A 49,136-nucleotide genomic window follows, 5' to 3' on the forward strand; every position below is an offset into this window, starting at 1 on the left:
CATAATCATCTCTCCCCAGATGTGTAATAAATTCCCTATCACCAGTATAAGGAATCACTCTCCCTTTCACCATTAATTTCCTACTTTTCATTATCTATTCCATCTACAATAAGCCTTTTCTTTTTACAAAATTCTCTTAAAAATGGTATCGTTTTTTATAACATATCTCCACTAGAAAGGAATAGAGGATATGCTAACTAAACATCGAATTCTATTTATTGGTGCTGGTCGTATGGCAGAAGCTATATTTTCCGGATTACTTAAAACAAGCAAAGAATACATCGAAGAGATTATCGTTTCTAACCGAAGTAACGTAGAAAAGCTAGATCAATTACGAGCGCGATATAATGTGTCTACTACAACAGATTGGAAACAACATGTTACGTCTGTTGATACGATTGTTTTAGCAATGCCGCCTTCTGCACATGAAGAATTATTAGCAGAGTTATCTCCGTTACTATCGAATCAACTTGTCGTAACGGTAGCTGCCGGCATCGGCCCATCTTCTTTAGAAGAAAGACTTCCTAAAGGAACGCCTGTTGCTTGGATTATGCCAAATACAGCTGCTGAAATTGGTAAGTCTATCTCCTTATACACGATGGGACAATTCGTAAACGAGACTGATCAAGAAACCCTGCAATTGCTTTTAGGGGGCATTGGTACTTCGCAACTTTGTACCGAGGAAGAAGTTCATCAACTTACTGCAGTTACTGGAAGTGCACCAGCCTTCCTTTATTACTTTGCTGAAAGTTTAATTGAAGCAACAAAAAGTTATGGAGTCGATGAAGCAACCGCAAAACACCTTGTCATTCAAATGATTTCTGGCTCTGCTTCTATGCTTGAACAAACACAAGATCCAGCTAACCTCCGTGAACAAGTAACAACGCCAGGTGGTTCCACAGCTGAAGGTCTCAAAGCTTTATATGAATATAATTTTTCAGAGGCAATTCAAAAAGCAGTAGAAGCAACAAACAAAAAAGCTAGGGGGAAATAATATGAATTTAACAAGTTTAAAAGACTATACAACATTACATAACGGTGTAAAAATGCCTTGGTTCGGTTTAGGTGTTTTTAAAGTAGAAGATGGTTCAGAAGTAATTGGATCTGTAAAATCAGCAATTAAAAATGGTTACCGCAGCATTGATACTGCAGCAATCTATCAAAACGAAGAAGGCGTTGGCCAAGCAATCCGTGAATCAGGTGTTGCACGTGAAGAATTATTTATTACATCAAAAGTATGGAATAGCGATCAAGGATATGAAACAACACTTCAAGCATTTGAAACTACATTAGAAAAATTAGGTCTAGAATATTTAGATTTATATTTAGTACATTGGCCTGTAAAAGAAAAATATACTGAATCATGGAAAGCGTTAGAAAAGCTTTATAAAGATGGCCGTGTTCGCGCTATCGGTGTGAGTAATTTCCACATTCACCACTTACAAGACGTATTTGAAATTGCTGAAATTAAGCCAATGGTCAATCAAGTGGAATACCACCCACGTTTAGCACAAGAAGAATTACACGATTTCTGTAAAGAACATAATATCCAGCTTGAAGCTTGGTCACCGTTAATGCAAGGACAACTACTAGATAATCCAACGTTGCAAGAAATTGCGAAAAAATATAATAAATCAACTGCGCAAATTATTTTACGCTGGGATTTACAAAACGAAGTTGTAACAATTCCCAAATCAATTAAAGAACATCGTATTATTGAAAATGCAAACATCTTCGACTTTGAATTAAGTGCTGATGATATGAAAGCAATTCAAGCTTTAAATGAAGATCGTCGCGTTGGTCCAGATCCAGATAACTTTAACTTCTAGTAGAAAAACCACTGCCATATGCAGTGGTTTTTCGTTAAAGAAAACTGAAAATTTAAACTATATTTCATTCAGTTGACACTTCATCATCCAAGGTGTAAGATTTTGAATTATCAAAGAAACACAAAAATTAATAAAGTTTATTCGTTTACTCATTGTATCAAGAGAGGTGGAGGGACTGGCCCTTTGAAACCTCGGCAGCAGGTTCATTTTTGAATACTGTGCCACTTCCTGCAAGCTTTATAGCTTGAAAGATAGAATGAGGGACTTCGTTTATATACGGGTGCATAACTTGTACGTAAAAATCCCTCTTTCTCAATATGAAAAGAGGGATTTTTTATTTTTCATTTCCCTCATCATCATCCAAACTTAATTATTTAGGAGGAAAATCAAATGAAAAAGAAGTTTGTACCCGGTATTGCATCAGTTGTAGGAGTAAGTATTTTATTAACTGGTTGCGGTAGTTATAAAAACGAAGCAAGCGGAGCAAATGCAAAAGACGAGGCGCCTAGTAAACAGGTTTTAAACTTATCTTCACCTACTGAAATACGAACAATGGATACAGCTCGTGCTACAGATACTGATTCTGGTCAAGTAATGAGAAACGTATTTGAAGGTTTGTATAACCTTGGTGAAGGTAATAAACCTGTCCCTGGTGTTGCAAAATCTCATGAAGTAAGTGGCGATAAAACGAAATACACATTCCACCTGCGAGATTCAAAATGGTCAAACGGTACTCCTGTTACAGCGAAAGATTTTGTCTTCGCTTGGCAAAGAGCTGTCGATCCAGCAACAGCCTCTGAATATGCATTTCTATTCTTTGATATTAAAAATGCAACAAAAATTAACAACAAAGAACTTCCAGCCGACCAACTTGGTGTAAAAGCAGTTGATGACCATACGTTTGAGGTAGAATTAGAGCGTCCTGTTCCTTATTTTATTAGCTTAACAGCGTTCCCAACATTTCTACCAATTAACGAGGAATTCTTTAAAAAACAAGGTGATAAGTACGCTTTAGAAGACAATACAATCTTGTACAACGGCGCTTTTACACTAAGCGATTGGAAGCATGAACAAAGCTTTAAATTCAAGAAAAACCCTACCTATTGGGATAAAGATACTGTCAAACTAGAGGAAATCAATTTTAACGTCGTAAAAGAAAAATCAACAGAAGTAAACTTATTCGAATCAAAACAATTAGACCGTATAAAATTAACATCTGATTTCGTTGATAAATATAAAAAGGATGCAAACTTTAAAGAACGCCCGAACGTAGGCGTACAATTTTTACGTATGAATCAACAAAACAAAGTACTGCAAAACGTTTCTGCACGCCAAGCAATTGATCAAACAATTGATCGAAAATCCTTTGTAAATACGTTATTAAATGATGGCTCTACACCAACCTTTGGTCTCGTTCCAAAAAACTTTGCAAAAGGGCCTGATGGAAAGGACTTCCGTACTATAAATGGAGATTTAACTAAAGTTGATACAAAATCTGCACAAGAGTTATGGAAAAAGGCAAAACAAGAGCTTGGTTCTGAAAAGATTACATTAGAATTATTAACGAGTGATGCTGACCTTGATAAGAAAACAGGTGAGTTCTTAAAAGGACAACTAGAAAAGAATTTAGATGGATTAACAGTAAATGTGAAACCACAACCACGTAAACAACAAGTTTCACTTTTATTAAAAGGTGACTATGAAATCGGTATTGATGGCTGGAGCCCTGACTTTGCTGACCCAATTACATTCCTTGAATTGTTTACAACGAATAACCCTTACAACTTAGATCATTACTCTAATAAGGAATTCGATGAAACAATTGAAAAAGTGAAAACGACTTTAGCTGGTGATGAAAAAGCTCGCTGGGAAGCATTACTAGCATCTGAAAAAATATTATTTAAAGACTCTGTTATCGCTCCCCTTTACCAAAAAGGCGAATCTTATTTAGAACGTTCTTATGTGAAAGGAATTGTGCAAGTAGACTTTGCAGGTCAATTAAACTTCAAATGGGCACAAATTGAAAAATAAAAGGCAAGCTGAATCGATATTTTTCTATCTACAGTAATTATTTTATTAAAAAAATGTATTAAAAGCGGATTCTCAATAAGAGGAAATCCGCTTTTTTAATATATTATTTTAAAAAATTAATGCTCAACTTTTTATTATTGACATATAGTTCTCTCCAGTGTTAATATTCTAAATAATCAAAGAAACGAAATATTTCACCATCATAATATAACGTCTACTACGTCGAAGCATATAATGATAAATTATAGTTCAACATGTATATACATATAGAACACCTGATTACCTACATGTACATATTTATAATAGGTTTTCTCTTCTTCTATAGATACACTTCAAAACATGGACATTATGACGTTACGAAACAACACATTTAGGGAGGAACGAACAATGAAGAAAAAAGTTGTACCTGTTGTTGCATCTGTTTTAGGGGCAAGTCTATTACTAACTGCTTGCGGGGGAAATAAAGATAACGCAAGCGGAGCGAAAGCAAATGATAAAGCACCTGATAAACAAGCAATTAACTTATCATTTGCTTCAGAAATTCCAACAATGGATGTTGCAAAAGCAACGGATGGGGAATCCATGAACGTAATGCGTAATGTTTTTGAAGGGTTATATGCAATGGGAGAAGATAATAAACCGATTCCTGGTGTCGCTGAGTCGGTTGACGTTAGTCCCGATAAAACGAAATATACATTCCATCTGCGTGATTCAAAATGGTCAAACGGTACTCCTGTTACAGCAAAAGACTTTGTCTTCGCTTGGCAACGTGCCGTAAACCCTGATACAGCAGCTGAATATGCATTCTTATTCTTCGATATAAAGAATGCGAAACAAATAAACCAAAAACAATTGCCGATTGATCAACTAGGGGTCAAAGCTATTGATGACAAAACATTAGAAGTACAACTAGATCGTCCTGTTCCCTACTTCTTAAGTTTAACGACATTCTCAACATTCTTACCAATTAATGAAGAGTACTTAAAGTCTCAAGGCGATAAATACGGTTTAGAAACAAATCATTTAATTTACAACGGTGCCTTCACATTAGATAACTGGAAACACGAGCAAAGCTTCCAACTGAAGAAGAATCCTAACTATTGGGATGCTAAAACGGTGAAATTAGAAGAAATCAACTTCAATGTCGTTAAAGATAAGTCTACAGAAGTTAATTTATATGATTCAGGACAAATTGATCGCGTTGCTTTAACTGCGGAGTTTGTTGATAAATATAAGGGCGATCCAAACTTCAAAGAACGCGCTGAAGTTGGCATTCAATTTTTACGACTCAATCAAAAAAATGAAACATTAAAAAATCAACATGCACGCCTTGCTATTAACGGAGCAATGAATAAGAAAGCATACGTAGAAACAATTTTAAATAACGGCGCTGTTGCAGCTGAAGGAATGGTTCCTGCGAAATTCGCAAAAAGTCCTGATGGCAACGACTTCCGTAAAGAAAATGGAAATCTAGTGAAAGATGATGTGAAAACAGCGAAAGAAAACTGGAAAAAAGCGAAGCAAGAACTTGGTACTGACAAAGTAACAATTGAACTCTTAACAAGTGATAATGCTTTAGCTAAAAAGACTGGTGAATATTTAAAAGGTGAACTAGAAAAGAACTTAGATGGATTAACAGTGAATTTAAAACCACAACCACGTAAACAACAGTTAAAACTACTGTTAAGTGGTGACTATGAAATCGGTATTGATGGCTGGGGCCCTGACTTCGCTGATCCAATTACATTCTTAGATTTATTTACAACAGATAGTGCTTACAACTTCGATAAATACTCTAACAAAGAGTACGATGAGCTAATTCATAAAGTAAAAACAGATTTAGCTGGTGATGAAAAAGCTCGCTGGGAAGCAATGAAGCAAGCTGAAAAAATTCTATTACAAGACGGTGCTGTCGCTCCTTTATACCAACAAGGTCGTTCTTACTTACAACGCGGATTTATTAAAGGACTTGTAACAACTGACTTCGGTGGTGAGTTTAACTACAAGTGGACAGAAGTTGCAAAATAATAAGCGCTAATAAAAAGGTATCCCACCGAGGATACCTTTTTATTTTATGCTTCTTTAACTACAGAGCTTCTTCTTCCCTTTACCATTCCTTTTATAGCTAAAGTCATCACTGCTACTGATTATGTAACCAATACAATAACTAATAATGAAATAATATTTCTCTCTAAACTAACTCCTCCAAATATTATTGTATAATAGCCATTCGCTGCATATGTTGCAGGAAATAATCCGCCGATTGTTTGATATGTTTTAGAAAGCATTTCATGTGGTACGATTACACCCGAACTTACAAGTTGTAGTGATAGCGAGATAATATTAAAAATCATACCTGCGTTTCCAAACACAGTTAGAAACATTTATGTTACTGAAAGAAATGCAAAGAAAACTATTGTCAATAATCCTCTTCCCCTTCTTTTTGCATTGAACTAAAACTCATCATAAATATAAACACAAACATCAAATATGTTCTCCACGTCAAAGAAGGTATATGCCCTGACCAAAGATAGCTAACTAAATAATTAATTCCCATAATACAAGACGATATTACTAAACTAATACTTATTAGTTTTACATATTTGAGCATATCTTTTCTCCTTTTTTTATTTTTCTAATTCTTCAAATTGTAGATTCACTGGTTCTTCTAAGAGTGTTTCATAAAAGTTCTCTGCCAAATCTGTTGTAGGAATTTTTTCATCTACTTCATCAAATCGAATACTATCTAGCCACACATAACCTTCTCCTGATAATAAAACACCAAATGCAATACCAAGCGCTCCTTCTTTTATATCTAATACAACTGAGTACGATTGCCAATTATTCGTATTTTTAATGGGACGATTTTGCATATTATCCATAGCAAGCGGTTCTGTCTCTTTTCCATCTACTCGCATCCACAATCCTGCCCAATCTCTTACATTTTCACTCTTAACAAATGCTGTAAAACGTAATCTCTTCCCTACATATTTATCTGCTCTGAACATTTGCATTAATGTTGAAAATCCTCCGTGCGTAACATTCTCTTTTGCTTTTATGTATGCAGATACTTTCCCTTGATGGACAACTTCATAATCTAAACCCATCTCATATTCAGCAGGATGACTTCCACTTAAGATCCATCCTTTCGGTATACCTTTTTGCATTGAAACACCCTCTCTTTCTATATAAAATGACTGGAAGTACTTTCGATATTTCTTTGGTGGCAATTGAAACATTCTTTTAAAAGCTCTCGTAAATGCCTCTTGTGAGGAAAAACCATATTGCATTGCAATATCAATAACTGCTCTTTCAGTCGATACTAAAGTCTGCGCAGCATGAGTTAACCTTCTCTTTCGAATATAATCCGTTACACTCATCCCAACATATCTTTGAAAGATACGATGAAAATGGTACATCGATACTGCACTGTAAGATGCCACTCTTTCTGTTGTAAGCTCCTCATGTAAGTGATTCTCTATATATTCAATTGATTTTTTTATTATCTCTTTATACTCTTCATGCATTTTAGTCCCTCCCTCACAACTTCAATTTACCATATACATACAAATCGTTTTTGATTTAAATTGCGGATTAGCCCTTATGACTACAGAATAATAATTTATTTTCAACACATACATAATTACATGTTTTTGGGAAAAACTTGTATAGAACGAATTTACATAAGGAGGAATTTATAATGAGAACTCTACTATCAGTTTTATTAGCTCTTATGCTAGTGCCTGCATTAACAGGATGTAAAGCTCCTGCAAAAGAAGATACAACTTCTAATAAAAAGACGACTGAAGAAGCAAAAAACGAGGCTCCTGCAGATTTAAAACTAAACTTCAATGAATTCGATTTAAAGGCAGACTACCAAGATACAAAGAAAGACTACGAAGCAGACTATAAAAATGTAGCAGCTGATAAGAAAATGGAAGCAAAAATTGAAGATCATAAAGCAGATGTAAAATTAACAGGAGACGAGGCTATCACAAAATTAAGCCCACTTCTACAAGAATTAAAATTTGATAAAGATACTGCTGACCAAGAAGTAATCGATCAAGTAGTGAACGTGTTCAAACTTGATAAAGACTATCAAAAATTTGATTTAGAAGTTGTCTTCTCTGATGGAACGAAAAAAGAATATAAAAGAGAAATAAAATAAAGAAGTAGGCAGTTGCCTACTTCTTTATTTTTTAATTTTTGCGTATCTTAATTCTGGACTAGAACCAATAATGAATTGGACACCGGATACTGATGATTTTTGTAAATAGGAAGCACTTGGGAAAATAATTGGGATTAATGGTGAATCTGTAAACATAATATCTTCCGCTTTATGCAATAAGTCAAAACGCTTATCTTCATTTTGTTCAACTTCTGCTTCCTTCACTAAAGCGTCAAATTCTTTATTATGCCATTTTGCATAATTGTTTGGACCATCACCTGCATATAAATCTAGTTTAGTAATTGGATCTAATAAAGAGCCGCCCCATCCCATATAAGCTAATTGGAAATCACTTTGCTTGTATGTGTCGATGTAACTCTTCCACTCTTTATTTTCTAATTTAATATCTACGCCAAGATTTTTCTTAAACATTTCTTGCATTGCTTCTGCTACTTTTTTATGTTGTGTATCTGTAGTGAATTTTAATGTTACTTCAGGTAATGTAGACCAGCCTTGTTCTTTCATGCCTTCTTCTAATAACTTTTTCGCTTCTGCTGGATCAAATTTAACGTAATCACCTTTTTCTTTACGGAAATCACGGCCACTTTGTGTTTTTGCTCCTTCTGGAACGAATGCATATGCTTCTTGCGCATTATTTTTATACAATTTTTCAACGATAAATTTACGATCAACCGCTAATGAAAATGCTTTACGTACCTTTGCATTTGTAAACGGCTCTTTTTCTACGTTAAACGAATAAATATAAGAAGAGAACCCTGCAACACGCTTATATTCTTTATTTCCTTTTTCTTTTTCGATCATCTCTTGTGGTAAACCACTTAGTAAATCTAATTCTTTGGATTTAAATAATTGATACGCTGTTTTAGAGTCTGGAATAATACGAAACTCAATTTCTTTTAATGTTACCTTTTTATCATAGAATTCTTTATTTTTTTGTACTGTAATAGCCTGGTTATGCTTCCACTCTTTTAACGTGAATGGCCCATTCGTAATTAACTCTTTTGGATCTGTTTTTAATTTATTATTATCATCAATCGACTTTTTAGCTAATGGAATAAATAGTGAGCTTGCTAGTTTTTGTTTAATAGAAGCAACTGGGTGTTCAAGGGTTACCTTTAATGTTTGAGGATCAACAACTTGAATACCAACTTGTCCTTCTTCACCTTTTCCAGTATTATACGCCTCTGCCCCTTTAATAAAATACATTTCTGTCGCATTCATAGAACCCGTTTTCGGATTTAATAATCGCTTCCATGCAAATTCAAAATCATTTGCTGTAATAGGAGAACCATCTGACCATTTAATATCTTTCTTCAAATGGATTGTATATTCAGTTCCATCAGCATTTACTTCTTCTTTCTCCGCTAATTCATTTTGATATTTCCCATTACTATCTTGCGTATATAAACTTGAAAACAACTGCCCAATTATATAACCTGACGTGCTATCTGTTGCAATAGCAGAATCAAGTGTATATGGATCACTACTAATATTCGTTACTAATCGATCGCCTTCTCCCTTACCAGCACTCGCCTTTTGCGTTTCTTTCTTACCGCAAGCAACAGAAGTAATTGCTAATACGGTCATAATGACAAACAGTAAAAACTTCTTCATCCTACATTCTCCTTTAACCTGAAATTTTTGGTGTAGATGCTAATAATGTTTTTGTATAAGAATGTTGTGGATTACGGAATACTTCGTCCGTATTTCCAAATTCAACAAGTTCTCCTTTGTATAAGACAGCTACTTTTTCACATAAATAGTGAACCATCGGTAAATCGTGCGCGATAAATAAATATGTATAACCTTGTTCTTTTTGGATTTTTTGCAGCAGATGTACAATTTGAATTTGCAATGAAACATCTAATGCCGAAATTGGTTCATCAAGAATCAATACTTCCGGCTCACACAATAACGCTCTTGCAATAGCAATTCGTTGACGTTGTCCTCCGCTAAATTCGTGCGGATAGCGATCAATATATCGTCTATCTAACCCCACACGCTCTAGCGCATCACCTGCTACTTTATCCTTTAATCCTTTATCACCTAAACCAAATGAAATATAGCCTTCCGTTACGCTATCGCGTACTTTCCAGCGCGGATTTAATGCAGCTGTGGAATCTTGAAAAATAAACTGTACTTTCTGTAAGAAATCACGTTTATGAGCTGCCTTCAACTTGTGAACGACTTGACCGTTATAATCAATTTCACCAGACGTTGGGCTCTCAATCCCAGCTATGAGCTTACCAAGTGTTGTTTTTCCTGAACCACTTTCTCCAATAATGCCAAGCGTTGTTCCTTTCGGGATCGCAAGTGATATGTCTTTTAACGCTGCGATTTCTTTATTTTTACTTCCATACGTTTTCGTTACTTGCTTTACAGTAATTAAATCTGTCGTCATGAGGCATTCACCTTCTCTTTTGATTTCGCTTTATTATGCTCCAGAACATGTTGCCAGCAATGTGAACTATGCTCCCCAGAATATGTTGTTCTCTCTGGGAAACGATGAATACATTCTTTTATCGCTACTGGACAACGATTTACAAAAGGACAACCAAAGCTATTTAACGTCTCAATGGAAGGTGTCGTCCCTTCTATTGCACGTAATACTTTTTCGGAATCGTCCATATTGGGAATTGCTTGTAATAAGCTTTTTGTGTATGGATGTTTAGGAGAACCTATCACTTCCTCTATCGTTCCTTTTTCAACAACACGTCCTCCATACATCACAACTACTCGATCCGCTACTTCACGTACAAGTGCTAAATCGTGCGTAATTAGTAAAATACTCGTATTTTGCTTTTCCTTTCTTTCCTTTAATAACTCCATAATTTGCTTTTGAATTGTTACATCTAATGCTGTCGTAGGTTCATCCGCAATAACGAGTTTTGGGTGGCAGGCAAATGCGATCGCTAAACAAATACGTTGCCTCATGCCTCCGCTTAATTGATGTGGGTACTGTTCATAGCGTTTCTCTGCTTCATGTATTCCTAAATCATTTAATAAGTTAATTGCAATTTCTTTTGCCTCTTTTTTCGATTTCTTTTCGTGCTGCAAAATCACCTCTGTAATTTGCCTTCCCACCTTCATCGTCGGATTTAAAGATGAAAGTGGATCTTGAAAGATAAAAGAAATATCTTTCCCACGAATTTGATTCCATTCTGATTCTTGTAGATTCGTTAATGCCTTTGATTCAAAAGATATATTTCCATCATCAATTTGAATTGATTCTTGATTTAAGCCGATAATAGATTGTGCTGTAACACTTTTCCCTGAGCCACTTTCTCCTACAAGTGCAACTATTTCACCTTTGCTAACAGAAAAGGAAACATGCTTCACAATTGCTTGTTTACTATTCTCTTTTTCAACGGCTAACGTTACGTTTTCTAAAGATAAGAGCTGTCCCATGTTTTTTCTCCTTTCGATTCTGTTTTACGATTTTTGGATCAATTGCATCTTGTAAACCATCACCAATCGCATTAAATGCGAACATAATGAGCGCAATCATGATTGCTGGGAAGAATAGCTGCCACCATTCCCCGCTTAGTAATGTCCCAAGTGCATCATTCGTCATCGTCCCCCAGCTTGCTGCCGGTGATTGCACTCCTAGTCCGATAAAGCTTAAAAATGATTCTGAGAAAATAGCTGCTGGAATTGTAAATGATAAATTTACGATAATAATGCCTGTTAAGTTCGGAATTAAGTGCCCGTATATAATTTTCATATGTGATGTACCTAATCGCTCCGCTGCAATAACAAACTCTCTTTGTTTTAAAGATAAGACTTGCGCCCTAACGAGACGTGCCATACCAATCCATCCTGTTAATGCAAGGGCGATGATAATGGTAAAAAGACCTGGTTTCATAACAATTAATAGTAAAATAACAATTAATAAATACGGGATACCGTATAATACTTCGATTCCTCGTATAATCCACTCATCAATTAATGTCCCAAGGCGATTGCGCCCTCTCACATATCCACTAAATCCTCCAATTAGCACACCAAGTCCTATATCAAGAGCAGCTGCCACTAATCCAACTGTTAATGAAATTTTCCCGCCAGCCCAAGTACGTGCCCATATATCTCTTCCCAAATCATCTGTTCCGAACCAATGCTCACTACTAGGTGGTAAGTTTGTCGCCTCTTTTACTTGTTCACTCGCAGTAAATTGCGTTAAACTTTCACCAACAAGTGAAAAAACAATAATGAGTAATAACGTCACTGATCCTAAAACTGCGATTGGATTCGATACAAACTTACGAAACACTTCTTTCTTTCGGCTAATCTTTTGCTGATCTTTATTTATTGTTAATTCTTTTTTCTCTTCATTTGTCAATAACTGTTTATTAATTTCATAAGCACCCATTTAAATATCCTCCCTCCTTACGTAATAGAACGAATACGCGGATCAACAATACGATGAATAATATCTGTAATAAAAATACATACAATTAAAAGTGCACTATAAAAAATGGTTGTTCCCATAATCACTGGATAATCTCGATTAAAAATACTATCTACAAAATATTTTCCGAGACCAGGAATTGAAAAAATCTTTTCAATAACGAAAGTACCTGTTAAAAGTCCCGCCATTAACGGTCCAACAAATGTAAGTACCGGAACAATTGCATTTCGAAGAGCATGTCTTATAATAATTTTCTTAATCGGTATACCTTTCGCTCTCGCTAACTTAATATAATCACTCTGCAAAACTTCAATCATATTAGAGCGAACAAATCTTGTAATCACTGCGATTGGTCCTAACGCTAATGCAAAGGATGGCAATACCGTATGTTCAAATGTACCCCAAGAGGCTACTGGTAAGAGCTCGAATTGAATAGCGAATACTTGTATAAATAGTGGTGCTAAAATAAAGCTCGGAATAGAAATACCGAGGATGGCAAGTAAACTTACACCGTAATCAATTACCTTCCCATGATAGAGAGCCGCAAATGTACCTGCAGCAATTCCGACTAGCAATGAAATAATAAGTGCTTGTAAACCAATAATTGCTGATGGACCAAAACCAGTTGTTATAATTTCTGATACACCTTGCCCGGTTGATTGAACAGATTCACCAAAATCAAAATGAACTACGCCGTCTAAATAAGCAACATATTGATTCCATAACGGTTCATCAAGGTGATACTTCGCTCTCATGTTTTGGATCACTTCTTCAGGAAAGATTTTTGCATCTGATGAAAATGGATCCCCCGGAATAATATGCATAATTAGAAATGTCACCGTCGTAATAACCCATAGCGTGAACACCATAACTGATAATTTTTTAATTACATACACTTCATTAACCCCCTAAACACATATATTTACTTTGTTTTATGAACGTACTTTTTCCATTACTCCCTTTTCCCTTTTTAGAATACAAAAAGCCTTGATCTTAAAAAATAAGATCAAGGCTTAATAAACAAAGGCCCATCACTTATCTTTCAAGACTTGCTTGCTGGAATTAGCACGGTGTTCCTATTACAGAACCCGCTGCTGAGGTGTCATAGGGCCAGTCCCTCTACCTCTCTGGATAAGTAAATTGCTATTTTATTATTTGGTTCAAATTGTATATTTCGAATTATAATTCTGAAAAAATGAAAAGTCAATCAAATTGGATATATTTAGAAAAATCAGTTTTTAATAGTGTATTTATCTAAATTACAGTTTTTCGCCTATAATAAAAAAAACCGATATGAAAGGAGTTATATGATGGATCCCTTACTTCTAGCAACTATAGGATTACCATTAACAATCGTTATACTTGTTATCATTGGATTTTATAAACTTTTCATTAAAAAGAAAAGCATTACCTCTTTTTACACCCCCTTTGATAATATTACCGGGCAAACTATTTCCGAATTTCACGAAGAACAGAAGGTATTAGTATCCGAGGATGAAGACGGCGATGGTAAGAAGAAAAAATAACCTTGCACAGGCAAGGTTATTTTTTCGTTTCTGCTTGAAAACGTTTATAGTATGTCGATGCTGTTGCAAAATTAATTTCTATATCACGAATCAACGATGAATCTTCTTCTTTAGCTAACTTCTGTAATTTTTTCATTGCTTGTTCCGATTCATTCAAGAAACCGACATATACCTCATGTTCTTGCTCTTTCGACTTCGGAACACGAATTTCTTTTCGTATATGATCAATATCTTCTAACATGCTCGTCGTTACCTTTTGCACATCTTCTTTATATGTAGCAGTCGTTATTTCCTTACCGCCCTTTTCTTTTGCCACTTCAAATAACTGCAGTGCGTTATTAATTTCTTTATTCATTTTCAAATCGTATTTTTCATGTACTGCACGGTATTCTTTCATTTCTTCTGTTTGTTCTGTAGATTGCTCTACCTTTTCTTTCGGTTCTTTCGTATCCTTATTTCCATTACATCCTGCTAGAAGGATCATACTTCCCATTACAGCAATACCCAAAACCTTCTTCATCTCTTCTTCTCCTTTTATCTACAGCTACTACTCATTATAGTTTCTTTTATCTCCACTTGTTATTATACCGAGAACATCCTACTTTTTACACTTAAGACGACATCGTAATATATATACCAACATGTTTGTCACAGTATCGTCACTTTATACAAATAACTTTTGCACTGCTTTACTACAGCACCTTACAAAACTGTAAGCACACATAAAGAACAAACCATGCTAGACTTACATATGCATAACGCAAACATATGTAAGTTTTTAGGGAGAATCATCTATGTACAATACAATGCCTTTTATGGGAGAAGATATTCGTATACTTATTCGCGAAAAATCACTTCATATCGAAAATACAGAGAGCCTTCGCCGCGTATTAAAAAAGAAGCATGCTCCATTTAAGTTAGCCCAATATTTAAAACAACAACATACAAATCAATTTCATACAGTGCTAAATATATCAGATAAATCATTAACAATCGAAATCATCGGTCATGTCTACATTGGAAACTTCGCAGATATCTTAAAAGACATCCCACGTATACCGAAAATTGCTCCTATTATCGTTAAAAAAGCGTATAAAATTACCGACCATACCGATATTATCGACTGCGGGGAAAAAGAAGTTGATAGTAATCGCTGGGTGTGGGATAAACTTGCTATTTTATATGATACGATCATGAATAATATGTATGAGGTATTTGAAAGAAATGAAAAAAAGAACTGATTCAAATATTCCCTTTGAATCAGTTCTTTTTTGTTAAGCCTCTAAATTTTGTCTTGCTTGCAGTTCAAACTGCTTTTCACTTCTTCTAGCCATAAATAAATAGCATAGTACCGCACCAATTTCACAAAGAGCTATTACAACACCCATCGGTAATGCGGTATTACTTCCACCAATACCTACTAGCGGTGCAACAAGCGCTCCTGAAATGAACTGTAATAAGCCTAATAAAGCTGATGCTGTTCCTGCAGCTTGTTTTTGATTTCTCATCGCTAATGAGAACCCAGTTGTTGAGACAACCCCAACACTTGATACGACAAGGAATAACGAGCATAAAACACCAATTAACCCTATTCCTAATAAGATTGTTAGTAGTAAAGATAAACCACCAACAGCTGCAATAACAATACCAGAGACAAATAATGTCTTCTCATTCACTTTCCCTGCTAAACGACCCGTAACCTGACTCGCAATAATAATACCGATACCGTTGATTGCAAAGAATAAACTAAATTGCTGTGGTGATGCTCCGTATATGTTCTGCAACACAAATGGTGATCCCGAAATGTATGCAAACATTGCCGCCGTTACTAATCCTTGTGACAATGCATATCCCATAAACAAACGGTCCTTTAACAATTTTCCGTACGTCGCTAACGTCCCTGACAAACCGCCTGTTTCTCTTTCTTCAGGAGGTAATGTTTCACGTAATACGAAAGTAGCTGATATTAACATAAATACACTTATTGCTCCGAGAACGATAAAGACACCGCGCCACGTTGTAAACTGTAATAATTGTCCCCCAATAATCGGTGCCAAAATAGGTGCTGCTCCGTTTACTAACATAAGCAGTGAGAAGAATTTCGTCATTTCAGAACCTGAATACATGTCACGTACCATTGCACGTGATATAACAATACCGGCTGATCCTGAAGCTCCTTGTAGAAAGCGTAATAACACTAAAGTCCAAATAGATGGCGCAACAGCACAAAGTAAAGAAGAAGCAACATAAATAATAAGAGCAATAATAAGAGGTTTGCGTCTTCCGTAAATATCACTAATTGAGCCAACAAATAATTGTCCTACTGAAAGCCCAAGCAAACAAGCTGTTAATGTAAGCTGTGCTAGAGATGCACCTGTTTGCAAGTCATCCGTTAATTTCGGTAACGAAGGCAAATACATATCAATAGATAATGGTCCAATCGCCGTAAGTGTTCCTAATACAAGAATCATCCATAACCTGTTCATCTTTACAGGCTTATATATTTCCTGATTAACTTCATTCACTTTTTTCGTTCACCCTTTCCTATACACACTAAATCGTAACAATTATAGTTACAACATAAACATACGTCAAGTATAGCGCATTTTCCTGTTTAATTTTGTAAAAAAAGCGATAGAATCTCTATCGCTTTACTTGTTCAAATTACTATTTGTAAATTTAGATACGGAAGACATCGCCTCTCCTGTATCTAAATATGTGATTTGAATTGGATCTCCCACTTCTGTAAACATAGCATATGGGAACTTTTTCGCAGGTATCATAAACACTTTTTGTTCGTTCTCCAACAGTACATAAACAATTGTATTTTCACCTGATTTTTCTTTATATACACGTTGTACAACGCCTTCTTTTTGCGCCTCTTTTCCATTTGAAGTCGGTCTAAATGAATCTCCGCTTCCACTCAGCGCATTTTTATAATTCTCAAGCGCTTCTTTTTGCGTCGAACCTGTTGCAAATATTTTCGCATTAGAAGCATAGATAACCGTATGGGCACGCACTAACCCTCCATCATCAATAACAGGTACAATCCAAGAAGGTTTACCGTACACGTTATAAATAACCGGCATCGTTCCATGCCATTTCTCTCTCTTAAAGGAATTATCCACGACTTCCGAAGCAGCCGAACCATCCATAATTCCCTTTACTTCTTTTCCGTTATAGTAATACAACTTACCTGTACGCGCATCGATAAGTGAATAACCTAGTGCAGAATCTACTCCCTCTTTCGGAGAGGTGAAATCAGTAAAGTAATATAACGTTCCATCCTTACCGAAGATTGGTGTAACTCCTTCTTTCGTTCCCCACTCAGTCGGAATCTTCATGTCCGTTTGCGAGAATTTTGTATTCCAAAATCCGTGAATGTACTTACCGAAATACGTATTTAATGTAGATGCGGTCTCGTGATTTAATACGCCATCAACAAATTTAGGTGCCTTTCCTTTATCGTATCTTTTCACTTCACCTGTTTGTGCGTCTACTACTACAACGCCCTCTACCTCAAATCCAGATCTTCCTGAAATAAATTCACCGTACGTCATTGTATAATACGGTTTCCCTTTATCATCCACTTCAAATTTAGGTTTTCCTTTAAAGATTAAATTTGGTTCTGCTTTCCTTACCACACGCTCTAAATTATTTCCGAAAAACATGCTTGGCACGTATTTCATTTTATAACCAAGGTGCAGCTTTGCTTCTGCATCAGGATTCGTACCTGACATCGTGACGTACCCTGGAATTGTCTCAGCTTTACGTGCTTTAAAAAATCCTGAAACTTCAATCGGTGCTACATATAAAGCCTCGCCATTTACCATTTGTGGCGTTAATTCTCCTAGCTCAAAATAAGCTACTTTCGGAATATCCCCAAATACTTTTTTCATCTTATTCTCCGCTGTCTTTGGCGGCACTGTAAATGGCTGATCATTTTCAGTAAATGGCTCTGAAATATCTTTCTCTACCTTTACAACAGAATCATATTTCTTTTGCGAGATTACTATATCGTGCAAATAACCAAAGTAGCCGTAACTTGCAAGTAAAACAAACATTAGAAGTCCTTTTAACGTGCCTTCTAATTTACCTATTTGATCTTGGGAAAATAAAACAAGCCCAATTAAAATCGCTACTGCAACAGAATAATGAGTAAGAATTGAATCTGCTCGATCATCAATTAGCCAAAAATATTCATAGATTGCAATACCTATCCAAAATAAAACTGGAATAACTAAAATAGATGATTTCTTACCCTTTACAACCTTCTCATCCCCTTTCTTATCCACTGCTCGAAGTTTACTACCGCTTCTTCTTGTCCATGGAATCAAAAACAAAGTGAGAATAGCTAAAATTAAAAATTTCATCAAAGGCAATGTCCCCTTTTCTTTTGTCTTCCCCTTTAGCATAACAAATAAAGGTTATTCAGGTAAAAATGGGAATTGTTATATTTTTTTACTACTTAGTACAACTCCGCTCACTACATATAAGATAGATGCAATATAAAAAATCGTGCCGATCGTAAAGAAATCTACTAAATATCCTGTTGCAATAATTGCTACTGCTCCTCCAATCGATGTCCACACATGATATTTTCCAATCTCATAACCAGCATTTTCTTGTACAACTTTTCGTGCTAACGAAGTCTTCTCCGTATTACGCTGCACAGCCCCTAAAATACCCATTAAAATTTGAAGAATGTATACATGCCATACTTCTGTTGCAATAGGAAAACAAAGCATTAATATTGCCATAGACCAGGCGTATATAATTAGTAACTTTCTATCACCTACTCTATCAGATATTCTTCCAACTAACGGATATACTAGAGCTGAAGTTAAGGCAAATAAGCCATATGCCCAGCCAAACTGTGAGAAGCTATTTCCAACATTCCGAAGCAATAGAATGTAAAAAGGAAATACCATACTTCCTGCCATCATAATGATGCTTTGTGAAGCTACAAATCTTCTATATGTCATTTCGTATACTCCCTATAAAATAAATTCACAAATCTCTCTTTTGGATCCGCTTCTTTTTTCTTCTGAAGAAACTCTTCTATACGAGGATATGCTCTCTTTAACTGCTCTTTCGTTGGATAAGAATAATACGGTAAATAATAACTACCGTTATGCTTTAACGTAACATCAATCATCTTCTGAATAACATCCTCTGTTTTCTTTATCTCATTTTCAGAACGCCCTTGATTAATTAAAAGAACCAGTGCAAACATATCACCTTTCGCATAGGATAAAACTGCATTTTCATTCTTTTCCACGTAACGAATCGTAATATTGAGCAAATTAAACTCTTCTTCATTTAATACGTTACGTAAATCATCTATGTATTCCGTGAAAGAATCTATAGGCACAAAATATTCTTGTAACACCTCTGTCCTATTCGGATTTTCATATTCCATAAAGGCACTATCTGACCTCATAACATTATTTCGCGTCTCATACTTTCCATCTGTACGTTCGAAATAACTTCTTTGTATATCCCAAAACGTATTCTTTCCCCAATCACTATAGCGTGATAATCCAAGTAAAAATTTCGGCGCTGCTATAATAGTTTCTTCTTTTAGTTCACTATACTCTTCCCTCATATTTTGATTTTGTGCCAATGTATAATCTGTCACATACATTTCTCTTAAGAATGAATTTGGAGCAACAGAAATACGAGCTAAGTGCATACGAACATTAGCATCTTTTTTCACTTTTTCTTTGAAATAAGACGTGTATTCTTTATAATCTAGCATTTTCGTATGCGTTTCATATAATTCATCATTTGTTAACTTTAAAGTCACATCTAAAATGACACCAAATAACCCATAACCGCCAATGACGTAAGGAAATAAATCCGCATTCTCTTCTCTACTTACATTACGTACAGTGCCATCTGCCATTAGTAATCGAAATGATTCGACTGTATCAATCAATGCCTCATGACGAATATCACGACCATGTACATTTACACTTAATGAACCACCAACCGTAAAAATATTTTGAGATTGCATCACCTGAACAGCAAGACCATATGGATTTATTTTCTTCTGAATATCATTCCACGTGACACCACTTTGAACTGTAATGCGCTTCTTCTCTGGATCAAATTCTAATATTTTATTATACCCTTTCATATCAAGCATCGTACCATGTGGATAATACGTCTGCCCGCCCTGACTATGTTGCATACCAGCAATAGAAATCTTCTCTCCAGAAACATTCGCATCTTGCACTAATTTTATTAACGATTGCTCATCAGTAGCACTTTCAACACGTTTTATTTTTGTCGGAAGCAATTTACCTACATCACTCATAATAGGATGATCGAGTTGTTTTTTATATGTATGTACAGACGTTACAAGCAACACTGTATATGCTACAATGACCACCGCTATCTTTCCTTTTTTCAAATGACACTCTCCTCTTCTACATCTTTTCCTCTTTATATTGTACCTATTTTCCTATGAAGAAAGAATACAAAAAAGAGGGACCTTATTTTAGGTCCCTCCTTATCAAAACTGTTACTTTGCTGCTGGCAATTGTATTGGGTCAAACTTTTCATACGACGTATATTTTGCGTTCGTAATAATGTGTGCTTTATCCTTGCCATTACTACTCATAATCATGTCTATCTTTGCTGATTCATATTTAAAATCTTTTGTAATGATATATTCTGCATCCACTTCTTCTATCTTCGCATTTTGTGCTTGTAACATTTTCTTCTGCGTTTCATCCATGCTAGTTAACATACTTTCTGTTTCTTGCCCTTTTAATGTAAATTTCAGTTTATATTTATCTCCGCTTTTCTCCAGCTTCATTTTATCTAAAACTACTTCCGGTACTTCTAATTTATCTATAATATCTTGAGTCGCTTTCATTCCACCAGCGTTTAATTGCTCCTCTGGTACGGTTATAACTTCTCCTGTATTAGGGTTTTTTACCTCACCAGCAACTTTACCATCCACAGTATACACTACAACATCTGTACCGGAAATATTCATTTCAGAACGAGAATTCTTTGTCTTTGGCTCTAATTGCATCTTAGCCTTTAATATATCCATCTCTGTTCCCTCAGCTTTTACCCCTACACCATATGTCATCGTTACATGTTCTTCATTTTTAAAAGCTTCATTCGTTTTCTTGAAAACATCTTTCGCCGTTAATTCCTTTTCTTTTTGAACGGATTCTTTTTTCGGCTCATCCGTCTTTGCTGTTTTCTCATTACTACATCCTACCCCTAGACTGATTGCAAGCACTAAACTTGAAATAAAAATAATTTTTTTCATAATTCCGCCCCCCTTTCCCAAAATAATATCATCTCTTTTCCTATGAAATCTATATAAATTTCAATCTATATTCGCTATATAGCGACATGTTTAATGAAGAGTTTAAATATGATGTAAATAACGACAACTCATTTCAGGAGGTCATTATGAAGGCGATCATTTGCACACAGTATGGACCACCTAACGTTCTTCAGCTTCAAAATATAGAGAAACCTATACCTAAAAAGAACGAAGTATTAGTCAAGATTCACGCAACGAGTGTAACGACTGGAGATTGTAGAATACGTGGGTTTAATAGCCCTCTCTTATTTTGGATTCCTATGCGAATCATATTAGGTTTTAGAAAACCGAGAAAGCCTATACTCGGTGTAGAGTTATCCGGCGAAATCGAAGAAATAGGAACAGATGTAACTCAATTTAAAAAAGGAGATCAAATTTTTGCATTAACAGAGCTTAATGTCGGTGGTTATGCAGAATATACATGTGTACATGAAAGTGGATTAGTAGCATTAAAACCTACCAATGTAACGTATGAGGAAGCAGCAGTTATTCCCTTTGGCGCAACTTCGGCACTACACTTCCTAAGAAAGGCCCGTATAAAAAGGGGGCAACAAGTACTAATATATGGCGCATCTGGATCAGTAGGAACAGCTGCCGTACAACTTGCTAAATATTTCGGCGCAACCGTTACAGCTGTTTGTAGTCATTCAAATTTTGAACTCGTGCAATCTTTAGGGGCTGACAAAGTAATCGATTATACGAAAGAAGATTTTACTAAGCAGGGGGAATACTATGATGTTATATTTGATGCAGTTGGAAAATATAAAAAATCCCTTTGTAAACAAGTATTAACACCTAATGGAATATATGTATCTGTTAATGGAATGATGGCAAAAGTAAGTAAAGAAGATATGTTTCTACTAAAAAAACTAACTGAAACAGAAAATTTAAAGCCTGTTATTGATAGAACTTACCGATTAGAAGAAATTGCTGAAGCTCATATATATGTAGAAAAAGGGCATAAAAAGGGGAACGTTTCGATTACCTTAAAATAAAATATATTCAGAAAATAACGTTGACAATTCTTTTTGTAAGATTTACTATTAGTACCATATTAAAAACTACATACACATACTCTTATCAAGAGTGGCGGAGGGACTGGCCCGATGATGCCCGGCAACCGAGCTTATAACGTATAAGCTAAGGTGCTAATTCCTGCAAAACGAGTTCTCGTTTTGGAAGATAAGAGAGGAATCTATTTTGTCTATTCGGCACCTCTCTTATTTTTGAGAGGTGCTTTTTATTTTGGAACGTATATTAAGGGGGAATTATAGATGAAGAAAGTACTATTAAGCATTGTAAGTGGGGCTGTATTATTATTAGGCGCATGTAGCGGAGGTTCAGATAAAGAAGTAAAAGCGTTAGATGAGAAAAAGATTACTGTCGGTGTAACAGGTGGACCACATGAACAAATTTTTGAAAAGGTAAAAGAAGTGGCTGCGAAAGACGGCCTCGAAATCGATATAAAAGTATTTAATGATTATGTAGCACCGAACGTATCACTCGATGAAAAAAGCCTTGATGTAAATAGCTATCAAACGAAATCATATTTAGACGTATTTAAAGCTGAACGTAATATGAAATTAACCGAAGTATTTTCAACAGTAACATTCCCTATGGGCGTATATTCAAAAAGCTTAAAGGATGTAAAGGACTTAAAAGATGGCGATGCAATTGCTGTACCAAATGATCCAACGAATGAACTTCGAGCTTTAAAACTATTTGAAAAAGCAGGTGTTTTAAAAGTTGATCCAAAGGCTACAGAAAAAGCGACTGCAAAAGATGTAATTGAAAATCCAAAAAATTTAAAGATCGTTGAATTAGAGGCATCTCAATTACCAACACAACTAAGTGAAGTAAAAGCAGCTGCCATTAATACAAACTTTGCATTAGGTGCAAAATTAAGCCCTGCGAAAGATTCTATCTTCCGTGAAGGAAAAGATTCACCATATGTAAACTGGGTCGTTGTTCGTACTGAAAATAAAGATGATGCTGTTGTAAATAAATTAAAGAAAGCTTATCAATCTAAAGAAGTAAAAGAATTTATCGAGAAAAAATTTGATGGTTCTGTTTTACCGTCTTGGTAGGAGCTGACGATAATGATTGAATTAAAAAATGTATCCAAAGTATTTACAACAAAAAAGGGGAATGTGGAAGCTCTTAAGTCTACTTCTCTTCAAGTAAAAAAGGGCGAAGTATTTGGAATCATTGGATATAGTGGCGCTGGCAAAAGTACATTAATTCGCTGTGTAAATTTATTAGAAAAACCAACGACAGGAAATATCATTGTAAACGAGCAAGATTTAACAACACTGTCTACAAAAGAACTAGCAAAAGCGAGACAAAAAATCGGGATGATTTTTCAAGGATTCAATTTACTTAAAACTGTTACCGTTTATGAAAATATCGCATTACCGTTACGTCTTGCTGGCATTCCAAAAGTAGAAATTGAAAAAAGAGTAGAAAAGTATTTACGCATTGTCGATCTTTTTAATCGAAAGGATGCCTATCCAAGTGAACTTTCTGGTGGCCAGAAACAACGTGTTGCCATTGCACGTGCACTATCACATGAACCTGAAGTGTTATTAAGCGACGAAGCAACGAGTGCTTTAGATCCAGAAACAACTGTCTCTATTCTTGATTTATTATTAAAAATCAACGAAGAAATCGGAATTACGATTTTACTCATTACACATGAAATGAACGTTATCCAGCGTATATGCGACCGAGTTGCTGTTATGGAACATGGAGCAGTAGTTGAAAGCGGGACTGTGAAAGATATTTTTACAAACCCACAACATGTAACAACGAAGAAATTTGTAAATAGCGCATTTGCAGCGAAAATTCCAGAAGAGGTACAAAAAGAACTTCAAACTACTGGTGAAATTGTAACTCTTTCTTTTATAGGAAATTCTTCAGGAGAACCAGCATTAGCTGTCGCTACAAAACGATTCCAAGTATATCCGAATATTTTATCCGGTAATATTACTCAATTAAAACATGAAGCATACGGGAAACTTGTCATTCATATGCAAGGGGAACAAAATGAAATCAACCGTGCTTTATCATTTTTACAAGAACAAGGAATCATCGTAGAAGGAGGTAGAACAGACCATGGAAAACAAGTCCTTTTTGGATGAATGGGGTAAAGTTATATGGGAGGCGACAATACAAACCTTTCAAATGACATCTATTTCATTACTCATCTCGATCCTTATTGCACTGCCACTTGGTGTCACACTTGTTTTAACGAGACCTGGTGGACAGCGAGAAAACAAAATCATTTATCCAATTCTTAATACAATTATTAATATCATTCGCTCTCTTCCATTTATCATTCTATTATTCTTCATTTTACCTTTTACAAAGTTTCTAATGGGAACATCCATTGGTGTGCAAGGTGTTATCGTACCGCTTGTCGTCTTCACTGCTCCCTATATCGCAAGATTGATGGAGACAGCATTATTAGAAGTCGATCGTGGTGTGATTGAAGCTTACCAAGCGATGGGCGTTTCTACTATAAAAATTATTTGGCACGTTATGGTGAAAGAAGCTCGTCCCTCCCTTGTACTTGGATTAACAATTGCAACGATTGGCTTAATCGGCGCAACAGCAATGGCTGGTCTTGTAGGCGCTGGTGGGCTAGGGGATTTAGCATATCGATTCGGACATTTACGCTATGAACCTGAAGTAATGTATGCAACTGTCTTTATTTTAATTATCCTCGTTCAAGGATTACAGTCTTTAGGGAATGGTGTTGCACGAAGATTGAAGAAAGATTAAAAAGAAGGTATCTCACCAGGGTGAGATACCTTCTTTTTATCTTTTAAATCCACCTTCTGAATGAATAACTTGCCCCGTAATCCACTCTGCTTCTTCACTTACTAAAAACTTAATGAGTCTTGCTGCATCCTTTGGTTCACCAATTCTTCCAAAAGGAAACATTGGCTTTAATCCTTGCTTTATCTCTTCAGTCATCCAGCCTGTATCGGTTGGACCTGGGTTAATTGCATTCACTGTTATTCCTAAATGAGCTACCTCGGCTGACAACGAACTAGTAAGAGCATCAATAGCCCCCTTCGTTGTTGCATACGCTAGTTCTCCAACCATAGGCCCTTGAAATTGTCCCGAAGTCATATTCACAATTCTACCACCAGATTTCTTATCAAACCCTCGGGCAAATTGACTACTTAATAATGTAGTCGCACGAATATTGACCATGTAGTGCTTATCTAATTCTTCAGCAGTCAAATTAGAGAAATCATTATTCGTAGAATACGCTGCATTATTAATTAATATATGAGGGTAGCCTAGTTGTTCAGTAACTTTATTTATAAGCTCTTTCGGTGCATCATTCTGAGTTAAATCTAACTCCATACTCGATACTTTCACACCGTTTTTTAGTAACTCTTCTTGTAATTGTATTTGTTCACTTTGATCAACGCCCCAAGGCATCTCTTTATCATACTCTGTCCAATACGTAAAAAATATATCGTATCCTGCTTCAGCTAATTCTTTACAAATTGCTGCGCCTATACCATCTAAACGACTTACGCCTGTAACAACTGCTACTTTATGTTTTAATTGATTCATCATATACTCCTCCAATTTTAAAGGACGCATATTTTATATAAGAGATATGAATTTCCCCACATAGGTATCTATCCTTATAAAGGGGATGCACAAGCCAAATATGCAGTCCTTGCATGATTTACAGATAGCTAAATAACCCCTCACTTATGAGAGAAAAATTCATCTATCTAATTTCGAATCATTACAAGTTCATCCACATATTGAGTCCTTGTCTCCTTTCCATATACCTCTATTTCTATCTTAACAATATGATGTAATATTTTAAATGATAAAAAATAAAAACCAATATTCCATTCCAAACTTCTATCAAATTTATTATATTATAATATTGAAATAATAGAAATAATCAGAAAAAACACTGGTAAATATTGACTAGCCTTCTTATAATAAAATGTGGGGCTAATGTGAGAGTTTAGTTTTAAACAAATAGGGGGAAGAAACATGTCCAAAAAATTACTTTCTTTATTTTCTGCAGTAATCGTAGCAGCTTTTGTAATAACCGGCTGTGGTCAAAGCGATACGACAAATAAAGAACAAAAAGAAAATGCAGCAAAAGAAAGCAAAACAGAAAAAACGGATACAACGAAAGAAAGTAAACCTGCTGAAAAAAAATCCGAAGATAAAAAAACTGAAGATAAAAAGCCTGAGAATACAGCTACTGGCTCAAACGACTACGCTAAGCTGATTTCCTATATGGAAAAAGAAACAGGTGGTAAAACAAAAGTTCTTTTTGAAAATAAGGAACCACAAGTCTATAAAGCTGAAGATGTTTCAGTATCAATGAACAGTTATACGTTAGTTGAATTAAATGGATTCCATACGGACTTTAACATTCCATTTAACCGTCAAACAGAGGGCGGAGTTATTCTTGTGAACTATAGCGTAAAAAATAGTTCAGCTAAAGATATTTATTATATGCCAGCATTGGACATGTCATTTACTGGTGCGCAGAAAGTATATAGTAACTATAAAGACTTAATTCCAAAAGAAGATCAGCTGCCAACTAAGCTTGCTCCAACGAATGATTACTTAGTAAAAGCAGGAGAAACCATTTCTGGTTATATCGCGTATCCATTCGGAAAAGATGATCTAGAAAAAATTTCAAGTCTCTCAACAGTCTCAGTCACAGTCCCAACTGCACAAGCTAATAAAGGAAAATTCGATGCTCCAATCGGAAGCCCTGGAAGCTTTTCATTAAGTTTAAATAAACAAGGTGCTGAAAAGGTTGCAACAGATAAAACTTTCTACCAAGATAAAGCTACAGCTAATAACATGGGCGATAAAAAAATGTTAAAAGAGAAATCAAGTATTAATAACAGCCAAGAATTAGGTGCTGTTCATGTTACATTAGACGGATACCAATTTACTCAATTCACACCAAATTCCGTCGAAGCACCACGCTTTGCAAATTTCAAAAATGGTATTGTTCTATTAACAGTGAAATTCAAGCTTGATAACAAAGATACTCAAGACGTTTCATTATCTCCTATAAGCTCTACATTAAGAGTGAATGATGGTACACAATATACAATTAATGAAGGTATGCTACTAAATTACGACTATAACGCTGCAGTCAAAACAGGAACATCTGGAGAGTTACTGCAAGTATTTATTTTAGATCAAGAGCAGTATGAAAAGATTTGGAAAGATAAAAGCTTTGAGATTGAGTTAGGACCTATGAGAAATAAAGAAGCTAAAGATATTTCACAAGGTAAAAAAGCTAAATTTACATTACCTAAATAAATTACTAAATATATAATAGAAAAGGCATATAACATATGATTGTTATATGCCTTTTCTATTTGTATCAAGAACAAAACTTTCATTTAAGTGTATACATTTATGATTACCTATCCGTTGTATAAGTGTAGGGAGGAAAAGTGATGGGAAAAGAAAATATATTAACCTCCTATCTTATTCATTTAGGGGAGGAAGTGTTCAAACTATTACTAGCGAAAGGAGCTATCAAAGAAGATGCAGAAGACATCATCCAAAATACTTTCTATAAAGTATACACATTGCTAGATAGCTTAACCGAGGATAACATACGTCCATGGTTTTTCAGAGTTGCATTAAATGAATACATTGACTTGAAAAGGAAAAAGGAGCAACAGAACATCTATTTAACTGAAGAGATTTATTCAAAATTACAATATACAGACCGGGAATTGGATACTGTTTTAAATAAAGATGAGATTTTCTATCTATTAAAAGATATAAAACTAGAATACAAAGAAGCCTTCTTTTTAAAGTATTATTACGATTTTACATACGAAGAAATCGCACTAATACTAGATATTCGAGTAAACAGCGTCAAACAAAAGTTACATCGCGCACGTAAAACAATTCATTCTACAGTAGGAGGAAAACCTTAATGGATACTTCTTTAAAAGATGCATTAAAAAAAGCTAAAAGGAAACAGTTACTTAAAATCATCATTACTTCTATTATCGTTGTCATCATACTTATCCCTATCATTTATAAGGTGGGCAATTACTTCGCAGCCAAAAGTTCTACGAAACTTCACGAACAACTATTTTTACATAATGCAATTGCAGAACCAAATGTACAAATTGATTCTCAAGTAACGAGTAATTCATCTATGTTTGGCGGCAATATTATATCAAATCGTTCCAAAAATATTAATGGTTATATCGTCCCATGGAACACATTAACAAGCTCCTATGGTTGGATCCGTATCAATATTGATTCCAATGAATTAACGCCTGGTTTTTATTGGTCTAGGTCCAATACAGAGTTTTATGAGTATGATAAACAAACAAAGAATAAATTTGCAACATTTTATAATCCTGCTATTAAGGACTATTTTGATGATGTCCAAAATGAATTAGGAGAAGTTTCACAAATGAACAACTATGTTGCCGAAGTTGCTATCTCTTTCAATCAACCCTACACACTACAAGAAATTAAAGAAAAAATTCCAGACAACTTAAACATTGTATGGTTATATATGACCTCACCAATTGGAGATGAAAGCAAAGGACCTGCTGGTATGCCCGTTTACGGATTCAATCCAGACAATTCTCCTAAAGAAGCGTACAAAGAGTTCGTTGATTCACTTAAACAATACGATGAAGATGGATATCACGAAGATATCCAAAAGTTTTTAAAATCAAACAAGGGCAAACCATTCGATCAAGTGAAAATTTTAGGTGTTATGCTAACAGGAAAAACGGAAAACTTTAAGGCATTAGAAAACCAAGAATTTATTCGTGGTGCTTCTGTAGGGGTTACTGCACCAATTGTTCCTTATATAAAACCAGAGAAATAATAAGGAACCCCCAGATGAACTTAAAGAACATACATGAACCTGTTTACTACGGGAGCTATCCGCTACAATAGATAGCTCCCATCTCTCATTTATTGCTTAATTTTCAAAAATAAACTTCATAATATTTTAGGTGCAATTTCATAAATAAAAAATCATATATTTGTTCACATTATATCCATTGTGAATTTTTTCACAATGGATATATAATAAACTTGTAAATACAATATTGGAGGGATTTCAATGGTTATCAATTTTTTAAGAACTGATAAACGTGCTACTTTCATATTATTATTTTTACGACTTTACATAGGATATACATGGCTCACTGCTGGAATCGGCAAAGTCTTTGGACAATCTTTTGACGCAAGTGGTTTTCTAAAGGGCGCTATTGCTCAAGCATCAGGTGACCACCCTGCCGTACAAAGTTGGTGGGCAGATTTCCTTCAATACTTTGTTCTTCCAAACACAGACCTATTTAGCTTTTTAGTTCAATGGGGAGAAATTTTAGTAGGTCTAGGTTTAATTTTAGGCGGATTAACAAAAACAGCTGCATTTTTCGGAATCATAATGAATCTTTCATTTTTATTAAGCGGAACTGTTAGTGTAAATCCAAACCTGCTTATTTTGACTATGTTCATTTTAGTTGCAGGACAGAATGCTGGACGCATTGGATTAGATGGCTATGTTTTCCCAAAACTTTTCCGTAAAAACAACCACGGAACATATAAATTAAGTAAAACTGCGTAGTAACGGTTTACTCTTAAAATATAAATAAGAAAAAGAGCCTGCGTATAGGCTCTTTTTTATTTACTCCAAATTTAAACTCTTAACGAGCCACGAAAACCTCTGGCAGCATAATAAGAGTCTGCTCCATTGTGGTACACGAAAACATGTCCGAAGCGATAATCGCAAAATAACGCACCACCGAGTTCTCGAATATCTGAAGGTGTTTGTACCCAGCTTGATGATTTCATATCAAAATCTCCAAGTTGTTGTAACTCTCGATATTGTTCTTCAGTTAATAGTTCAATACCCATAGCGGCTGCCACATCAATAGCGTTATTTTCTGGTTTATGCTTCTTTCTTGATTCTAACGCTTCAAGATCATAACAAAGGCTTCTACGACCTTTAGGACTCTCCTTTGAACAATCATAGAAAGTATACTCGTCCTTCTCTTTGTCATATCCAACAACATCCGGCTCACCGCCTGTTACTTCCATTTCATTAAGTGACCATAATTTTTCAGCATTAGCTTCTATCTTCGCTTCAACTTTAGCCCATTCAAGACCTTCATGGCGGTTCATGTTTTTCTCAAAACGAGCTTGTAATACTTTTATTAGTTCTTCACGTTGTTCTACAGATAACTCATTTTTATTCGCTGTCATATTCGTCCTCCGAATTACGTTTCTTTATACTCACTTAAATCTCTTCAATAATAGTTTAGTTTACAACAAATTATATAATTTGTTGAATCTCTTTTTCAACAATCTGACCCGATTACCCAACGGAAAATCCCTGCGCGGATATCTATTATATAGTTCTAAAATCTTTCATACTTTCCCCAAGTATATAGTGTGAAAACCACATCAAGTTCTGCTTCATAATAGCTACATGAATTCCTGGCTGATCAGAACTATATGCCATTTCTTTAAATATAATTAGTTCTGTATCAACTTCCATATCTCTTAATCCTTCATATAACTCATATGCATTTGTAACTGGAATTCTTGCATCCTTTTCGCCATGTTGGATTAAGGTAGGTGTACAAGCTAATTTAATATACGTCATTGGTGATGTTTTCGTATATATATCTGGATCATTCCATGGAGTATTTCCTAAATGCATCCTAATGAAGTAAGGGATATCTGTATTTACGTAATGAGTACTCCAGTTCGTAATTCCGCCCCCAACTGAAATTGCCTTAAATCTGCTACTAAATGTAGCACAGAAAGCTGATATATATCCTCCGTTACTCCATCCCATAACTCCTACTCTATCTTTATCTACAATCCCTTTTTCAACTAGTTCATCCACTCCAGATATAACATCATCGTAATCAGCAAGTCCTTGTTTTCTGTAGTTCGCTTTTAAAAATTCATTGCCATAACCAGAACTTCCTCTATAGTTTGGCTCTAAAACGATAAAGCCTTTTTCAACAAACTGTTCAATCGGATATTTCTCATTGAAGCAGTCTGAAAATATCGGAAAAGATGCCCAAGCCGGACCTCCGTGAATTACTACTAATAAAGGATATTTTTTATTTGAGTCAAACTCTACTGGTCTTGATAAAACACCCTCTATTTTAAGACCATCACTACTTTGCCATGAGATGATTTCCCTGTTGCTTTTAAGCTTCCCTTCGAAAAAGCTATTTTCATTCGTTATTTTTTTATCGTCCAAATAGATTTCAAAGGTCTCATTTGTTATAGCTTTACTATAGGTTATATGATTTCCATCCTTTGTTATAGAAGCATCCATTATAAAACCATCTACGTTGTCACTTAATACTTCCATAGTGCCATCTTCAGCTAGTAATCCAATACGATAATTCGTTTTATCCTGCCATCTAATTAAAATCCCTTTAGCTGTCCACTGTAATGGCATAACCGTACTATCAAAGTTTGTTAAGGGCTGAAGTACCTCTCCAGTATTCATATCATATATCTCTAATGTACTCTCTTGTATATGGCTTCTATAATACTCCTTCTCTCTTATGCTTGCTGAGTAACATATTTTGTTGCCCTCAGGAGAAAAGCAAACGCTCCCGCCCAACAACCTATCTACATTCATCTTTTGTAGTTCCTCAGCTTCAACATCTAATATGTATAGATCACCATTCATATAATCGTTTAGGCTTGGTGTAGCCATACATACAACTTTTTTCCCATCATTTGAAATATCAAAGTCATGGATATAAAAATCCTTACCATCAGTTAATTGATAAACACCGTTAATCTCTCGTTCCTCTTTATCATTTTGTATCACTTTTTCTATTTCAACGTAGCATAAACAATTATTTTGATGTTCCTTACCTACATGTTGAAAATCTCCATATAGCTCCTTACGTTTCTTTATTTCCTCACATTCTTTTGACTGTGTAATATAATAAAAACCTTTACCGGTAGGATTCCATTTGAATATACTGATTCCTTCTTCCTCATTAGTAATTTGCACCCCACCATAACCATCTAATGACTTAACAAAGATTTGATTTTTCCCATTACCAACAGGGCTAAGGTATGCAATATCCCTAGAATTTGGAGACCATAACGGGCATGTACTATCTATATCCCCATTTGTTAATGGATAACTCTGCCCTTTACCTTTTTCATATATCCATGCATGATTTCTATATGTATTGTCTTTCCAGTTAGCTGTCCTCTTAACAAATGCTACATTTTTGCCATCATCGCTTATATTGGTACTTGATAAGGTTGGTAATGAAATAATCTCTTCTATACTTAAATATGTTTTTTCACTCACTTTCATCCATATGCCCCCTTGCAATGTCCATAAATCTCTCGTCTTTTTTTGTCGTAATAAAGGAAATTGTTCACGAATACTTAAAATAGTAACGGAAAATTCAGATAAATAAAAGTGAATCCGATAAAGTAAAACTTTAATCTATAGAGTTCTATCCACTCAAATTAAAGATTATGTGGTTTTCATCTAAATGGGAAAAATAAACGCATTTTGATTCATACATTCGTTTAAAGTGAACTTCCATCAGTAAGAGTCTTATAGCCTACGAATTGTGGAATGAAAAATGGACTAAGAATTTAATCTTAGTCCATTTTTTATTTTATATCCATTTTGTATGGAATGTACCTTCTTTATCTACTCGTTTATACGTATGCGCTCCAAAATAATCGCGCTGCGCTTGCAACAAGTTTGCAGGTAGTTTGGCAGTACGATAGCTGTCATAATAAGAAATTGCTGCTGAAAATGCAGGTATCGGAATGCCCTGTTGTACCGCCATTGAGATAATTTGGCGTAATCCACCTTGATATGACTCTACAATTTCTTTAAAGTATGGATCAAGTAAAAGGTTCGGTAGGTCAGTGTTAGTCTCATAAGCCTCTTTAATGTTCTGTAAAAAGGCAGCACGGATAATACATCCGCCTCTCCAAAGCATAGAAATGCTGCCAAAATCAAGGTTCCAATCATATTCCTCAGAAGCTGCCTTCAATTGCGTGAATCCTTGTGCATAAGAACAAATTTTACTCATATATAAAGCTTGGCGCACCGCTTCAATTAATTCGGCTTTTTCAACTCCAATTGCCGTTTTATCTTTAGGTCCAGATAAAACTTTGCTTGCGTTCACACGCTCTTCTTTTAAAGCAGAAATGCAACGTGCAAATACAGATTCCGTGATAATAGGCAGAGAGATACCTAAATCAAGTGCGCTTTGACTTGTCCATTTCCCTGTACCCTTTTGTCCTGCAGTATCAAGAATAACATCCACCAATGGCTTACCAGTTTCTTCATCTTTCTTCTTGAAAATATCGGCTGTAATCTCAATTAGATAGCTGTTCAGTTCACCTTTATTCCATTCAGCAAATATTTCATGGAACTCTTCTGCAGTCAAATCTAGTGTTTGTTTCAAGAAGAAATATGCTTCACAAATTAATTGCATATCTCCATACTCAATACCATTATGAACCATCTTTACATAGTGTCCTGCCCCATTAGGTCCGATATAAGAACAGCAAGGCTCGTTATTCACTTTTGCAGAGATGTTTTCAAGCATATCCTTTACTTTTTCGTATGCATCCTTCTGTCCGCCTGGCATAATAGATGGTCCCTTCAATGCACCCTCTTCGCCGCCTGACACACCTGCCCCGATGAAATTGATTCCTTCTTCGGCAAGACGTTTGTTTCGGCGAATTGTATCGACAAAGTATGTATTACCACCGTCAATTAAAATATCGCCTTTATCGAGGTGAGGGACTAGAGAATCAATCGCTTTATCTGTAATTTCCCCCGCATTAACCATTAATAAAATCTTTCTAGGTGATTCGAGTGAGTTAACAAACTCTTCAACTATATGAGTACCAACTAAGTTTTTACCACGGTTTTCCTCAATGGTTTCATCAACTTTTTCCTTTGAAATATCATATAGGGCAACAGAATACCCTTTACTCTCAAAGTTAAGTGCGAGGCTTTTTCCCATAACGCCCACACCAACAACTCCAATTTGTAACTTTTCCATATTCTATCGTTCCTTTCCATGTATGTTACTCTGTATTATAGTATATATACCTAAAATAACATTTTAATCAAATAATCCAACTTTTTCATTTCAATAGGCTCTGCCAGTATTCGTGCAAAAGGTTAAAGGGACACGGCACATCACTATCAAGTTAAAAAATAAAGAGAAATTTTCATCCTTATTAATCAATCATGAAAAATAACTGGTTAATTATGAAAAATCACATTAAACAGCTTCCGTATCCCTTTTACTGTTTAGAAAGATCTATACAAATAAACTTAATAATAAAGTAAACCCTAATCCGGCTACAGAAACGATAGTCTCAAGTAAAGTCCATGTTGCAAATGTTTCTTTCATGCTTAAACCAAAGTACTCTTTGAACATCCAGAAACCAGCATCGTTCACGTGTGAAGCAATTAAACTACCAGCCCCTGTTGCAAGGACAACTAAAGCAAGGTTAACATCAGATTGGCCTAACATCGGAATCACTAAACCGACAGTTGTTAATGCAGCAACCGTAGCAGACCCCAATGAAATACGTAAGATGGCAGCGATAATCCATGCGAGCAAGATCGGTGATAATGAAGTTCCTTTGAATAATTCGGCTACATAGTTACCAACGCCGCCATCAATTAATACTTGTTTGAAAGCGCCGCCTCCACCAATAATTAAGAGCATCATCCCAATATTCGAGATCGCTGTTGTACAAGATTCCATCACGTTTTTGATTGGAATATTTCTTGCCAATCCCATTGTATAGATCGCAACTAGTAAGGATATCAACATGGCAGTATCTGCATTCCCAATAAACTCGATCGTTGCTAGTAAACTATTATCTTTGAATCCCATTGTTTTTTGCAACAAAGTAATAATTGTAGCGACTGCCATTAAAAGAACAGGCAGTAAAGCGGTAAAAACACTGATTCCAAAACCAGGAGTTTCTTCAAGTTTAAATACTTTCTGATCACCTAATGATTGGATATTACCGGTTTTTGTGAACGCCTCAGGTACTAGTTTTTTTGCAAGTTTAGTAAATACAGGTCCAGCTAACACAACCGTTGGAACCGCTATCATAAAACCATAAAGTAATACTTCACCGATGTTTGCATGCAATTCACCAGCGATAGCAGTTGGTCCTGGGTGTGGTGGTAAAAATCCGTGTGTTACAGATAAAGCAGCTGCCATCGAAATACCGAGATATAAGATAGAAACTTTTAATTCTCTTGAAATTGCAAATACAATCGGAATTAATAATACTAATCCTACTTCAAAAAATAATGCAATCCCGATAATAAATGAGGCAGTCACAACAGCCCATTGAATGTTCTTTTCACCAAATTTTTTCACAAGGGTCATGGCAATGCGTTGTGCACCCCCAGAATCTGAAAGCAACTTACCTAACATCGCACCAAGTCCAAAAACGAGTGCTAAGTGCCCAAGTGTTCCGCCTAATCCCGCTTCAATGGTTTTAAAAATCTTTTCTGGTGGCATTCCAAGTGCTAAAGCAACCCCGACTGATACAATGATTAATGAAATAAAGGTGTTTAATTTAAAGCGCATAATCAGTAAAAGTAATGCTAAAATCCCAATTGCTACAATGACTAATGGCATCGTAGTTCCCCCCTAATCTTAGCTGTATTTGTATTTATCCCGCTATTCGTGGGCAGTAAGGCCCCCACCTCGTGTTTTAGATAGAAGCGAGGCGTGGGGGATTACTGATGAAAATTTTACTTTATTAAATTTCTTTGATAATTTGCAATTCGTGTATAATCGTCTTCTAGTGCCCTTGATAGGTTAATAAATATAGGCAGTAATTGTCTGTATTCTTTTGTTGCTTCTTCTTTCGGTGTATGTTTGTAGGTACTACCAACCATTTCGGAAACGATTTCAAAAGAATCAATTTTTCCTGTGGCATAGAGACCTAATATACATGCGCCTAGACAAGAGCTTTCGTAGCTCTTTGGAACAACGACTTCAGATGCAAAAATATCGGACATCATCTGTCGCCAAACGTCAGACCTTGCGAAACCGCCTGTTGCTTGAATACGAGTTACAGGACCATCCATACATTCTGTTAATGCTAAAAATACAGTGTATAAATTATATATAACACCTTCTAAAGCTGCACGAATCATATGTTCCTTCTTATGTGACATCGTTAAACCGAAGAAGGAGCCACGTACATCTGGATTCCATAATGGTGCACGTTCCCCTGCGAGGTACGGATGGAATAATAATCCGTCTGCACCAGGTCTCACGCGTTCTGCTATTTTAGTTAATACATCGTATGGATCAATTCCTAGTCTTTTCGCAGTTTCTACTTCTGATGAAGCAAGTTCATCACGAATCCAGCGAAGGACCATCCCTCCATTGTTTACTGGTCCACCAATTACCCAATGCTTTTCTGTTAAGGCATAACAAAATATTCTTCCTTTTTTATCTGTTTGTGGTTTATCAATGATGGTCCGAATAGCACCACTTGTTCCAATTGTGACAGCAATCTCCCCTTTCCGAATTGCATTCACACCTAGATTAGAAAGCACCCCATCACTGGCACCAATGACAAACGATGTTTGGGAATCGATACCAATCTTTTGGGCTAAATCTGGATTGCAGTTGCTGAATATTTTGGTGGTTGGTACGAGTTTAGATAATTGAGCTGATGTTATACCAGCAATTTTTAAAGCTTCCTCATCCCAATCTAGCGTTTTTAAGTTCATCATACCCATGCACGAGGCGATGGAATGATCAACAACATATTGATCAAAGAATTTTTTGAAGATATATTCTTTAATTCCAATATATTTTTTCGTTCTAATCGCAATTTCCGGATGGGCATTCACAATCCATGTAATTTTACTTAATGGTGACATTGGGTGAATAGGTGTTCCTGTTCGTCTATAAACTGCATGGCCATTCAATTCATCTTTGATTTTATGTGCCCATGCCTCACTACGATTATCTGCCCAAGTGATACAAGGTGTCAGCGGCTGATCATTTTCATCCATAGCAATGACACTATGCATAGCACTGCTAAATGAAATAAACGATGGTTTTTTATCTGAATGCTGTTTCGTTATATTTGATATCGCTTGTAAAACAGCTTGGAAAATCTCTTCTGGATCTTGTTCCGCTGTGGATATATCCGGTGTGCGAAGTGGATAACCAATATTCTCGGTTTGAATGACTTCGCCTTTTTCAGTAAATAAAACTGCTTTCGTACTTGTTGTACCGATATCTATACCTAACATATAGCTACTCATGTCCTTGCTCAACTCCTTTAGATAACATTTGTTGTGACATCCAGAGGTCTTCGACTTTCCCTTGAACATCATCAAAGTTTTGATGTAAGGCCTTAATCATGAGGGCTCGATCTTTTGATTCGATTGCTTTTATATAAAGCTCATGATTTTTAATAATCCGTTCAAAATCTTCGTACTTTTCCTTGAAACGAGTACGCATTGATAAAAGGATTAAGCTTTCCATAACGGGCTTTAAATTATTCCAAATCATCAGGATGTAGGAATGCTCAATGGTTCGAATAATCGTTTCATGGAATAAGAGATCTTGATAAGAAAATTCATCAGAATCATGATACTTAATGGCGATTTTCATCATTTCCATTATTTTATTTAGTTCTCTTACTAAATCATTTGTGTCCATCTTTCCAAGTCGCTCAAAGATAAACGTTTCTATAAGTAAACGAACATCATATATTTCTTCAATTTCTTTCTCGGTTAAACCAATGACAACTGCGCCCATTCTTTCTAAGCGAATAATATTTTCAGAAGCTAGTAATTTTAATGCTTCACGAACGGGTGACCGACTTACAGAAAAATCGGCAGCTATTTTATTTTCTGACAGGATGGTACCGCTTTCAATCGCACCTGCAATAATGCGCATTCTCAATTCGCTCGCAACACGATCACCTGTAGAAGCTTTTGAAAGCCATTTTTCAGGATAAAGAAATTCCATTGATTTCGTCATAAATCCACCTCGTGTTAATCAAGTATACTTGTATACAAGTATTATAACTCGGATTTTTAATTATGCAAGCGCTTTTATTGTTCGCGTTGGTTCTATTAGAGGAAAGCACATAATTATTAAGCTAACAAATCAAGTCACCCCAAAACTATTATTGTTGATAAAGAAGATTTAGGAAATGGAAAACTAAACAAGTGGTATGAAAGACAAATAATTATAGAATCTATGTAAAAAGAAGCAGCTACCTTTAAATGGAGAGGTAGCTGCTTTTTTAGTTGTTCATATTCTGCTGATGCTTTGAAATTAATTTAGACATATAGACAAAACCCTAAATTACGTATTGTCTTGTAACTCCATGAATATCTATTCGCGCTATTGTGTTTATACACTGCTCATTGATAGTTTCCCGATTAATTCTCAATAACATCATGTAACCTCTCAGCAAACTCTTTATGATGCACTGTGTTATAACCCACATGATGTCCTGGAAACTCTGCGAATTCTGTTCCGAGGTGTTCTGCTAAGTTGAATGCGCAATGATAAGGAAAAGTTTCTCTTGAAATACTTCCACCAGCTGGACGTACCTGTATCGATGCAGGTTTTAATAGGGACTTTAACGCATCGATATTTAAAGTATAGCTGAGAATTCCCGGGATTTCATACTCAGTGAAATACATCGAATTGCCAAGTAGTCGCTCTGTTAGCATATCCTTCGATGGTTCGGAATTACTATCATCAATATTTGACAATAACTTCATGACCTCACTTTGATGATTCCCTTTAAGGTCTTCCATGAAATTTATAGCCTGCTTCAACTCATTTTCAGATAAAAGTTGTAATAAAACCGGTTCGTGTGGAATTAGTAACTGTACCTGCTCAGGATGACGTATGCACAAATCAAGTCCGATAACAGCACCAGAACTACTTCCGAATACATAAGCCGGTTCTTTGGTCAGATTAGCTAGCAACCGATGAGCATCTTCGCTATGCGTGTGCACATGGTAATCCTCATTTTTATTGACGAGATTGCTACGGGAATGACCACGACGATCGTAAGTAACAACGGTATACCATTTAGCAAGATGGTCGGCGACATTATGGAACTTGTCGGCATCACCACCCCCACCATGAATCAAAAGAAGAATTGGACCCGAGCCACGCACCTCATAATAGATGCTTGCTCCAATTACTTGCAATGTTCCGTTTTTTACTATACTCATTTGTACATTCTTCCTTTCTTTTGTCATCTCCCTTAACATTACATGATTGGTGAATGATATAAAATGCAGGAAATAACTAAGAAACAAATTCACCATAAGAAAAAGCAATGTGTAGCTTTAAAATAAAGTTTGATTAAAAATACTGTGTTAAACCGTATTCTATGATGAATAAAAAGAAACCATTTTGAAAGAGTCTAATCAAAATGGTTTCTTATCCAACAGGTTTATGTTTATGTTTTATAAAAAGGTTTGATCATAGCTTATTTACAATTCTTTGATTAAAGAGATAAAGCATCGCACCCTTTTTATAAATGTCTTAACTTTATTTCAAAACTACAATATATTTACTAACCTACTAATCTCCTACTCAACCGTAACAGACTTAGCTAAGTTACGTGGCTTATCAACGTCACACTCGCGGTGAAGTGCTGCGTAGTATGAGATAAGTTGTAATGGAATAACTGCTACTAGCGGTGCTAGTGCTTCGTGTACAGCTGGTAATACGAAGCTGTCACCTTCCATTTCTAAGCCCTTCATTGAGATGATACATGGGTTAGCTCCGCGTGCTACTACTTCTTTCACGTTACCACGAATTCCAAGGTTTACGTGTTCTTGTGTAGCAAGTGCGATAACTGGTGTACCGTTTTCGATTAAAGCGATTGTACCGTGTTTTAATTCTCCTCCAGCAAATCCTTCTGCTTGGATGTAAGAGATTTCTTTTAGCTTTAACGCTCCTTCTAATCCTACGTAGAAGTCTACGCTACGTCCGATGAAGAAACAGTTACGAGTTGTTGCTAAAAATTGTTTTGCTAATGCGTCCATTTCTTCTTTTTGATCACAAAGTTGTACCATTGCATTTGCTACAAGTCCTAGTTCGTGTGTTAAGTCAAAACCAAGAACTTCACCTTTTGCTTTAGCAATATCTGCAGCTAAAATTGAAAGTACTGCAAGCTGTGCTGTGTAAGCTTTCGTTGATGCAACGGCGATTTCTGGTCCCGCGTATAACGGAAGTGTATAATCCGCTTCACGAGAAAGTGTAGAACCAGGTACGTTTGTAATTGTTAATGCTTTATGACCCATTTCATTTGTTTGTACAAGTACTGCACGGCTATCAGCTGTTTCACCACTTTGTGAAATGTAAATGAAGAATGGTCTTTCTGTTAATAATGGCATGTTATAAGAGAATTCACTTGCTACATGCACTTCAACTGGCATTTTTGCAAACTTCTCGATAAATTGTTTTCCAACAAGACCTGCATGATAACTTGTTCCACATGCAATGATGTAAATACGATCGCTATCTAAAATCGCATTGCGGATGTCTTGATCTAATTCAATCTCGCCATTTTCATCTTGGTACTTTTGAATTATATTACGGATAACAAGTGGTTGCTCATCGATTTCTTTAAGCATGAAATGAGGGTATGTTCCTTTTTCAATATCACTTGCGTCTAATTCCGCTGTAAACGGTGCACGTTCAATCGTTTCACCTTGTAAGTTTTTAATTGTAATACTTTCTTTCGTTACAATTACAATTTCTTTATCCATTAATTCAATAAATTGATCTGTAACTTGTAACATCGCCATAGCGTCGCTCGCCACAACATTAAAGTTGTCACCAACACCTACTAATAGCGGGCTTTTGTTTTTAGCAACATAAATCATGTTTGGATTTTCAGCATCAAGTAATCCGATTGCATAAGAGCCATGTAAAAGAGATAGCGTATTACGGAACGCTTCTTCTACACTTAGTCCTGTGCTCACTTGTTGTTCCATAAGCTGTACGATAACCTCTGTATCCGTTTCACTTACGAACGTGACATCTTGTAAATATTCCTTCTTCACTAACTCATAGTTTTCAATTACACCGTTATGAACTAGTGTAAAACGCTTTGATGTACTTTGATGCGGATGCGCGTTTACTTTGCTCGGAACACCATGTGTAGCCCAGCGTGTGTGACCGATCCCCACGCTTGTTGCTACGTTCTCATCTACGATTTCGCGAAGTTTTGCAATACGGCCTTTTTCTTTGTATACAACAACACCGTTCTCTGCTTGTACTGCAATACCTGCTGAATCATATCCACGATATTCTAGCTTTTCTAAACCTTTTAATAAAATTTCCTTTGCATCTTGCTCTCCAATAAATCCTACGATTCCACACATGTTTAGTCGCCGTTACAAATGCTTACACTGCTCTGCGAACATGTAACGACATAGTCCGATACCATTTTTATTTATACTAAAAAACGGATTACATATTGCTAGCCCTGTAAGCTTGTAACGGCTTTCACCTTCCTCTCGATTGGGTTTAAGTCCGTATATACTTATACAGCTAGTTTGTATCCGTTCCTTTTCTCTCATCACACTTTCACCTTTGTCCACTAAGTCACCTTAATGATTTAAGTAAAAGCTTGCGGTTGTGATGAACAACCGGGAGCCATCCGCCGAAATCTCGATAAACCCCACCTCGTCAACTACACTACTTGTAGTTCTGGCGCTTCTATAATTTACAATATTTCCTTTGAGAAAAAGAACAAGACCATCTTATAACAAACATGGATAAACCGTCAATGAAAATTTTTTCACCATCTATAAAACATATGAAAAAGGAGCACTTATTGTGCTCCTTTTCAATAAATTTATTAAATTATTCAGCGCCAACTTCCGCTTTCACAACTTCTACAATGCGATGTACATATGCATCACAAACTTCTTGTGTTGGTGCTTCTGCCATTACACGAATAAGTGGTTCTGTCCCAGATGGACGAACAAGAATGCGGCCATCACCATTCATTTCTTCCTCTACAACACGAATAATTTCTTTAATTTTTTCGTTTTCTAGTGCTAGTTTTTTATCTGTTACACGAACGTTTACTAGTAATTGCGGGAATTTTGTCATTTCTCCTGCAAGCTCAGATAATGGTTTTTTCGTCATTTTCATAATGTTTACAAGTTGAAGTGCACTTAACATTCCATCACCAGTTGTAATGTAATCAAGTAAGATAATATGGCCTGATTGTTCTCCACCTAAGTTGTAACCTCCGCGCTTCATTTCTTCCATTACGTATCGGTCACCAACTGCTGTTTTATCACTTGTAATACCGTTAGCTTCAAGTGCTTTGTAGAAACCTAAGTTACTCATAACTGTTGAAACAACTGTATTATGCTTTAGTTGACCAGTTTCTTTCATGTACTTTGCACAAATAAACATAATTTGATCGCCATCAACAATGTTTCCTTTTTCATCTACAGCGATTAAACGGTCACCATCACCATCGAAAGCAAGACCAATATCAGCACCTTTTTCTTTTACTAATTCAGCTAATACTTCTGGATGCGTAGAACCTACTCCATCGTTAATGTTCATACCGTTTGGTGAAGTTCCCATTGTTGAAATATCAGCTTCTAAATCAGCAAATAAGTACGGAGCTAAAGAAGACGTAGCACCATGCGCACAATCTAAAGCGATATGTAAACCTGAGAAATCTTCCTCTACAGTTTGTTTAATGTATTGTAAATACTTTTGTCCACCTTCAAAATAATCACTCACTTGCCCAAGGTTCGTACCTGTTGGACGTGGTAATTCATCCACTTCTTTGTCTAATAAAGCTTCAATTTCTGCTTCTTGCTCATCTGTTAATTTAAAACCGTCTGAACCGAAGAATTTAATTCCGTTATCTTGTACTGGATTATGAGATGCAGAAATCATAACACCAGCTTGTGCATCTAACGCTTTCGTTAAATAAGCAACACCTGGTGTAGAAATAACACCAAGACGCATTACTTCTGCTCCAGTTGATAATAGACCTGCTACTAAAGCTCCTTCTAACATATGTCCTGATATACGTGTATCACGGCCGATAATTACTTTTGGACGGTCTGTATCTTTTGTTAATACATAACCACCAAAACGTCCAATTTTGAACGCTAATTCAGGTGTTAACTCCTTATTCGCAACCCCGCGTACTCCATCTGTACCAAAATATTTACCCATTATGATTCGCTCCTTTTTCTGGCTCTTTTTGATTATCTACTGTTGGCTCTTGGCTAGTTTCTTTATCTTCATTTTGTTCCGATTCCTTCTCCTTTTCCTTTTCCTTTTCCTTTTCTGGATCAGGCTTAGGTTCAGGTTCAGGATTTTTTGGTTTTTCAGTTTGATTATCTTTATTATTATTTGAATTTGGTTGCTCACCGTTACCCTGTACTTCTTTATCGGGATTTTCTTTCTTCACAATTGTAACTTTAGCACTTTTTTGTTTTGGCTCTATTGAAATATTACCAGGGCCACTCACTTGAATAGCAACATCCTTCGTCCCAGGAGACACATTTTGTAGATTAATCACTGCTGTTATTTGAGCAGCTGTTATTTTATCTACTATACTTGTTTCTCCTGAAATATCAACGCTTATCTTCCCATCTTGCGGCGAAAGTAACTGGGCCGTAACGTCTTTAGAAAGTCCATTTTTTTGAATTGATATACCATCAATCGTTCTTGTTTTCGTTTGTTTTGTTTTTTGTACGCCTACTGAAACCTTTACTTGATTTGGCTTCGCACTTGTTACACCCTTTGGTAATAAAACAGAGGTATCGAATGTTGTAGACTCTGTCAATTGACTAAGATCTACTTCGACCCCCTCTATCGATTGTATATTATCCAATATATCTTTTGGACCTGCTATCGTTACTTCTCTCGGCTCAACGCTAATATTTGTAACGGCCAATCCTTCCGGTAAACTCCCCTTTTTCGCATATGTTATAGGAACAGTTTTTTCAATATTATTGGCCGTAGCTTGCGTCGCCACATTCAACGTTACACTAATTTTAGATGGACTTGTTCTTACATTTAAACGTTTTCCTTCTTTATTGTATAATGTAACTTCGGCTGTTTTTGTAACAGTTTTATTAACACCTTTTAAATCAACATACGCCTTAGCAGATGAAATACTTTCAATTTCTTCTTTCGTCCCAACTACCTCAACCGTATCAGGTTTAATGTTTGATTTTTCGAGAGTAGCACCAGCTGGCATTTGATCCTCATTTGATAATTTCAAGTCTACATGAACATATTTTCTCGCTTTTTCATGAAGAGTAATTTTAATTGTTGATGGCTGAACTGTTCCTTTCACATCATCTGGAAGTCCATTCGTTTTCAAAGAAACTTCATACGTTCCTTTTTCGCTACCTCTCAAATCAACTGGTATATCAAATTGTTTTTTCGCTTTTGCCGTAGCAACTGCTGCTTTTGGACCCTCTAACTTCACCTTAACGCCCTCTGCCGGAATACCACTTACAATATATTTCTCTTCATCATACTTAACGTTAATAGCATAATTAGTTAATGTTTCTTTCGCATCATTTGCAAAAGGTAGTATCCCCGATGTCGTATTTTTTTCAGTTAAAGTCGCTGACATAAAAAGCATACACGCCAATAGTAATGAGATTCCTTTTAAAAACCAATGATTCTCCATTAACTTATCCATGACGCTTTCTCCTCCAATTCCATAAAGACGAAGAAGTCGTTTTTTCGTTCGCACTAAATTCAGCTAATAACATATCTTTCAGCTGTTCTGTCTTCAAATCACGATGCAACTTACCATTTTTCGTTAAAGAAATTTGGCCCGTTTCTTCCGACACAACTACTGTAATACTATCAGTAACCTCACTAACTCCCATTGCAGCGCGATGCCTAGTTCCTAACTCTTTAGAAATAAATGGACTTTCTGATAACGGAAGATAACAAGCCGCTGCTTTAATGGTATTTCCTTGCATAATTACTGCTCCATCGTGAAGCGGTGTATTTGGAATGAAAATATTAATGAGTAATTCCGATGATACGTTTGCATTTAGCGGAATACCCGTTTCTACATAATCACCCATACCGGTCTCTTTTGATAAAGTAATTAATGCACCAATTCTACGTTTCCCCATATATTCCGTTGCTTTCGCTATCGCTGTTGCAACCATTTCAGGCTCATCATCCTCATGAGTTCCAGTACGCGAAAATAAACTCCCGCGTCCTAGCTGCTCAAGCGCTCTTCGCAATTCTGGCTGGAAAATAATAATAACGGCTAAAAATCCCCACGTTAATACTTGTTCAGTTAGCCAATATAGCGTTCGCAATTCAAGAAAAATACTGATCATCCGAACGACAATAATAACTGTAATCCCTTTTAAAAGTTGAACAGCTTTCGTCCCTCGGATTATGAGAATTAGCTTATATATAATAAACCATACAACGGCAATATCTAATGCCGTACTAAGATATTTCAAAATGGTCGTATCTTCAAAAGGCATGCTAACCCTTCCTCCTACTTACGAGCAATTCTATCCATATATTGAAATATTGTTTTATGCTCTATCTGTATGTATTTCCAACAACTAGTTAATTATACCATACATGAAACAAACGACAATTACAAACAACCCCCTTTAGTCTAAATTGGTAAGATGTCAAACATTCTTATCGTACAGTATAATATAAATCATTATTATACGCCTATTTTCAAATAAAAAAAGCAACTTCTCAGTTGCTTTTCTTACATTTATTTTAGTTTTTCACCGAATAAAGAACCCATTAAAGCAACCGCTGTTGTTGCCGTTCTATTTCGCTCATCTAAAATCGTATTTACCTCAACAAACTCGGCAGATGTAACAATATCAGCTTCCGCTAACATCTCCATTGCTAAATGACTTTCACGATAAGATAAGCCACCAATTACAGGTGTTCCAACTCCTGGTGCATCGTGAGGATCAAGACCATCTAAATCTAATGATAAATGCACACCATCAGTATGAGATAAATACGCGATTGTTTCTTCCATAACAGCCGTCATACCCATACGATCAATCTCGTGCATTGAAAATACTTTAATACCTTCATTTCGAATAAAGTCTTTTTCTCCTTCATCTAATGCACGTGCACCGATAATTACGACATTCTCTTTTTTCACCTTTGGATATGCCCCGTATAAATCTACAAGCGTGGGATGTCCATACCCTAAACTTGCTGCAAGTGACATACCGTGAATATTTCCAGATGGTGAAGTTTCTTCTGTATTTAAATCACCATGTGCATCATACCAAATAACACCTAGGTTTTTATAATGTTTCGCAACACCAGCTAATGTACCAATAGCGATACTATGATCGCCACCTAATACAAGTGGAAAACGCCCTTCTTCTATAATATGATCCACCTTACTTGCTAATTCGTTACATACAGTTGCAACTTGTGTAAGGTTTCTTAAGCTTGTATTTACATCTACTTCTTTTTCTCTCTCTATACATATATCTCCCATATCTTTAACGTCATATCCAATTTCTTCAATTCTTTCAATTACACCTGCATAACGGATTGCGCTCGGTCCCATATCAACGCCACGACGCATCTGCCCTAAATCCATTGGAACTCCAATAACTGAAATTTCTTTTTTCATAGATAGTATCCCCCTTTTGTGCCTTCACTAAATATTTTAAATCTTTTATATACTCTGACTCAACTCGACATTTTTCTGTATGGATATACAAATTATTCACTTATATTCGCTTCAAAATCAAAATGTTAAGACTATTCTATGTATAAAGTTAACTTAATGAAGCAACTACTATCATTATTATTAGATAATAATAAAAAACACTCCCGCATTTAGAAGGGTTTTTCTGATGCTATTTTCCACACTGTTGCAATATTCTTTGCTGTCATTTCAATATTCTCTTCTGCTACTTTATATGCCTCCTCTAATGTCATCGGACTTGTTGTAATACTAAATACTGCATCAACTCCTTTTTCATGAACAGCCGAGTAATTCGGAGATACTGATCCCCCAATCGCAATGACAGGAATATGAAGACGCTTTGCACGCTCCGCAACACCTACTGGTGCCTTTCCATATGCTGTTTGTTCATCTATTCTCCCTTCGCCAGTTATAATTAAATCTGCACCTTCTATATGCTTATCAAAATTTGTATAATCTAATACAATTTCAATTCCTCTCCGCAAGCCTCCCTTTAGCACTGCAATAACAGCTGCACCCATACCTCCTGCAGCTCCTGCACCAGGTATTTTAGATACGTCGCAAAATAGGTATTGTTTAAGGATATGCGCATAATGCTTTAAATTCTCATCCAGCTCTTTCATCATCTCTTCATCCGCACCCTTTTGTCGTCCAAATACGAAAGATGCTCCTTTTATTCCAACTAACGGATTATCTACATCACATGCTGCTTCTATCTTTATATGCTTTAAGCGTGAATCCATTTGTGAAAAATCAATAGAGACAATCGAATGTAACGTTCCACCAGACGGCTCTATTACTTCTCCTTTTCCATTTATGAACTTGACTCCTAAAGCTGACAACATACCCGCTCCTCCATCATTTGTAGCACTTCCCCCAAGTCCTAAAATGATATGCTCAGCTCCTTCGTCTAGCGCATGTAGTATAAGTTCTCCTGTTCCTTTCGTCGTCGTAATAAGTGGGTTTCGCTTTTTAGCCGGAACGTGTTGTAAGCCGGATGCTGCTGCCATTTCAATAAACGCTGTCTTTTTATCTTTAGACATACCGTAAAAGGCTTGTACGCTCTCTCTAAGCGGTCCTGTCACATGAAATGATATAATCCTCCCGCTTGTAGCATCAACAAGGGAATCGACCGTTCCTTCCCCTCCATCTCCAATTGGTATTTTTACGTACTCTGCTTTAGGAAAAATTGCTCCAAAACCTCTTTCAATAGCTTCACATACTTCTATAGCTGTTAAGCTTTCTTTATATGAATCAGATGCAATAACAACTTTCATAATTATCCCCATCCTTTATTTTCACGTTTTCTCTATTTTAAATGACAAGTATGAAAGTTGTCTTTTTAAACACAAAAAAAGCTTACATCATATGATGTAAGCTTTCTCTATTAGATGGAGCCTAGCGGGATCGAACCGCTGACCTCCTGCGTGCAAGGCAGGCGCTCTCCCAGCTGAGCTAAGGCCCCTTAGTAATTAAGCGGAAGACGGGATTCGAACCCGCGACCCCAACCTTGGCAAGGTTGTATTCTACCACTGAACTACTTCCGCGAAAATGGTGAGCCATGAAGGACTCGAACCTTCGACCCTCTGATTAAAAGTCAGATGCTCTACCAACTGAGCTAATGGCTCGTAAATGGCTGGGCTAGCTGGATTCGAACCAGCGCATGACGGAGTCAAAGTCCGTTGCCTTACCGCTTGGCTATAGCCCATTAATATTTACTAGTATGGTTATCTTTTCAAAAAAATAAACCCTCTCAGGTTATTTTAAAGAAAATGGTGGAGGGGGGCAGATTCGAACTGCCGAACCCGAAGGAGCGGATTTACAGTCCGCCGCGTTTAGCCACTTCGCTACCCCTCCGACATTTAAAATATATATGGTGGAGGATGACGGGATCGAACCGCCGACCCCCTGCTTGTAAGGCAGGTGCTCTCCCAGCTGAGCTAATCCTCCAAAAGTGGTGACCCGTACGGGATTCGAACCC

At 36.0% G+C, this 49,136-nt stretch carries 44 protein-coding genes, 6 tRNA genes, 1 pseudogene and 3 riboswitches (1 of these 54 only partly in view); of the genes and pseudogenes, 15 read left to right on the top strand and 36 right to left on the bottom strand.

The window, feature by feature from the left end; genetic code table 11:
- Nucleotides 1-3 carry the start of a nicotinamide riboside transporter PnuC gene (gene pnuC, locus PDQ40_RS25430; protein WP_270691724.1) on the bottom strand. Its footprint begins 648 nt before the window's first position, so only the first 3 of its 651 coding nucleotides appear in the window; the start codon lies at nt 1-3; its stop codon lies beyond the left edge, outside the window.
- A gap of 187 nt (nt 4-190) precedes the next feature.
- Here pnuC and proC point away from each other — a divergent pair, with 187 nt between their 5' ends.
- The 4 genes from proC (at nt 191) to PDQ40_RS25450 (ending at nt 5,888) form a co-directional block, all read left to right on the top strand.
- Complete coding sequence (gene proC / locus PDQ40_RS25435) at nt 191-994, top strand: pyrroline-5-carboxylate reductase (RefSeq protein WP_270691725.1); 804 nt, start codon at nt 191-193, stop codon at nt 992-994.
- Between the two features lies 1 nt (nt 995).
- Entirely contained in the window at nt 996-1,829 is an 834-nt protein-coding gene (locus PDQ40_RS25440; protein ID WP_048557054.1) for an aldo/keto reductase, read from the top strand.
- 151 nt (nt 1,830-1,980) lie between these two features.
- A riboswitch (SAM riboswitch) is annotated at nt 1,981-2,087 on the top strand.
- 132 nt (nt 2,088-2,219) lie between these two features.
- Nucleotides 2,220-3,860, top strand: a complete 1,641-nt coding sequence (locus PDQ40_RS25445; protein WP_000726476.1) for a peptide ABC transporter substrate-binding protein — start codon at nt 2,220-2,222, stop codon at nt 3,858-3,860.
- Between the two features lie 387 nt (nt 3,861-4,247).
- The gene (locus tag PDQ40_RS25450; protein ID WP_000731077.1) at nt 4,248-5,888 is read left to right on the top strand and encodes a peptide ABC transporter substrate-binding protein; all 1,641 of its coding nucleotides are present in this window, start codon (nt 4,248-4,250) and stop codon (nt 5,886-5,888) included.
- A 44-nt stretch (nt 5,889-5,932) separates the two neighbouring features.
- On the opposite strand, the pseudogene PDQ40_RS25455 reads toward PDQ40_RS25450, so the two are convergent.
- From PDQ40_RS25455 to PDQ40_RS25465, 3 genes and pseudogenes are all read right to left on the bottom strand, one after another.
- Nucleotides 5,933-6,277 (bottom strand): annotated as a pseudogene (locus PDQ40_RS25455) (YhgE/Pip domain-containing protein); the annotation flags it as partial.
- A 2-nt stretch (nt 6,278-6,279) separates the two neighbouring features.
- Complete coding sequence (locus tag PDQ40_RS25460) at nt 6,280-6,471, bottom strand: hypothetical protein (RefSeq protein WP_000922550.1); 192 nt, start codon at nt 6,469-6,471, stop codon at nt 6,280-6,282.
- 16 nt (nt 6,472-6,487) lie between these two features.
- Nucleotides 6,488-7,387 carry a helix-turn-helix transcriptional regulator gene (locus PDQ40_RS25465; RefSeq protein ID WP_000544209.1) on the bottom strand — a complete coding sequence of 300 codons (900 nt, stop codon included), beginning with the start codon at nt 7,385-7,387 and terminating at the stop codon, nt 6,488-6,490.
- A 173-nt stretch (nt 7,388-7,560) separates the two neighbouring features.
- Between PDQ40_RS25465 and PDQ40_RS25470 the strand changes: the two genes are divergently transcribed.
- Nucleotides 7,561-8,028: a YusW family protein gene (locus PDQ40_RS25470; RefSeq protein ID WP_001259643.1), complete on the top strand. Its 468-nt coding sequence runs from the start codon at nt 7,561-7,563 to the stop codon at nt 8,026-8,028.
- A gap of 24 nt (nt 8,029-8,052) precedes the next feature.
- Here the strand turns inward: PDQ40_RS25470 and PDQ40_RS25475 are convergent, their stop codons facing one another.
- The 5 genes from PDQ40_RS25475 to PDQ40_RS25495 are packed head-to-tail and all read right to left on the bottom strand — an operon-like array spanning nt 8,053 to nt 13,353.
- Nucleotides 8,053-9,663: a peptide ABC transporter substrate-binding protein gene (locus PDQ40_RS25475; protein WP_046199328.1), complete on the bottom strand. Its 1,611-nt coding sequence runs from the start codon at nt 9,661-9,663 to the stop codon at nt 8,053-8,055.
- Nucleotides 9,664-9,676: 13 nt separating this feature from the next.
- A complete protein-coding gene (locus tag PDQ40_RS25480) occupies nt 9,677-10,450 on the bottom strand; it encodes an ABC transporter ATP-binding protein (protein ID WP_000205663.1) in 774 nt (257 codons plus the stop codon).
- Nucleotides 10,447-11,457, bottom strand: coding sequence for an ABC transporter ATP-binding protein (locus PDQ40_RS25485; protein ID WP_000531257.1), 1,011 nt, complete (start codon nt 11,455-11,457; stop codon nt 10,447-10,449). Before PDQ40_RS25485 ends, PDQ40_RS25480 begins: the two co-directional genes overlap by 4 nt.
- A complete protein-coding gene (locus tag PDQ40_RS25490; RefSeq protein WP_073541861.1) occupies nt 11,414-12,418 on the bottom strand; it encodes an ABC transporter permease in 1,005 nt (334 codons plus the stop codon). Before PDQ40_RS25490 ends, PDQ40_RS25485 begins: the two co-directional genes overlap by 44 nt.
- Nucleotides 12,419-12,435: 17 nt before the next feature.
- The gene (locus PDQ40_RS25495) at nt 12,436-13,353 is read right to left on the bottom strand and encodes an ABC transporter permease (protein ID WP_000289310.1); all 918 of its coding nucleotides are present in this window, start codon (nt 13,351-13,353) and stop codon (nt 12,436-12,438) included.
- A 136-nt stretch (nt 13,354-13,489) separates the two neighbouring features.
- Nucleotides 13,490-13,595: riboswitch (SAM riboswitch) on the bottom strand.
- Nucleotides 13,596-13,767: 172 nt separating this feature from the next.
- Between PDQ40_RS25495 and PDQ40_RS25500 the strand changes: the two genes are divergently transcribed.
- On the top strand, nt 13,768-13,983 hold the full coding sequence (locus PDQ40_RS25500) for a DUF3951 domain-containing protein (RefSeq protein ID WP_000371390.1): 216 nt from the start codon (nt 13,768-13,770) through the stop codon (nt 13,981-13,983).
- 16 nt (nt 13,984-13,999) lie between these two features.
- Here PDQ40_RS25500 and PDQ40_RS25505 read toward each other — a convergent pair whose 3' ends face one another.
- A complete protein-coding gene (locus PDQ40_RS25505) occupies nt 14,000-14,503 on the bottom strand; it encodes a hypothetical protein (RefSeq protein WP_000756528.1) in 504 nt (167 codons plus the stop codon).
- Nucleotides 14,504-14,777: 274 nt separating this feature from the next.
- Between PDQ40_RS25505 and PDQ40_RS25510 the strand changes: the two genes are divergently transcribed.
- Complete coding sequence (locus PDQ40_RS25510) at nt 14,778-15,224, top strand: hypothetical protein (protein ID WP_103102736.1); 447 nt, start codon at nt 14,778-14,780, stop codon at nt 15,222-15,224.
- Between the two features lie 33 nt (nt 15,225-15,257).
- On the opposite strand, the gene PDQ40_RS25515 is transcribed toward PDQ40_RS25510, so the two are convergent.
- The 5 genes from PDQ40_RS25515 to PDQ40_RS25535 all read right to left on the bottom strand — a co-directional run bounded on the left by PDQ40_RS25515 (nt 15,258) and on the right by PDQ40_RS25535 (nt 21,277).
- Nucleotides 15,258-16,469 carry a multidrug effflux MFS transporter gene (locus PDQ40_RS25515; RefSeq protein ID WP_116777230.1) on the bottom strand — a complete coding sequence of 404 codons (1,212 nt, stop codon included), beginning with the start codon at nt 16,467-16,469 and terminating at the stop codon, nt 15,258-15,260.
- 165 nt (nt 16,470-16,634) lie between these two features.
- On the bottom strand, nt 16,635-18,356 hold the full coding sequence (locus PDQ40_RS25520) for a DUF3981 domain-containing protein (RefSeq protein ID WP_000670259.1): 1,722 nt from the start codon (nt 18,354-18,356) through the stop codon (nt 16,635-16,637).
- A gap of 78 nt (nt 18,357-18,434) precedes the next feature.
- Nucleotides 18,435-18,968, bottom strand: a complete 534-nt coding sequence (locus tag PDQ40_RS25525; RefSeq protein WP_000222369.1) for an MFS transporter — start codon at nt 18,966-18,968, stop codon at nt 18,435-18,437.
- Nucleotides 18,965-20,401 (bottom strand): FAD-binding oxidoreductase, encoded by a 1,437-nt coding sequence (locus tag PDQ40_RS25530; RefSeq protein WP_061536090.1) that lies wholly within the window; start codon nt 20,399-20,401, stop codon nt 18,965-18,967. Before PDQ40_RS25530 ends, PDQ40_RS25525 begins: the two co-directional genes overlap by 4 nt.
- 111 nt (nt 20,402-20,512) lie before the next feature.
- Nucleotides 20,513-21,277, bottom strand: coding sequence for a DUF6612 family protein (locus PDQ40_RS25535; protein WP_000720045.1), 765 nt, complete (start codon nt 21,275-21,277; stop codon nt 20,513-20,515).
- Between the two features lie 146 nt (nt 21,278-21,423).
- Here PDQ40_RS25535 and PDQ40_RS25540 point away from each other — a divergent pair, with 146 nt between their 5' ends.
- The 4 genes from PDQ40_RS25540 to PDQ40_RS25555 all read left to right on the top strand — a co-directional run bounded on the left by PDQ40_RS25540 (nt 21,424) and on the right by PDQ40_RS25555 (nt 25,120).
- Complete coding sequence (locus tag PDQ40_RS25540; protein ID WP_000643888.1) at nt 21,424-22,332, top strand: NAD(P)-dependent alcohol dehydrogenase; 909 nt, start codon at nt 21,424-21,426, stop codon at nt 22,330-22,332.
- A 79-nt stretch (nt 22,333-22,411) separates the two neighbouring features.
- Nucleotides 22,412-22,526, top strand: a riboswitch (SAM riboswitch).
- An 85-nt stretch (nt 22,527-22,611) separates the two neighbouring features.
- Nucleotides 22,612-23,424: a MetQ/NlpA family ABC transporter substrate-binding protein gene (locus PDQ40_RS25545; RefSeq protein WP_000756984.1), complete on the top strand. Its 813-nt coding sequence runs from the start codon at nt 22,612-22,614 to the stop codon at nt 23,422-23,424.
- Nucleotides 23,425-23,436: 12 nt separating this feature from the next.
- Nucleotides 23,437-24,477, top strand: a complete 1,041-nt coding sequence (locus PDQ40_RS25550) for a methionine ABC transporter ATP-binding protein (RefSeq protein ID WP_270691726.1) — start codon at nt 23,437-23,439, stop codon at nt 24,475-24,477.
- A complete protein-coding gene (locus tag PDQ40_RS25555) occupies nt 24,452-25,120 on the top strand; it encodes a methionine ABC transporter permease (protein WP_016716259.1) in 669 nt (222 codons plus the stop codon). Before PDQ40_RS25550 ends, PDQ40_RS25555 begins: the two co-directional genes overlap by 26 nt.
- A gap of 36 nt (nt 25,121-25,156) precedes the next feature.
- Here the strand turns inward: PDQ40_RS25555 and PDQ40_RS25560 are convergent, their stop codons facing one another.
- Nucleotides 25,157-25,933, bottom strand: a complete 777-nt coding sequence (locus PDQ40_RS25560) for an SDR family oxidoreductase (RefSeq protein WP_142242856.1) — start codon at nt 25,931-25,933, stop codon at nt 25,157-25,159.
- A 438-nt stretch (nt 25,934-26,371) separates the two neighbouring features.
- Between PDQ40_RS25560 and PDQ40_RS25565 the strand changes: the two genes are divergently transcribed.
- The 4 genes from PDQ40_RS25565 to PDQ40_RS25580 all read left to right on the top strand — a co-directional run bounded on the left by PDQ40_RS25565 (nt 26,372) and on the right by PDQ40_RS25580 (nt 29,969).
- A complete protein-coding gene (locus PDQ40_RS25565; RefSeq protein WP_270691727.1) occupies nt 26,372-27,673 on the top strand; it encodes a DUF5068 domain-containing protein in 1,302 nt (433 codons plus the stop codon).
- Nucleotides 27,674-27,813: 140 nt separating this feature from the next.
- Nucleotides 27,814-28,305 (top strand): RNA polymerase sigma factor, encoded by a 492-nt coding sequence (locus PDQ40_RS25570; RefSeq protein WP_062821963.1) that lies wholly within the window; start codon nt 27,814-27,816, stop codon nt 28,303-28,305.
- Nucleotides 28,305-29,222 (top strand): sigma factor regulator N-terminal domain-containing protein, encoded by a 918-nt coding sequence (locus PDQ40_RS25575; RefSeq protein ID WP_048553671.1) that lies wholly within the window; start codon nt 28,305-28,307, stop codon nt 29,220-29,222. Before PDQ40_RS25570 ends, PDQ40_RS25575 begins: the two co-directional genes overlap by 1 nt.
- Before the next feature lie 240 nt (nt 29,223-29,462).
- Nucleotides 29,463-29,969 (top strand): DoxX family membrane protein, encoded by a 507-nt coding sequence (locus PDQ40_RS25580; RefSeq protein WP_098947097.1) that lies wholly within the window; start codon nt 29,463-29,465, stop codon nt 29,967-29,969.
- Between the two features lie 71 nt (nt 29,970-30,040).
- Here the strand turns inward: PDQ40_RS25580 and PDQ40_RS25585 are convergent, their stop codons facing one another.
- The 20 genes from PDQ40_RS25585 to PDQ40_RS25680 all read right to left on the bottom strand — a co-directional run bounded on the left by PDQ40_RS25585 (nt 30,041) and on the right by PDQ40_RS25680 (nt 49,105).
- Nucleotides 30,041-30,607 (bottom strand): DUF4256 domain-containing protein, encoded by a 567-nt coding sequence (locus tag PDQ40_RS25585; RefSeq protein WP_000126341.1) that lies wholly within the window; start codon nt 30,605-30,607, stop codon nt 30,041-30,043.
- 145 nt (nt 30,608-30,752) lie between these two features.
- Complete coding sequence (locus PDQ40_RS25590; RefSeq protein WP_000868457.1) at nt 30,753-32,711, bottom strand: S9 family peptidase; 1,959 nt, start codon at nt 32,709-32,711, stop codon at nt 30,753-30,755.
- Nucleotides 32,712-33,024: 313 nt separating this feature from the next.
- Nucleotides 33,025-34,434 (bottom strand): NADP-dependent phosphogluconate dehydrogenase, encoded by a 1,410-nt coding sequence (gene gndA / locus PDQ40_RS25595; RefSeq protein ID WP_000413557.1) that lies wholly within the window; start codon nt 34,432-34,434, stop codon nt 33,025-33,027.
- A 264-nt stretch (nt 34,435-34,698) separates the two neighbouring features.
- Nucleotides 34,699-36,045: a gluconate permease GntP gene (gene gntP, locus PDQ40_RS25600; RefSeq protein WP_001131721.1), complete on the bottom strand. Its 1,347-nt coding sequence runs from the start codon at nt 36,043-36,045 to the stop codon at nt 34,699-34,701.
- A gap of 116 nt (nt 36,046-36,161) precedes the next feature.
- Entirely contained in the window at nt 36,162-37,697 is a 1,536-nt protein-coding gene (gene gntK / locus PDQ40_RS25605; protein ID WP_061185311.1) for a gluconokinase, read from the bottom strand.
- Entirely contained in the window at nt 37,690-38,421 is a 732-nt protein-coding gene (gntR, locus tag PDQ40_RS25610; RefSeq protein ID WP_000167471.1) for a gluconate operon transcriptional repressor GntR, read from the bottom strand. The genes gntK and gntR overlap by 8 nt, the downstream gene beginning before the upstream one ends.
- 407 nt (nt 38,422-38,828) lie before the next feature.
- Nucleotides 38,829-39,638 (bottom strand): alpha/beta fold hydrolase, encoded by an 810-nt coding sequence (locus PDQ40_RS25615; protein WP_061130842.1) that lies wholly within the window; start codon nt 39,636-39,638, stop codon nt 38,829-38,831.
- A 363-nt stretch (nt 39,639-40,001) separates the two neighbouring features.
- Nucleotides 40,002-41,804, bottom strand: a complete 1,803-nt coding sequence (gene glmS / locus PDQ40_RS25620) for a glutamine--fructose-6-phosphate transaminase (isomerizing) (protein ID WP_000334168.1) — start codon at nt 41,802-41,804, stop codon at nt 40,002-40,004.
- A gap of 12 nt (nt 41,805-41,816) precedes the next feature.
- A complete protein-coding gene (locus PDQ40_RS25625) occupies nt 41,817-42,002 on the bottom strand; it encodes a hypothetical protein (RefSeq protein WP_001208183.1) in 186 nt (61 codons plus the stop codon).
- A gap of 286 nt (nt 42,003-42,288) precedes the next feature.
- Complete coding sequence (gene glmM, locus PDQ40_RS25630) at nt 42,289-43,635, bottom strand: phosphoglucosamine mutase (RefSeq protein ID WP_000521474.1); 1,347 nt, start codon at nt 43,633-43,635, stop codon at nt 42,289-42,291.
- Nucleotides 43,628-45,121 carry a CdaR family protein gene (locus PDQ40_RS25635; RefSeq protein WP_270691728.1) on the bottom strand — a complete coding sequence of 498 codons (1,494 nt, stop codon included), beginning with the start codon at nt 45,119-45,121 and terminating at the stop codon, nt 43,628-43,630. Before PDQ40_RS25635 ends, glmM begins: the two co-directional genes overlap by 8 nt.
- On the bottom strand, nt 45,114-45,935 hold the full coding sequence (cdaA, locus tag PDQ40_RS25640) for a diadenylate cyclase CdaA (RefSeq protein ID WP_001115699.1): 822 nt from the start codon (nt 45,933-45,935) through the stop codon (nt 45,114-45,116). Before cdaA ends, PDQ40_RS25635 begins: the two co-directional genes overlap by 8 nt.
- Before the next feature lie 248 nt (nt 45,936-46,183).
- Nucleotides 46,184-47,077 (bottom strand): arginase, encoded by an 894-nt coding sequence (gene rocF / locus PDQ40_RS25645; RefSeq protein WP_000711569.1) that lies wholly within the window; start codon nt 47,075-47,077, stop codon nt 46,184-46,186.
- Between the two features lie 209 nt (nt 47,078-47,286).
- On the bottom strand, nt 47,287-48,432 hold the full coding sequence (locus PDQ40_RS25650; RefSeq protein ID WP_000869602.1) for a glycerate kinase: 1,146 nt from the start codon (nt 48,430-48,432) through the stop codon (nt 47,287-47,289).
- A gap of 115 nt (nt 48,433-48,547) precedes the next feature.
- Nucleotides 48,548-48,620: transfer RNA gene (locus PDQ40_RS25655), tRNA-Ala, on the bottom strand.
- A gap of 10 nt (nt 48,621-48,630) precedes the next feature.
- Nucleotides 48,631-48,702 (bottom strand) — tRNA-Gly (locus PDQ40_RS25660).
- 5 nt (nt 48,703-48,707) lie between these two features.
- Nucleotides 48,708-48,783, bottom strand: a tRNA-Lys gene (locus PDQ40_RS25665).
- Between the two features lie 5 nt (nt 48,784-48,788).
- A tRNA-Gln gene (locus PDQ40_RS25670) sits at nt 48,789-48,863 on the bottom strand.
- A 65-nt stretch (nt 48,864-48,928) separates the two neighbouring features.
- Nucleotides 48,929-49,012 (bottom strand) — tRNA-Tyr (locus PDQ40_RS25675).
- A 17-nt stretch (nt 49,013-49,029) separates the two neighbouring features.
- Nucleotides 49,030-49,105 (bottom strand) — tRNA-Val (locus tag PDQ40_RS25680).
- Nucleotides 49,106-49,136 lie beyond the last annotated feature (31 nt).

Source organism: Bacillus cereus group sp. Bc061 (genome assembly GCF_027715825.1).
GTDB lineage: Bacteria > Bacillota > Bacilli > Bacillales > Bacillaceae_G > Bacillus_A > Bacillus_A paranthracis.

Excerpts from the sequence above, each read along its gene's own strand:
- PDQ40_RS25650 (WP_000869602.1), bottom strand. The coding sequence starts at position 48,432 with ATGAAAGTTGTTATTGCATCTGATTCATATAAAGAAAGCTTAACAGCT.
- PDQ40_RS25560 (WP_142242856.1), bottom strand. The coding sequence starts at position 25,933 with ATGATGAATCAATTAAAACATAAAGTAGCAGTTGTTACAGGCGTAAGT.
- PDQ40_RS25615 (WP_061130842.1), bottom strand. The coding sequence starts at position 39,638 with ATGAGTATAGTAAAAAACGGAACATTGCAAGTAATTGGAGCAAGCATC.
- gndA (WP_000413557.1), bottom strand. The coding sequence starts at position 34,434 with ATGGAAAAGTTACAAATTGGAGTTGTTGGTGTGGGCGTTATGGGAAAA.
- PDQ40_RS25635 (WP_270691728.1), bottom strand. The coding sequence starts at position 45,121 with ATGGATAAGTTAATGGAGAATCATTGGTTTTTAAAAGGAATCTCATTA.
- PDQ40_RS25515 (WP_116777230.1), bottom strand. The coding sequence starts at position 16,469 with ATGAACAGGTTATGGATGATTCTTGTATTAGGAACACTTACGGCGATT.
- glmM (WP_000521474.1), bottom strand. The coding sequence starts at position 43,635 with ATGGGTAAATATTTTGGTACAGATGGAGTACGCGGGGTTGCGAATAAG.
- PDQ40_RS25570 (WP_062821963.1), top strand. The coding sequence starts at position 27,814 with ATGGGAAAAGAAAATATATTAACCTCCTATCTTATTCATTTAGGGGAG.
- cdaA (WP_001115699.1), bottom strand. The coding sequence starts at position 45,935 with ATGCCTTTTGAAGATACGACCATTTTGAAATATCTTAGTACGGCATTA.
- PDQ40_RS25540 (WP_000643888.1), top strand. The coding sequence starts at position 21,424 with ATGAAGGCGATCATTTGCACACAGTATGGACCACCTAACGTTCTTCAG.
- PDQ40_RS25465 (WP_000544209.1), bottom strand. The coding sequence starts at position 7,387 with ATGCATGAAGAGTATAAAGAGATAATAAAAAAATCAATTGAATATATA.
- PDQ40_RS25505 (WP_000756528.1), bottom strand. The coding sequence starts at position 14,503 with ATGAAGAAGGTTTTGGGTATTGCTGTAATGGGAAGTATGATCCTTCTA.
- PDQ40_RS25470 (WP_001259643.1), top strand. The coding sequence starts at position 7,561 with ATGAGAACTCTACTATCAGTTTTATTAGCTCTTATGCTAGTGCCTGCA.
- PDQ40_RS25585 (WP_000126341.1), bottom strand. The coding sequence starts at position 30,607 with ATGACAGCGAATAAAAATGAGTTATCTGTAGAACAACGTGAAGAACTA.
- PDQ40_RS25450 (WP_000731077.1), top strand. The coding sequence starts at position 4,248 with ATGAAGAAAAAAGTTGTACCTGTTGTTGCATCTGTTTTAGGGGCAAGT.
- PDQ40_RS25485 (WP_000531257.1), bottom strand. The coding sequence starts at position 11,457 with ATGGGACAGCTCTTATCTTTAGAAAACGTAACGTTAGCCGTTGAAAAA.
- PDQ40_RS25565 (WP_270691727.1), top strand. The coding sequence starts at position 26,372 with ATGTCCAAAAAATTACTTTCTTTATTTTCTGCAGTAATCGTAGCAGCT.
- PDQ40_RS25490 (WP_073541861.1), bottom strand. The coding sequence starts at position 12,418 with ATGGGTGCTTATGAAATTAATAAACAGTTATTGACAAATGAAGAGAAA.
- PDQ40_RS25525 (WP_000222369.1), bottom strand. The coding sequence starts at position 18,968 with ATGACATATAGAAGATTTGTAGCTTCACAAAGCATCATTATGATGGCA.
- PDQ40_RS25500 (WP_000371390.1), top strand. The coding sequence starts at position 13,768 with ATGGATCCCTTACTTCTAGCAACTATAGGATTACCATTAACAATCGTT.
- PDQ40_RS25550 (WP_270691726.1), top strand. The coding sequence starts at position 23,437 with ATGATTGAATTAAAAAATGTATCCAAAGTATTTACAACAAAAAAGGGG.
- PDQ40_RS25590 (WP_000868457.1), bottom strand. The coding sequence starts at position 32,711 with ATGAAAGTGAGTGAAAAAACATATTTAAGTATAGAAGAGATTATTTCA.
- PDQ40_RS25575 (WP_048553671.1), top strand. The coding sequence starts at position 28,305 with ATGGATACTTCTTTAAAAGATGCATTAAAAAAAGCTAAAAGGAAACAG.
- gntK (WP_061185311.1), bottom strand. The coding sequence starts at position 37,697 with ATGAGTAGCTATATGTTAGGTATAGATATCGGTACAACAAGTACGAAA.
- PDQ40_RS25480 (WP_000205663.1), bottom strand. The coding sequence starts at position 10,450 with ATGACGACAGATTTAATTACTGTAAAGCAAGTAACGAAAACGTATGGA.
- PDQ40_RS25510 (WP_103102736.1), top strand. The coding sequence starts at position 14,778 with ATGTACAATACAATGCCTTTTATGGGAGAAGATATTCGTATACTTATT.
- rocF (WP_000711569.1), bottom strand. The coding sequence starts at position 47,077 with ATGAAAAAAGAAATTTCAGTTATTGGAGTTCCAATGGATTTAGGGCAG.
- PDQ40_RS25520 (WP_000670259.1), bottom strand. The coding sequence starts at position 18,356 with ATGAAATTTTTAATTTTAGCTATTCTCACTTTGTTTTTGATTCCATGG.
- glmS (WP_000334168.1), bottom strand. The coding sequence starts at position 41,804 with ATGTGTGGAATCGTAGGATTTATTGGAGAGCAAGATGCAAAGGAAATT.
- gntP (WP_001131721.1), bottom strand. The coding sequence starts at position 36,045 with ATGCCATTAGTCATTGTAGCAATTGGGATTTTAGCATTACTTTTACTG.
- PDQ40_RS25555 (WP_016716259.1), top strand. The coding sequence starts at position 24,452 with ATGGAAAACAAGTCCTTTTTGGATGAATGGGGTAAAGTTATATGGGAG.
- gntR (WP_000167471.1), bottom strand. The coding sequence starts at position 38,421 with ATGACGAAATCAATGGAATTTCTTTATCCTGAAAAATGGCTTTCAAAA.
- proC (WP_270691725.1), top strand. The coding sequence starts at position 191 with ATGCTAACTAAACATCGAATTCTATTTATTGGTGCTGGTCGTATGGCA.
- PDQ40_RS25440 (WP_048557054.1), top strand. The coding sequence starts at position 996 with ATGAATTTAACAAGTTTAAAAGACTATACAACATTACATAACGGTGTA.
- PDQ40_RS25625 (WP_001208183.1), bottom strand. The coding sequence starts at position 42,002 with ATGAGAGAAAAGGAACGGATACAAACTAGCTGTATAAGTATATACGGA.
- PDQ40_RS25475 (WP_046199328.1), bottom strand. The coding sequence starts at position 9,663 with ATGAAGAAGTTTTTACTGTTTGTCATTATGACCGTATTAGCAATTACT.
- PDQ40_RS25545 (WP_000756984.1), top strand. The coding sequence starts at position 22,612 with ATGAAGAAAGTACTATTAAGCATTGTAAGTGGGGCTGTATTATTATTA.
- PDQ40_RS25535 (WP_000720045.1), bottom strand. The coding sequence starts at position 21,277 with ATGAAAAAAATTATTTTTATTTCAAGTTTAGTGCTTGCAATCAGTCTA.
- PDQ40_RS25460 (WP_000922550.1), bottom strand. The coding sequence starts at position 6,471 with ATGCTCAAATATGTAAAACTAATAAGTATTAGTTTAGTAATATCGTCT.
- PDQ40_RS25580 (WP_098947097.1), top strand. The coding sequence starts at position 29,463 with ATGGTTATCAATTTTTTAAGAACTGATAAACGTGCTACTTTCATATTA.
- PDQ40_RS25445 (WP_000726476.1), top strand. The coding sequence starts at position 2,220 with ATGAAAAAGAAGTTTGTACCCGGTATTGCATCAGTTGTAGGAGTAAGT.